This is a genomic window from Sphingopyxis sp. LC81, assembly GCF_000756375.1.
Taxonomy (GTDB): domain Bacteria; phylum Pseudomonadota; class Alphaproteobacteria; order Sphingomonadales; family Sphingomonadaceae; genus Sphingopyxis.
The window spans coordinates 1-57,671 of the sequence record NZ_JNFD01000047.1 but is presented as its reverse complement, the minus strand read 5'-3'; the positions used below and the strand labels follow the sequence as shown (position 1 = coordinate 57,671).

Below are 57,671 nucleotides of genomic sequence, written 5' to 3'. Positions count from 1 at the left end.
GTTCCGCGCGCTGACCGATATCGGATCGTTCCGCATCAACGGCTATGCGACCTATGGCTCGCTGGTCCCGCTGACCGGCGAGGATCCCGACAGCGAAAAGCGCTTTCGCGGCTATCTCGAGAGCGCGGGAAAATTCCAGTTCGACCCGCGTTGGAGCCTGACCTATTCGGGCCGCATCGCGACCGACCGAACCTTCATGCGCCGCTATGATATCAGCCGCGACGACCGGCTGCGCTCGACCTTCGAGCTTGAGCGGATCGGGGGCAATTCATATCTGTCGATCGCCGGCTGGGCGACGCAGACGCTGCGCCGCAACGACGAACAGGGTCAGCAGCCGATCGCGCTGCCGATCATCGATTATCGCCAGCGGCTTGCCGATCCGATCTTTGGCGGCCAGTTCGAGCTGCAGCTCAACACGCTCGCGATCGGCCGCACCGCGGGCCAGGACACGCAGCGCGCCTTTGCCGGCGCGCGCTGGGATTTGCGCGGGCTGACGGGGCTGGGGCAGGAAGTGACGCTGACCGCGTTGGTGCGCGGCGACGTCTATCACAGCGACGAGAATCTGCTGACCGCCATCCCCGGTTATCGCGGCAAATCCGGCTGGCAGGCGCGCGCGATCGCCGCGGTCGCGGCCGACATGCGCTGGCCCTTCATCGGTGAATTCGCGGGCGGCACGCAGACGCTGACCCCGCGCGTCCAGCTCGTCGCCACCCCGCCGATCGAGAATATCGACATCCCGAACGAGGATTCGCGTGCCTTCGATCTCGAAGACAGCAATTTGTTCGCGATCAACCGCTTCAACGGCCATGACCGGTTCGAGGACGGCGCCCGCATCACCTACGGCGTCGAATGGAATTACAGCCGGCCGGGCTTCAACATCAGCAGCGTCGTCGGCCAGAGCTATCGCCTGTCGGACAAGCCCAGCCTGTTTCCCGACGGCACCGGGCTGACCGACCGGACCTCGGACATCGTCGGACGCACGACGGTTGCCTATCGCGATTTCCTGCGCCTGACCCACCGCTACCGGCTCGACAAGGATAATTTCGCGATCCGCCGCAACGAATTCGACGCGACGATCGGCAGCCGCTCGACCTATGCCATGCTCGGCTATTCGCGGCTCAACCGCGACATCCTGCTGCTCGGCGAGGATTTGCAGGACCGCGAGGAGGTGCGCGCCGGCGGCCGCGTCGCGTTCGCGAAGCACTGGTCGGTCTTCGGGTCGGCGATCGTCGATCTGACGCAGCAGACCGACGATCCGCTCAGCAGCGCCGACGGCTTCGAACCGATTCGCCACCGTCTGGGCGTCGCCTATGACGATGAGTGCCTGTCGATCGCGCTGACCTGGCGGCGCGACTATGCCGACACCGGCGACGCGAAGCGCGGCAACAGCTTCTCGTTCCGCATCGCATTCCGCAACCTCGGGTTCTGACGCCGTTCGCTCAGCCTAGGTTCAGCGTCTGCGGCCTATGTCCCGCCATCAAACGGTCTATATGGCGGATTGCGCTGGACCATCGGGCGTTTCCGCTGATACGGAGCGTCCGGACTTTCTCGAATAGGGTAAAGATGACCAAATTTTCGACCATGACCGGCCTGATCGCGCTGGCTGCCGTTGGCGTAACGCCCGTGCTGGCCCAGACCGTTGCAGACAGTGACGTTCCGACGACCAGCCTCAACATCCCGGGCAATGTGCAGCTTTTCGGCGATGCCAAGCCGAACGTCTATCGCCCTTCCGCCACCGTGAATGGCGAAATCATCACCGCGACCGATATCGAGCAGCGCATGGCGCTGATCCGCATCGCCAATAACAATGCCGAACTGCCGCCGGAGGAAGTCCAACGGCTGCGCAGCCAGGTGTTCAGCAATCTGATCGACGAAAAGCTGCAGATTCAGGAAGCCAAGGCAGCCGAGATCACGATCGACGAGAATGTCGTAAACCAGCAGTTCGCCCGCCTCGCCACGCGTTTCAAGCAGACGCCCGAGCAGTTTTCGACCTATCTTACGTCGAAAGGCTCGTCGGCAGCGGCGGTAAAGCAGCAGATCCGCGGCGAATTCGCCTGGGACCGCCTGTTGTCGCGTAACATCCAGTCGACGACCAACGTGTCGACCGAAGAGGTCAAGATCGTCGCCGACCAGATGACCGGAACCAAGGGTCAGGACGAATTCCACCTCGGCGAAATCTATCTGTCATCGACCCCTGAAACCGCCGCGGCGGTGACCGAAAATGCCAAGAAGATCATCCAGGCGTTGCAGGCGGGCGGCAGCTTTGCCGCCTATGCGCGCCAGTTTTCGGAAGCCTCGACCGCCGTCGTCGGCGGCGATCTGGGCTGGGTAAAGGCCGGGCAGCTGCCCGGATCGATGGGCGAAGCGGCCACGCAGATGGCGCCGGGCCAGCTCGTCGGCCCGATCGAGGTTCCGGGCGGTATTTCGATCATGCTGATGATCGACCGGCGCCAGGTGCTGACCGCCGATCCGCGCGACGCGATCCTCAGCCTCAAGCAGATTTCGCTCGATTTCCCGGCGGGCACGACGCCGGCGAAGGCTTCCGAACTGGCGGGCCAGTTTGCCGAAAAGACGCGCGGCATCGCCGGTTGCGGCGCGGCCGACGCCGTGGCGCAGAGCCTTGGCGCCACCGTCGTGTCGCGCGACAATATCGAGATGCGCGCGCTGCCGGCGCCGCTGCAAGCGACGCTGGCCAGCCTGCAGATCGGGCAGACGACGCAGCCGTTCGGCGCGGCGAACGAGGGCGTCAGTGTCCTCGTGCTCTGCGGCCGCGACATGCCGCAGACCGCGACCGCGCCGAACCTCGAGCAGATCGAACAGAAATTGCTGGAAGACAAGGTCAACAAGCGGGCCCAGCGCTATCTGCGCGACCTGCGCCGGGATGCCGTGATCGAATATAGCTGACCCTATGCCTGATTTCAGCAATCGACAGCCGATCGCGGTTACCATGGGTGACCCGGCCGGCGTCGGCCCCGAAGTCACGGCCCGCGCATGGGCCGCGCGCCGCGAACACAACCTGCCCCCCTTTGTCGCCATCGGCGATGCGGCGGCGATCACCGCCGTCTGGGACGGCCCGGTCGCGCGCGTCGGCGACATGGACGAGGTGGTGCGGGCCTTTGGCGATGCCCTGCCCGTCTGGCATCTGGAGGATAGCGGCCCGCTGACCCCCGGCGTACCGACCCCGGCGGGGGCAACCTGCGCGCTCCATGCGCTCGAGACGGGGATCGGGCTGACCCGCAACCAGGCGAGCTCGGCGCTCGTCACGGGTTCGGTGTCAAAATATGCGCTGCACGGCATCGGCTATACGCATCCTGGACAGACCGAATTCATCGCCGAACGCTGCGGCGTCACCGCGACCAATGCCGTGATGATGCTGGCGGGCCCCAGCCTGCGCGTCGTGCCGCTGACGGTGCATATCCCGCTGTCCGAAGTGCCCGAGCGGCTCACCGTCGAGCTCATCGTCGCCAAGGCGCGGATCGTCGCGCGCGGGCTCAAGCGCGATTTCGGAATCGACGCGCCGCGCATCGCGCTCGCCGGGCTCAACCCGCACGCGGGCGAGAGCGGGCAATTGGGCAGCGAGGAAGAGCGCATCATGGCGCCCGCGGTCGCGCAGCTGGCCGACGAAGGGATCATCGTCGACGGCCCGCTCGCCGCCGACGGGCTGTTCGCACCCGCCATTCGCGCGAATTATGATGCGCTGCTCTGCCCTTATCACGACCAGGCGCTGACCCCGTTCAAGGCGCTGCATTTCCACGACGGGGTCAACCTGACGCTCGGCCTGCCGATCATCCGCACCTCGCCCGACCATGGCACGGCGTTCAACATCGCGGGCACCGGCACCGCCGACCCGGGGCCGACGATCGCGGCGATCGCGATGGCCGCCCAGCTCGCCGCGGCGCGCGAGCGCAGCTACGCGCCGGCGAAGTGACGGCCCGACCCGCGCCCCCATTGCCGCCGCTGCGCGAGACGGTCCGCGCGCACGGCCTGTCGGCGAGCAAGGCGCTGGGACAGAATTTCCTGTTCGACGAGCAATTGCTCGATCGCATCGCGGCGATCCCCGGCGATCTGGACGGCGCCACGGTGTTCGAGGTAGGTCCCGGCCCCGGCGGCCTGACGCGCGCCCTGCTGCGCGCGGGCGCGAAAGTGATCGCGGTCGAACGCGACGACCGCTGCCTGCCGCTGCTCGCCGAACTCGGCGAGGCGTTTCCGGGGCAGCTGAAGGTGATCGCCGACGATGCGATGGCGGTCGATGTCGACGCGCTGACCGGCGGCGCGCCCTATCATATCGTCGCCAACCTGCCCTATAATGTCGGCACGGCGCTGTTCACGCGCTGGCTGGAACCCGCACAATGGCCGCCGCGCTGGCTGTCGCTGACGCTGATGTTCCAGCTCGAGGTCGCCGAGCGGATTGTCGCGCCGGTCGGGACCGACGCATACGGGCGGCTCGCGGTGCTCGCACAATGGCGCTCGACCGCGAAGATCGCGATGAAGGTCCACCGCTCGGCATTCACTCCGCCGCCGAAGGTGATGTCGGCGATCGTCCATGTGACGCCGGCCGACCAGCCCGAAGGCGTCGCTCCGAAACTGCTGTCGAAGCTCACCGAAAAGGGATTCGGCCAGCGGCGCAAGATGCTGCGGCAGAGCCTGAAGGGCGTCGAGGGCGCGGTTGCCGCCGCCGAGGCGCTGGGGATCGAGCCGACGCGGCGGGCGGAAACGGTCAGCGTTGCCGAATGGGTCGCACTGGCGCGCGCGCTCGGCGCCTAGTTTTAGTTCTTGCTGCTGGTCGCGCCCACGGTCGCGACAACGGGCTTCGGCACCAGCACTTCGGCGGCGACGACGCGCTTTGATGCGCTCGATGCGATCGTCTTTTCGAGCGCCGCGACCTGCGGGCATTTGTCGCTGCACACGCGCTGCGCCTCGGCCAGCTTTTCGCGCGCGAGTTCGAGCGCGCCCTTGTCGGCGAGCGCTTCGCCCTGCCCGGTCAGCGCGACGATGTCGTTGGGTTCGAGGACAAGCGCCTCGCGATAAAGGCCGATCGCCTTGCCCGGCAGTCCTTGCGCGCGGGCGACCTGCGCCAGCGCGATGATCGCCGACCGATTGCGCGGGTCGGCGGCGAGCGCCGATTCGTAAAAACCGATGGCGGCGTCGAGATCGCCGGCTTCCTGCGCCTTGTGACCGTCTTGCTGGAGCGCGATCGAGCGGGGGAAGATGTCGTTATCGGCGCGTTGCGCATCGGACGCTGTGGGCAGGCTGGCGAGGATCAAACCCGCCGAAAGAGCCAGAAAGCCGACACGCATCGCATTCTCCCATCGCTTCATTGCAGGCGATGCTAACATGGCGCCGTCAGTCGTGCGAGAAAAAATCCGTCGCAGCCGTCGTGGCCCGGAGTCATCAGATAGCCCGCCCCCGCGGCGCGTCCGACGCCATCGGGAAGATAGCCGTCGTCGGCCGTCCAGCCGGGATGCCGGTTCAGAAAATCGTCCACCTGTGCCCGCCCCTCGCGCGTGATGATCGAGCAAACAGCATAGAGAAGTTTGCCGCCCGGCGCCACAAGATCGGCGCCGATGTCCATCAGCTTCGCCTGTTCGGCGACATGACGGTCGAGCCGCGCGGGGGTCGAGCGCCAGCGCAGTTCGGGGCTGCGCCGCCAGGTGCCGCTGCCCGAACAGGGCGCATCGACGATGACGCGATCGGCCTTGCCCATCCGGTCGGCGAGCATCGCGCGTTCCTGCCCCGGGTTGAGCAGCAGCGTTTCGATCGCCGTTGCGCCCGCGCGGTCCGCGCGTGGCGGCAATTGCTGAAGCCGCGCGCGATTGGTGTCGCAGGCGAGGATCGCGGCTTCGTCGCCCGTCGCCGAAGCGATCGCGAGCGTCTTGCCGCCGGCGCCGGCACACAGATCGATGACCACCTGCCCGGCTTCAGCGTCAAGCGCGGCGGCGGCATATTGGCTCGCGGCGTCCTGCACCTCGAACTGACCCTCGGCGTAGGAGGCATGCTGGACCGCCGCGGTTTCACCGGGCAGGCGCCAGCCGTCGGCAAGGCCGGCAATCGCTTCGCCATCCGGAAAGATCAGCGCGAGTTCGTCGCGGCTCGAGCGCAGCCGGTTCGCGCGCAGGTCGAGCGGCGCCCGCACCAGCATCGCCTCGCGCTCCGCCTTTCCGACCAGCGGGTCGAAGAGTTTCATCAGTGCGGTGGTGGCGATCCCGGTTTCGGCGCGCGGTTCATCGGCCGAAATGGCTGCCGGGCCATAGGGTGCGCCATCGAACAGCGCGGCGAGTTCGGGGTCGGCATCGGCAAGCGCAAGCATCGCGGCGCGGCCCGAGGCCGGCACCGACCGCACGCTGCGGATCGCATCATAGACATGGTTGCGGATCGCGCGGCGATCCTTCGATCCGGCATAACGGCGCGCGCGCATCGCCTCGGCAAAAATCGCGTCGGCAGGTGCCCCGCCGTCCCGCGCGGAGGTGGCGATGACGTCGAGGATTTCGATAGCGGTCTGGACGCGCGCAGCGGGGGTCATAAATTCAACCTTTCTTCCCCGTCATTGCGAGGAGCGAAGCGACGAAAACATCCAGTGCGGTGCTATCCGCTCTGGATTGCTTCGCTACGCTCGCGATGACGACGGGGCAGATTACCCCGCCGGATAGTTCGGTGCTTCGCGCGTGATCGCGACGTCGTGGACATGGCTTTCGCGCAGGCCCGCGTTGGTGATCCGCACGAATTTCGCGCGCTCGCGGAAATCCTTGAGCGTGCGGCTGCCGGTATAGCCCATCGCCGCCTTCACGCCGCCGACCATCTGGTGGATCACGTCCTTGGCGGGGCCCTTGAACGGAACCTGGCCCTCGATGCCCTCGGGGACCAGCTTCATCTGGTCCTTGATGTCCTGCTGGAAATAGCGGTCGGCCGATCCGCGCGCCATCGCGCCGACGCTGCCCATGCCGCGATAGCTTTTATAAGTGCGGCCCTGATAGAGGAAGGTTTCGCCCGGCGCCTCGGCGGTGCCCGCGAGCATCGAGCCGACCATCACGCTCGACGCGCCCGCCGCCAAAGCCTTCGCGATGTCGCCCGAGGTGCGCAGGCCGCCGTCGGCGATCACCGGCACGCCGAGCTTCGACGCCGCCTCGACGCTGTCGAGGATCGCGGTGAGCTGCGGCACGCCGACGCCGGCGACGATGCGCGTCGTGCAGATCGAACCGGGGCCGATGCCGACCTTCACGCCGTCGGCGCCCGCGTCGATCAGCGCCTTGGTCGCATCGCCGGTGGCGACATTGCCCGCCAGGATCTGAACGCGGTTCGACAGCTTCTTGATCGCCTCGACCGTCTGGCCGACCATCTTGCTGTGGCCGTGCGCGGTGTCGACGACGATCAGGTCGCATTCGGCGTCGAGCAAGGCTTCGGCGCGTTCGATCCCCGTCGGGCCGGTGTTGGTCGCTGCCGCAACGCGGAGGCGGCCGCTGCTATCCTTCGTCGCGTCGGGGAAATTGACCGCCTTTTCCATGTCCTTGACGGTGATCAGGCCGATGCAATGATAATCATCGTCGACGACGAGCAGCTTTTCGATGCGGCGCTGGTGCAGCAGCTTGCGCGCCTCGTCCTGCCCGACCCCGGCACGCACCGTCGCGAGATTTTCGGCGGTCATCAACTCGCGCACCGGCTGGCCGGGGTTGTCAGCGAAGCGGACATCGCGGTTGGTGAGGATGCCAACGAGCTTGCCGCCCGTTTCAACGACCGGGATGCCCGAGATCCGGTGCTGGTCCATCAGCGCGATCGCATAGGACAGCGGCGCGTCGGGGGTAATGGTGATCGGGTTGACGATCATGCCGCTTTCGAAGCGTTTGACCTGACGCACAGCGGCGGCCTGTTCCTCGATCGTCAGATTGCGGTGGAGGACGCCGATGCCGCCGATCTGCGCCATCAGGATCGCCATGTCGGCCTCGGTCACCGTGTCCATCGCCGAGGAGAGGATCGGGATGTTGAGGCTGATTTCGCTGGTGAGCTGGGTCGACAGGTTCGCGTCCGACGGCAGGATATCCGACGCGCCGGGCACCAGCAGCACATCGTCGAAGGTGAGGCCGGTGATGATTTCCATGGGTGCCACTTTCTGGTGCGGGCGGCGCCTGTCCCGGTTTTCGGGCGGCACGCGCGATTCGTTTGGTGGCGGCCCATGTAACCAGTCGCGCGCGAGCGCGCCAGTGGGTGACGAACGATTATTTCGCGTGGCGCGGGATCATCGGCGGAGACATGTGAATGGGAGGCAAGGGTCACAAAAATGTAACCGGTTGCATTGCCTCGGACCGCTCGTTAGACCGCTGCGCATAACATAGTTTCGGCGAAGAGGATATTGCGGATGAACGTGCCCAGCCAGGCGGCCACCCATAGCGGTGGTCGCTCGAATGCCATGGCGGCCTTTGCCGCGGTGACCGTGCTCTTCTTCGCCTGGGGCTTCATCACCTCGCTGATCGATCCGCTCGTCGCCGCGGTGAAAGGCATCTTCACGCTGAGCGACGCCGAGGCGCAGCTGTCGGCGTCGGCCTTCTTCATCGCCTATGGCCTGATGTCCTTTCCCGCCGCCGCGCTGATCGCGCGTTTTCATTCGGTGCCATCGATCCTGACCGCGCTATCGACGATGGTCGTCGGCTGCCTCGTCATGCTCGCCGCGGCAAACCTCGCTATTTATCCGCTCGTGCTGGCGGGCCTCTTCATCCTCGCGAGCGGCATCACCATCCTGCAGGTCGCGGCGAACCCGCTCGCGGCGGCGCTGGGCGATCCGAAGCGCAGCCATTTCCGCCTGACCTTCAGCCAGACGTTCAACAGCTTCGGCACCTTCCTCGGCCCGCTGATCGGCGCGCACCTGTTCCTCGAGGGCGTCGAGGTCAAGGAGGGCACGGTGGTCACCGAGGCGGTGCGCGCGCAGGCGCTCGCTGGGATCGATTCGGCCTATTTCTGGATATGCGGGCTGATCGCCGCGCTCCTGCTGTTCTTCTGGGTCAGCCGGCGGATCGTCAACGAAGCCGTCCCGCCCGCGCCGATCGGCGAGCGCGCCGGAATGGGCGAGCTGATCCGCGAAGCCTTTTCGTCACGCTGGGCGCTGCTCGGGGGCCTCGCGATCTTCCTCTATGTCGGCGCCGAGGTTGCGATCGGCACGCAAATGGCGTTGTTTCTCAACAGCGACGCGATCTGGGGGCAGTCGGACGCCGCCTTCGGCACGTTCGGCTGGATCATGGGCAATGACGGCGTCCCCGGCGTGTCGCTGCAAGAGGCCGGCAAGGCCGTCGCGCTTTACTGGGGCGGCGCGATGGTCGGCCGCGCAATCGGATCGGTCCTGCTCGCGCGCTACTCGGCGTCGAAGATGCTTGCGGTCTTTACCGCCATCGCCGCACTGCTCTGCCTCTATATCGTCCTTGTCGGCGGCGTGACGGCGGGCTTCGTCGTGCTGTCGATCGGCCTTTTCAATTCGATCATGTTTCCGGTGATCTTCACCCTGACGCTCGAACGCTCGACCGCGCGTGCCGAAGCGACGTCGGGGCTGCTCTGCACCGCGATCGTCGGCGGGGCGGTGATCCCCTATTTCATCGGGCTGTTGTCGGGCGCGGTCGGCTATACCGCCGCGCTGATCCTGCCCGCCGCCTGCTATGTCGCCCTGTGCGTCTTCGCCATCGCTGCCGGGCGGGCGCCAGCCCGGCAGGCGAGCGCGGGCGTGACCGTTCACTGAGGGCTGGAGAGCGAGGACCATGGCCGGACTGTCGATCCAGGGCGCACGCAAGAGCTTCGGCACTACCGAGGTGCTGAAGGGCGTGTCGATCGACGTCGCCGACGGCGAATTCACGGTGATCGTCGGCCCATCGGGGTGCGGCAAGTCGACGCTGCTCCGGGCCGTTGCGGGGCTCGAAGAGCTGACCGGCGGAAGCATCGTCATCGGCGACCGCGACGTGACCAGCCTGCCGCCGTCGGAGCGCGGCATCGCGATGGTGTTCCAATCCTACGCGCTTTACCCGCATCTGACGGTGCGCGAGAATATGGCGTTCGGCTTGAAGATCGCGAAGGCGGCGAAGAGCGAGATCGACGATGCCGTGCGCCGCGCGGCGGAGATATTGAACATCGAGGCGCTGCTCGATCGCAAGCCCGCCGCGCTGTCGGGCGGGCAGCGGCAGCGCGTCGCGATCGGGCGTGCGATTGTGCGCCAGCCGCAGATTTTCCTGTTCGACGAGCCGCTGTCCAACCTCGACGCCGATTTGCGGGTGCGGATGCGATACGAATTCGCCAGCCTGCACCGCCAGCTCGGCACGACGACGCTGTACGTCACGCACGATCAGGTCGAGGCGATGACGCTCGCCGACCGGATCATCGTGCTGCGCGACGGACGGATCGAGCAGGTCGGCACTCCGCGCGAACTCTATGAGCGGCCGGCGAATATCTTCGTCGCGCAATTCCTCGGCACGCCGCGGATGAACATCCTGCCTGCGACCATCGGCACGGATGGTCGCGGGGCGCTGGAAGACGGGCGGAGCATCGCCCTGCCCCCGCTCGCGGCGGCGCTGGGGGCGGGAACACCGCTCTCGATCGGTATCCGGCCCGAGGATATCGCGATCGGCAACGCGCCGGACGCGCTGCCTTTCACGATCCGCTTTATCGAGCGGCTGGGCGGGCTCGCGACGCTGCATCTGGGCGGACGCGAGGGTGACGAGCCGATCGCGTGCCAGCTGCGCGACGACGGCAACCTCGACGAAGGCGACACGGTCTTGGCCTCGCTGCCGCCCGCGCATCTGCACCTGTTCGGCGCCGATGGTCAGGCGCTCCGGACGGTGGGGGAATGACCTTGCATTTTGCTCGTGTAACCGGTTACGGTATGACGGTTTCCGCGCCCGGCATGGATAAAAAAACAGAGTCGCAACAGCGGCTTGGCGCCATATGAGGGAAAGGGGCCCGACGACATGGCTACATTGAGGGACGTCGCCCGCGAAGCGGGGGTTTCGGTGGCGACGGCATCGCGGGCGATCAACGGGCTCGGCAACGTCACGGCACCGACAAAGGCCGCGGTGATGGCGGCAGTCAAGAAACTGAACTTCGTACCCCATAGCGGCGCGCGCAGCCTGACACGGCGCAAGACCGACACCGTCGGCGTCATCCTGCCCGACCTGTTCGGCGAATTCTTCTCCGAAATCATCCGCGGCATCGACCTGGTCGCGCATGAATCGGGCATGCACCTGCTGCTCGGCAACATGCACGGCAGCACGCACGAGACCGCCGCCGCGATCGCGGCGATGCGCGGGCGCGTCGACGGGCTGCTGGTGATGCCGCCCGACCTGAAGCCCGAGCTGCTGGCCGACTATCTCGACCCCGCGCTCCCGACGGTACTGCTCAATTATGATGCGGGGTCGCTCGACCTGCCGTTTGTCGCGGTCGACAATTATCACGGCGCCTATGCGATGACCGAGGCGCTGCTCGCGCGCGGCGCGCGGCAGGTCGTCCATATCGCGGGGCCGAAGCACAACCGCGACGCGCGCGACCGCCAGCGCGGCTTTGCCGATGCGATGGCGAAGATCGCGAAGATTTCGAACCCCGCGATCCTGCCCGGCGATTTTTCGGAAGAAAGCGGCGTGAAAGCCGCACAGCTGCTTGTGCAGGGACAATTGCCGGCCGACGCGGTATTCGCCGCGAACGACCAGATGGCGGTCGGGTTGATCGCGGGGCTGGCCGAGGCGGGCAAGTCGGTGCCGGGGGACGTCATGGTCGCGGGCTTCGACGATATCCCGCTCGCGCGGCACCTCAATCCGTCGCTGTCGACGATGCAGGTCCATATCGACCGGTTGGGATCGACCGCGATGATGATGTTGCTGCGCATCCTGCGCGGCGAAACGCTGGGCGGCGCGAGCGCGACGATCCTGACCCCGACGCTGGTTGCGCGGGGAACCACGGGCGGGGCGGCGATCCCTGCGGCCGTTGCCGCGGCGGGAGCCTTGCCGACATGACGCAGCCGGCGCGGCCATGCCTATGCAGCTGACGCGGCGCCATCTGACGGGCGCGCTCGCGGCGCTGCCCCTTGCTTCGCTGCTGACCGGCTGCGGCGCGCGCGGCGACGCCGCACTGACCCTCTGGGCGATGGGTAATGAGGCCGCGAGCCTGCCCGAACTGCTGAAAACGATCGACTGGCCCGCGAGCGCACCGCCGATCACGATCCAGCCGCTGCCGTGGAGCGCCGCGCACGAAAAATTGCTCACCGGCTTTGCGGGCGGGTCGCTGCCCACGGTGGGCCAGGTCGGCAACAGCTGGATCGCCGAACTGGCGGCGATCGGTGCGATCGCGCCGGTTCCCGATCGCGCGCTCGGGCTGCTCGACGACCAGTTCGGCGCGGTGGTCGAAACCAACCGCATCGCGGGACTGGCGTGGGCGATCCCCTGGTATGTCGACACGCGCCTGCAATTTTATCGCAAGGACCTGTTCGCGCGCGCCGGATATGATGCGCCGCCGGCCGACTGGGCCGGATGGAAGACCGCACTGCACAAGGTGAAGCGGCAGGCCGGCGCGGGCAATTACGCGCTGCTCTACCCGCTCAACGAATATGAGCAGCTGACGACGCTCGCGCTGTCGGCGGGGGCGCGGATGCTGCGCGACGACGGCGCGCGCGGTGCCTTTTCGGACCCCGAGTTCAAGGCGGCGCTGGCGTTCTACAAATCCTTGTTCGACGAGGGGCTGGCGCCGCTGGTCTCGTCGGCCCAGATTTCGAATGTGTGGGACGAGTTTGCGAAAGGCTATTTCAGCCTGTTCCTGTCGGGCCCGTGGACGATCGGCGATTTGAAGACCCGCCTCGCCCCCGCGATGCAGGGCAATTGGGCGACCGCGCCGAACCCCGGCCCCACCGGCCTCGGATCGGCGGCGCCGGGCGGATCGAGCCTCGTCGTATTCGCAGGCAACGACGATGGCGATGCGGCATGGGATCTGGTGTCGCGGCTGATGGCACCCGCCGCGCAGCTCAAATTCCAGCAACTCACCGGCGACCTTCCCGCGCGGCGGTCGGTCTGGGCGAAAGCCGGGCTCGCGGACGACCCGATCGTCGCCCCCTTCGCAACGCAGCTCGACCATGCGACCCCGCTGCCCAAGGTGCCCGAATGGGAGCGCATCGTCACCGAGATGCAGATCGTCGCCGAGCGCATGGTGCGCGGCCAGTACAGCGTCGATGAGGCGGCGAAGGAGATCGACGTCCGCGCCGACCGCCTGCTCGAAAAGCGGCGCTGGATGCTCGACAAAGGGCGCGCGCGGTGAGCGCGGCCGGACGAGCGAGCGAAGCGCGCGCGGGCTGGGCGATGTCATCGCCCGCGCTCGCCGCGATCATCCTCTTCTTCGTCCTGCCGGCGATCGCCTCGCTGTTCCTGAGCTTCACCGATTTCGACATCTATGCGCTCGCCGACATCGGAAACCTCCGCTTCGTCGGGCTCGCCAACTACGCGCGCCTGATCGAAAATCCGCTGTTCTGGAAAGCGATGACGAACACCTTGCTGTTCGTCGCGGCCGGCACGCCCCTCATCGTCGCGCTGTCGCTGTTCGCGGCGATGCTCGTCAATTCGCGCTGGCTGAAATGGCGTCCCGTGTGGCGCGTCGCGCTCTTCGCACCCTATGTGACCACGCTCGTCGCGACCGCGGTGGTGTGGCGCTACTTGCTCCACACGCGCTACGGCCTGATCAACTATCTGCTCTCCTTCTTCGGCGTGCCGCCGATCGACTGGCTCGGCGATCCGCATGCGTCGCTGCCCGCGATCCTGATCTTCGTCGGGTGGAAGACCTTCGGCTATAATATGATCATCTTCCTCGCCGCGCTGCAGACGGTGCCGCGCGAGCTGGACGAGGCGGCGCGGATCGACGGCGCGGGCTGGTTCACGCGGCTGCGCCACGTCACCCTGCCCGCGATCGCCCCGACGGTGCTGCTCGTCTCGGTGCTGACCATCGCGGGCATGTTCCAGCTGTTCGCGGAACCCTATGTGATGACGCAGGGCGGCCCCGCCCAGTCGACCGTCACCATCCTCTATTTCATGTATGAGGAGGGGTTCAAATGGTGGAATCTCGGCTCGGGCGCGGCGGTCGCCTTCCTGCTCTTCCTCTGCATCCTCGCGGTTACGCTCGTGCAACTCAGGCTCGCCAAACGGAGCGGCGCGATATGAGTCTGCGTCGCTGGTCCGTCACGCTGTTCGCCGCGCTCGTTGCGCTGGTCACGATCGCGCCGCTGCTCTGGATGGTCTCGGTCAGCTTCATGGTACGCGGCGAGGCGGCGCAATTCCCGCCGCCCCTGTGGCCCGCGAACCCCACGCTCGAAAATTATCGCCTGCTGTTCGGCACTTTCGGGGTCGGGCGTTTCCTGCTCAACAGTGTGCTGATCTCGACGCTGGCGACGGGCCTTGCGCTGCTCTTTACCATCCCTGCGGGCTATGCCTTCGCCAAGCTGCGGTTCAAGGGGCGCGACGCGATCTTCCGCATGCTCGTCGCCGCGCTCGTCGTGCCGGGACAGGTCGGGATGCTGCCGCTGTTCCTCGAACTGAAGGCGATGGGGCTGGTCAATAGCTATGCGGGCGCGCTGGTGCCGTGGCTGGCGGGCATCTTCGGCATCTTCCTCGTCCGCCAATATTGCCTGTCGATACCTGACGAGATGCTCGAGGCGGCGCGCATCGACGGCGCGAGCGAGGGGCAGATATTGCGCCGGATCGTGCTGCCGATCCTGACCCCGATCATCGTCACGCTTGCGGTCTATGTTTTCCTGTCGAGCTGGAACGATTTCATGTGGCCGCTGATTATCCTCGCCGATCAGGATCTTGTCACGCTGCCCGTCGCGCTCGCGGTGAACAGCCGGCAGAATGTGCAGGATTACGAGATCATGATGGCCGGCGCGGTCGTCACCACCCTCCCCGTTCTCATCCTCTTTCTCGCGCTCCAGCGCTATTATCTGAGCGGGCTTCTGACCGGGAGCGTGAAGGGATGACGCGCTCAATCGAGGAACCCCGAATGAGACATTGGACCGCGGCGCTGCTGGGCCTCGCCCTCGCCGCCTCTCTCGCCCATGCCAAAACGAAGGCGCCGCCTGCGGTCGAAGGGCAGACGCCGCAGCGACCGATCGAGCCCGGCAATTATCCCTATCAGCTCTTCGTGCCGAAGGGCTATCTGGCCGACACCGCGAAACAATATCCGCTGCTGATCTTCCTTCATGGCTCGGGCGAGCGCGGCGACGATGTCGCGAAGGTCAAGGTTCACGGCCCGCCGAAGATCGCCGAGCGCGACCCCGCTTTCCCCTTCCTCACCGTGTCGCCGTTGCTCGGCACCGATCAGGACTGGGACATCGACAAGCTCGACGAGCTGGTCGACCATATCGCCAAAACCTATCGCGTCGATCCGGCGCGCGTGTACCTCACCGGCCTCAGCCGCGGCGGCCATGCCAGCTGGCGCTGGGCGATCGCCGAGCCCAAGCGGTTCGCGGCGGTCGCAGCGGTCGCCGGGCGCGGCAATCCGGGCGAGGCGTGCCGCCTGATGGACCTGCCCGTCTGGGCGTTTCACGGCGACCGCGACGATGTCGTGATCCCCGAAGGCAGCTTCGCCATGGCGCGCGCGATCCGCGCGTGCGGCGGCCGCAAGGTCCGCCTGACCATCTATCCCGACCTCGGCCACAACGCCTGGGATCCCGCCTATGACGACCCGGCGCTCTACGCCTGGTTGCTCGAGCAAAAGCTCCCCTCCCCAACGATCACCAACAAGGACAAGAAATGAGCAAGAGTGTCTTCCCCGACGATTTCCTGTGGGGCGCGGCGACCGCCGCCTATCAGATCGAAGGATCGCCGCTCGCCGACGGCGCGGGCGCGAGCATCTGGCAGCGATTCAGCCACGACCCGCGGCTGATGGCGGTCAAGGGCGACACCGGCGATGTCGCGTGCGACCATTATAACCGCATGCCCGCCGACGTCGCGCTAATGAAGGAACTGGGACTGAAAGCCTATCGCTTCAGCGTCAACTGGGGCCGCGTATTGCCCGAGGGGACCGGGCGCGTGAACGAGCCGGGGCTCGACTTCTACGAGCGCCTCGTCGACGAATTGCTGAAGAACGACATCGAACCTTTGCTGACGCTGCACCATTGGGACCTGCCCGCGGCGCTCGACGACAAGGGCGGCTGGCTCAACCGTGACATTGCTGGCTGGTTCGCCGACTATGGCTCGGTGATGTATCGCCGTCTCGACGGGCGCGTGAAGAAATGGGTGACGCTCAACGAACCTTGGGTGATCACCGACGGCGGCTATCTCCACGGCGCGCTTGCCCCCGGGCATCGCAACCTGTTCGAAACCCCGATCGCTAGTCACAATCTGATGCGCGCGCACGGCGCGGCGGTCGAAGCCTATCGCAGCGAAGGCGCGCACGAAATCGGCCTCGTCGTCAACATCGAGCCCAAATATCCGGCAAGCGACAGCGCCGAGGACATTGCGGCGACTGCGCGCGCGCACGCTTACATGAACCGCCAATATCTCGATCCGGCACTGAAGGGCAGCTACCCCGAGGAACTTGCCGAAGTATTCGGCGAGGCATGGCCCGAATGGTCCGCCGAGGACCTCAAGGCGATCTGCCAGCCGGTCGATTTCATCGGGATCAACTATTACACGCGCAATGTCGTGAAGGCCGACCCGAACCAGTGGCCCGTCGGCGCCTCCCCGGTGAAACAGATCGCGACGCACACGACGACCGATTGGGAAGTCTATCCGCCCGCGCTGACCGACATGCTCGTCTGGTTCCGCGACACTTATGGCGATATTCCCATCTATATCACCGAGAATGGCGCGGCCTTCTACGACCCGCCGACCGCCGGCCCCGACGGGATCGACGATCCGCTGCGCTGCGATTATCTGCGCACGCACATCTCGGCGATCGGCGACGCGATCCGAAAGGGCGTCGACGTGCGCGGCTATATGGCGTGGTCGCTGCTCGACAATCTCGAATGGTCGCTGGGCTTTTCGAAGCGCTTTGGGATCGTGCATGTCGATTATGAAACACAGGTGCGCACGCCGAAGCGCAGCGCGCGTTTCTACAGCAGCGTGATCGCCGCCAACGGAGGAAACCTCGGATGAAAAAAGCACTGATCCTCGCCGCCGCGGCGCTGCTCGCGCTGCCCGCCGCCGCAAAAGAACGCGCCGATCATTATGAGGCAATGACGTACAACATCCGCCTCGACCTCGCGTCGGACGGCGACAACGCCTGGCCGCACCGGCGTGCGGCGCTGATCGCGCTCGTCGCCTATCAGGCGCCCGATTTCGTCGGGATGCAGGAGGTGCTGCAGCACCAGAAACAGGCGGTCGAGGCCGACCTGCCCGGCTATCAATTCGTCGGCGTCGCCCGCGACGACGGCAAGGAAAAGGGCGAATATTCGCCGCTGGGTTTCCGCCGCGACCGCTTCACCCTCGTCGGATCGGGGACGTTCTGGCTGTCGCCGACGCCCGATACGCCGAGCAAGGGCTGGGACGCCGCGCTGCCGCGGATCGCGACCTGGGCGCGACTGCACGACCGGACGGCGAAGCGCAGCCTGCTCGTCGTGAACACCCATTTCGACCATATCGGCGAGGTCGCGCGCCAGGAAAGCGCCCACCAGATCCGCCGCTGGATCGACGGGCAGCGCAAGGCGGGCGAAACCGCGGTGCTGTTGGGCGACTTCAACAGCCCCGCGACGAGCAATCCCTATGCCGCGATCGTCGAGCCGGGCAAGGGCGCGCTCCGCGACAGCCGCATCATCAGCCGCACGCCGCATTACGGCCCGCTCGGCACCTTCACCGGCTTCAAGATCGCGCAGATGGACCCGAGCCCGATCGACCATATCTTCGTCAGCGACGATGTGACGGTGCTGCGTCACGCGACGCTGACCGATCAGAATGGCGGCAAGCTGCCGTCGGATCATTATCCGGTGGTCGCCGACCTGTGCATCGGCAAGGGCTGCTGACACCTCTATCCGTCATCCCGGCGAAGGCCGGGATGACGGAGCGAGCCTAGTCCGCGTTCGGCTTGTCGAGCCAGCCGCCGGTGAAGCCGATACGCTGGAGCCCGCGGACGATGTGCGGGTTCCCCCGCATCACCTTCCACACGAAGCCGCTGCGATGATTTTCCATCATCGCGAGGATCGGCCCCTGATCGATGCCGAGATAGTCGTTCGCGACCCAGCCGTGGACCGGATCGACCGCGCCGCTGCGCATATTCGGATCGGCGAAGGTGAAGCTGGGGTTGAACGCGTCCTTGAAGCCGTAGCGCGTGTAGAGGCGCGCGCCATATTGCGTGCGCATCGCCATCAGCGCCGGGATTGCCACCTCGGGCGCGAACGGCACCGAGCCGCCCGCCGCGGTCGGAACGATCGTCCCGTCGTCGACGACGCGGATCGCGCTGACGCCGCGCGCCATATAGCCGTTGAAGAAGCGCGGCGTTCCGCCGACGCTATATTTATCCTTCGAATATCCCGGCCCGTCGGATGCGGTCCAGCCCCAGATATCGGCGCTGTAACCCGTCCATTTGTTCGGATTGTCGGCGCCATAGGCGCGCTGCGACAGCGTCGCGCGGCGGCTGTTCTCGAAATAATCGATGCCCTTGCCGCGCATGAAATCGTCGCGGATGCCGCGGAAATCGACCCAGACATGGCTGTACTGGTGCCCGAACAAAGGCTCGAACTGCAGATGCTGCTGCCCGTAATAGGTGCCCCAGTCCTTTTCGAGTTCGGCCGCCCAGCCCTTGTCCCACGCGTCCTTCCCGACGGCGTGCGTCGGCGAACCGAGCGCGAGGACGTAGACGAGCATGCCCTCGTTATAGCCGACCCAGTCGTGCGTCTCGAACCCCTTCTCGGGCTTCCAGCCCATCGTGATGGCGTGCGAATTGGCGAGATTCTTCGCCTCGGTGCCCGTCGTGTTGCGCTGGGCCCAGCGCCAGTCAACGCGCGTGTAGATCTTCTCGGCAAGGTCGCGGATCTCGGCCTCGACCGGGTCGTTCCGGTCGTAATAGCTTTGCGCGAACAGCGCCCCGCCCAGGAACAGGCTGGTGTCGACGGTCGACAGTTCGGTCGTCTTGTGGCGCGTGCCGTCGTCATTCTTCAGGAAGTGATAGAAGAAGCCTTTGTGGCCGGTCGTGCCCGCCGCGGCCGGCCCCTGCGGCGCGGTCCAGTAGAAACGCAGGCAATCGCGCGTGCGCACTGCCGCTTCGGCGCGCGTCACATAGCCGCGCTCGGCGCCGATGCCGTATGCGGTCAGCGCGAAACCCGTCGCGGCGATCGACGAGAAGGGATTGCTCGGCCAGCGATCGGGCGCGAGGCAGCGCTCGGTGCTCGTGGTGTCCCAGAAATAGCGGAAGGTGCGCTCGGTCAGCTCCTCCGAAAAGGCCGCCTCGGTCAGCGGCGGCAATTTCGCGGCCGATGTTGCGACTGGGGCGACGGCCGACGGCGCCGGAGTGACGGTGCATGCCGCGGTCAGCGCGACCAGGGGCAGGAGCGATGCCCCGATACGAAACGACATGCGATACTCCAAAAAAGTGAGGCGCCCGGCCCGCGGGAGGGGGGGTGCGGGCCGGGCGCCTGGTCAGCCGGTCAGAAAGAGAATCCGGCCGATAGCTTTACCGTCCGCGGCGTGTTCCCGCCAACGCCAATACCCGAAATTTCGAGATAGCGGGGCGACGTCGGGTCATTGTTGTAATCGACATAGTTGCGATCGTTGAACAGGTTCAGAATGTCGACGCGAAGGCGCAGGCGCGATTCCTCGCTGATGAACTTGAACGGGATATATTTGGTGATCGCGACGTCCATCTGGCGGAAGCCCCAGCGATCGCCATTGCCGTCAGCCTCGTTCGAGATGACGGTGCGGCTGGGGTTCGCTCCGCCCTGGTTGATGAACGCCTTGAGGTACGGCGGCGACGCGATCTGGAACTTGCCCGACAGCGTCACGCCGATCGGCAGATCGACCGAGCCCGTTGCGACCAAACGATGCTTGCGCACCCCGCTCGACCGCGTGACAGTATAGTCCTCCAGCGACGGAAAATCGAGGCTGAAGGTCTCGCCAAACTGCCGGTTTTCCTCGGCTTGGGTATAGGTATAGGTTGCCGAGAAGCTCCACGGCGACGCGGCGGTGTAGTTCTTGACCAGCTTGAGATAGCCGGTGTCGGCGCTGGTTTCGATGCCGTTGGTCCCGATGATGATCGACCCGAAGCCCGGAGGGGCGAAACCGAAGGGTGAGTTCGGCGCCGCGGGGGCCGGCGGGAAGAAGGTGCCGTCGGGACGGCGGTTGCCGAGCAGATAGGCGAAGCCGTCCTTCGATTCGATATGGCTATAGCCGACCTCGGCCTCGAACAACGGGGTTACCCTGGCGCGGAAGCCCAGGCTGAACTGGTCCGAATAGGGCACCTTCAGGTCGTTCTCGATGAAGCGCAGCTCGCGGCCGCCGCCCGCTCCGGCGCCGGCGAGCAGCTGCTGACGGCCGGCTTCGGTCAGGTAGATCGGGTTCCACGGCACACAGGTCGGCCCGGGCGCGCATGTGTTGTTCGGGTCGCCGGTGATGAAGTTGAATGTCCGCGTGGTGAACGATCCGACGCTGATTTCCTGCTGCAGGAAGTCGAACTGGTTGCGGTCGTACGAGCGACCCGCCCCGCCGAACACGACAAAGCGCCCATCGTCGTCGAGCTCGTAGCTGAAGCCGATGCGCGGCTGCCACGCGCCCTTGAACGCCTTGCGCTCGCTGCCCGTCGAGATGAAGTCACGGATATCGTAATCGGCGTTGACGAGGTTCGGGTAATTGGCCGGCGACACCGCGTTCACCGCGTCGGCGGGGTGGACGAAGTCGAGGAAGGCCGGCGTCCGCTCATAATCCCAGCGCACGCCGAGGTTCAGCGTCAGCCGGTCGGTGACTTCCCAATCGTCCTGCACATAGATGCCGAACTGGAAATTCTTCGAATTGATGATCGGGTCGCCGTTGCCCGTCGAGGCGCCGAACTGGACACGGTAGGGCACATCGTCGTTGAAGGTGCCGCCACCGGGGTTGAACGCCGGGTTATAGGTATAGACCGGATTGAAGGCGTTGAGCTGCAGCGAATTGAGTTCGACCCATTTCGCCTTGGCGCCGACCTTGATCGTATGGCCCTCGAACCCGGTCCAGGTGAAGTCGTTCTGGACGCCCCAGCCCTTCTGGCCCTTTTCCTGGAAATTGCTGCCGCCGCCAATGCGCAGGATGTCGCCGCGGACTACGACGCCCGGTTGCGGATTGGTCGGCGATGGGCCGGCATAGGCAAAGAGGAAGCCGTTGCCGAATTCGGTCGGCGTCGGCGCCCATTTGGCGTCTTCATAGGTCAGCTTGAAATCGTTGATCCAGTTGTCGGCCGTATGCTCCCAGCGCGCGGTGACGCGCAGTTCCTCGACATCCTGCGAGCTGATCGTGCTGCGCGCGTTGAAACCGCTGCCCAGGAACTCGCCGGTTTCCTTGCGATATTTGCCCGACAGCTCGATCAAGTCGCTGTCCGACGGCTGGAAGTTGAGTTTGCCGAAATAGAGATCTTCGTTGAACGTCGCGTTGGTCGGGCCGAACACGCCCTGATATTCGGATGGGAAATAGCTGACCGGCAGATTGAGTCCCGGCTGGACGTCGACCGGCTGCTGCTGGCGCTTGCCTTCATAGGTCACGAAAAAGTGCAGCATGTCCTTGATGATCGGACCACCCAGCGCGCCGCCGAACTGAAAATCCTTCGTCTTGACCTTGCTCGTCGTCAATTCGGTCGGCCGCGCGTCGCGCAGGCTCTGATCGGTATAATCGATGAAGGCTTCGCCGTGGAATTCATTGGTGCCCGACTTGGTTACCGCGGTGATCGCGACCGAGCTGACCTGGTCGAATTCGGCCTTATAGTTCGACGAAATGACGCGATATTCGCCGACCGCGAGCTGCGGGAAGGGATTGCCCTGCGTCGAATCCTGGCCGGTTATGCCGTTCTTGAGAACATAGTCCTTCTGTCCGACGCCATCGATGAAGATGTTGACGCCGCGGCTGTCCTGGGCGCCGCCTTGCAGGCGCGATTGGCCGCTGGCCCCGGTCACGAACTGGACGCCCGGCGCGAGGTCGGCAAAGGCGAGGAAGTTGCGGTTGTTCTGCGGCAACACCTCGATCTGGCGCTGAGTGATGTTCGAACCGACCTCGCCGCCCTCCATCGAGCGGATGCGGCTGCCCGTAACGATGATCGCGTCGTCGCCGCCCTCGGCGATGTCGGGCTGCGAGAAATCGAAGTCGAGCACCGCGCTCTGGCCGACCGAAAGGGTGAATTCGTCGGTGTTGCGCACGCCGCCCGGCGTCGTGATTTCAAGCCGATAGGTGCCGACCGGAAGCGAAGCGATATTGTAACTGCCGCTCGCGCCAACCGTCGCGGTGCGCGTCAGGCCGGTGTTGACGTTGATCGCGGTGACCTGCGACACGCCGCCTTCGGCCTTTATCGTGCCGCGCAGCGAAGCGTTCGACACCTGCGCATACGCAGGTGTCGCCACCCCGACGGCGAGCGCGGCACCGGCGCTGCTCCATGCCAGCGCAGCGGCGAGCGTGCGGGCGCGCGAACGGCGCGCGGAAACGGTCTGAAATTCATGCGGAAACTTCACGGCATCCTCCCTTTTTGGCCCCCGACATTCCCCGCGCTCGTTTCCTTCGCTGGCCGGCCTTGCCTCCGGTGCAGCGACGAGTCGCGGGAAATTGCGTCGTTGTTTTTTTAGTTTGTAACCGGTTTCACGATCACTGTATAGGGGGAAGCGACACAGAGGGATGCAATCGGGGGCCAGCCGGTTTTCGGCCGATTTCGGCCAATCCTCGTGACAATGTATAAGCAAATCCGACTGGGAAGGACGAATCATGCCGCCGATGACGCGCAACCTCACATGCCTGACGCTGGCCACTCTGATGGTGGCTGCGCAGCTCTCCCCCGCCCCGCTGATGGCAAAGCCCATAACGAGCACGAACGAGGCGGCGCCGATGGATTCCGCGGGCTGGATGCGCCCCGATCCGAAGATGGATCGTTTCATCGCCGACCTGATCGCGAAGATGACGCTCGACGAGAAAGTCGGGCAATTGTCGCTGCTGACCAGCGACTGGGATTCGACCGGCCCGACGATGCGCAAAGGCTATCAGGACGATATTCGCAAGGGGCGCATCGGGTCGATCTTCAACGCCTTTACCGCGAAATATACGCGCGAACTGCAGCGGCTGGCGGTCGAGGAAACGCGGCTGAAGATCCCCTTGCTTTTTGGTTATGACGTCGTCCACGGCCACCGCACCATCTTCCCCATCTCGCTCGGCGAGGCAGCGAGTTGGGACCTTAAAGCCATTGAAAAAGCAGCACGAATTTCGGCAACCGAAGCGTCGGCGGAGGGCCTTCACTGGACCTTCGCGCCGATGGTCGACGTCGCGCGCGACCCGCGCTGGGGCCGCATGTCGGAGGGCGCGGGCGAGGATGTCTATCTTGGCAGCAAGATCGCGGTCGCGCGCGTGCGCGGGTTTCAGGGCGACGACCTGAAGCGCGTCGACACCGTGCTCGCGACCGCCAAGCATTTCGCCGCCTATGGCGCGGCGCAGGCTGGCCGCGATTACCACACGGTCGACATCTCCGAACGCACGCTGCGTGACATTTACCTGCCGCCGTTCAAGGCGGCCGCCGATGCGGGCGCCGCGACCTTCATGACCTCGTTCAACGAATATGACGGCGTCCCGGCGTCGGGCAGCCACTATCTGCTGACCGACGTGCTGCGCAAGAAATGGGGTTTCAAGGGCTTCATCGTAACCGATTACACGTCGATCAACGAAATGGTCCCTCACGGCTATTCGCGCGACCTGAAGCAGGCCGGTGAACAGGCGATCAACGCCGGGGTCGACATGGACTTGCAGGGTGCGGTGTTCATGGATCACCTCGCCAAGTCGGTCGCCGAGGGCAAGGTCGATGTCAAACGCGTCGACGAGGCGGTGAAGGCGATCCTCGAAATGAAATACCGCCTCGGCCTGTTCGAGGATCCCTATCGCTATTCGGACGAGGCGCGCGAAAAGGCGACCATCTATCGCCCCGACTTCCTCGAAGCGGCGCGCGACGTCGCGCGCAAGTCGATCGTGCTGCTGAAGAACAAGGGCAATGCCCTGCCTCTCGCCGCGGCGGCGAAGTCGATCGCGGTGATCGGCCCGCTCGGCAATAGCAAGGAGGACATGATCGGCAGCTGGTCCGCCGCGGGCGACCGTAAGGAGCGGCCGGTGACATTGCTCGAAGGCATGCAAGCGCGCGCGCCCAAGGGCACGACGGTCACCTATGCCAAGGGCGCCGGCTATCAGTTCGCCGACGCGGGCAAGCGCGACGGGTTTGCCGAGGCGATCGCGCTCGCACAGAAATCGGACGTCATCGTCGCCGCGATGGGCGAGCATTGGAACATGACCGGCGAAGCGGCGAGCCGCACCTCGCTCGACCTGCCGGGCAACCAGCAAGCGCTGCTCGAAGAGCTGAAAAAGACCGGAAAGCCGATCATCCTCGTGCTGATGAGCGGGCGCCCGAACAGCATCGAGTGGGCCGACGCCAATGTCGATGCGATCCTGGAAGCCTGGTATCCGGGCACGATGGGCGGCCATGCGATCGCCGATGTTCTCTATGGCGACTATAACCCGTCAGCCAAGCTGCCCGTGACCTTCCCGCGCAACGTCGGGCAGGTGCCGATCCATTACGACATGAAAAACACGGGGCGCCCGATCAAACCTGAGGATCCGAACGCCAAATATGTCTCGCGCTATCTCGATACGCCGAACACCCCGCTTTATCCGTTCGGCTACGGGCTCAGCTACACCAGCTTCGCCTATTCACCGGTGACGCTCGACAAGGCGAAAATCCGCCCGGGTGAGAAGCTGACCGCGACCGTCACGGTGACCAACAGCGGTGCGCGCGATGGCGAGGAGGTCGTGCAGCTCTATGTCCGCGACCTCGTCGGATCGGTGACGCGGCCGGTGAAGGAACTCAAGGGCTTCGAAAAGGTGATGCTGAAAAAGGGCGAGAAACGGACGATTCGCTTCACCCTGACCGACGCCGACCTCGCCTTCACGCGGCAGGATATGAGCTGGGGCAGCGAGCCCGGCCAGTTCAAGCTGTGGGTCGGGCCATCTTCGGCCGAAGGGTCGGAGGCAAGTTTCGAGCTGACCGAATAGGACGACGCCGATGCGTTTGCGGAACCTGATCGCCCTTGCCGCCGCGCCGCTGGTCTTCACCGCACCGGCGCGGGCGCAAGGGCCCGAGCGCCCGAACATCGTCTACATCATGTCGGACGATCATGCCTATCAGGCGATTTCGGCCTATGGGTCGCCGGTGTCGAAGCTCGCGCCGACGCCGAATATCGACCGGATCGCGCGAAACGGCGCGATCTTCACTAACAGCTTCGTCGGCAATTCGCTCTGCGGCCCCAGCCGTGCGACCTTGCTCACCGGCCGTCAGAGCAATGCGCACGGCTTCAAGCAGAATGGCAACAAGTTCGACAACAATGTCTGGGTGTGGCCGCGCGCGCTGTCGCAGGCGGGCTATACGACCGCGATGTTCGGCAAATGGCACATCAACCATTCGCCCGCGGGGATCGGCTTCGACGATTGGAAGGTGCTCGACGACCAGGGCGAATATTATAATCCCGACATCATCACGCCGAAGGGCCGCAGCGTCGTCGAAGGCTATGCGACCGACCTCATCACGCAGTACAGCCTCGACTGGCTGAAAAACGGCCGCGACAAGTCGAAGCCCTTCGCGATCCTGATCCATCACAAGGCGCCGCACCGCAATTTCATGCCCGCGCTGCGCCATGTGCAGAAATATCAGGGCGTGAGCTTCCCCGTTCCGGCCAATTATTTCGACGATTATGCCGGGCGGCGTGCGGCGGCGGCGCAGGAAATGAATATCTATCGCGACATGTACGAGGGACACGACCTCAAGATGACGGTCGCGGCGGGATCGGCACAGCTTCGCTACAACCGCTGGCCCGGCGCGTTCGACCGGATGACGCACCAGCAGCAGGCCGAGTGGGACGCGCTGATGCAGGCCGACAACGACCGGCTGAACGCGGCGAAGCTCGCGGGCCAGGACATGGCGCGCTGGAAATATCAGCGGTACATGCAGCAATATCTCGGCACCGTCGCGGCGGTCGACGAGGGTGTCGGCGCGGTGCTCGACTATCTGAAGGACAGCGGCCTCGAGCGTAACACGATCGTCGTCTATACGTCCGACCAGGGCTTTTACCTCGGCGAGCATGGCTGGTTCGACAAGCGCTTCATCTATGAAGAATCGATGCGAACGCCGTTTCTGATCCAATATCCCGGGCGTATCCGTGCGGGCACGCGCGTGAGCGCCCCGATCCAGAATATCGACTATGCGCCGACCTTCCTCGATTTCGCCGGGGTGAAGGGCCCGGGCACGATCCAGGGCCGGTCGATGCGCGCGCTGTTCGGTGCCCGTCCGCCCGCAGACTGGCGCAAGGACGTCTATTATCATTATTACGAATATCCGGGCTTCCACGCGGTGCGCGCGCATTATGGCGTGCGCGGCGAACGCTACAAGCTCGTCCGCTTCTACGGTGCGGACATCGATGCCTGGGAATTTTACGACCTGAAAACCGATCCGGCGGAAATGCACAACCGCATCGACGATCCAGCGCTGAAGGCGCCGATCGCCACGATGAAACGGAAGCTGGTCGAACTTCGCCGTCAGTATCAGGACGATAGCGGGCCAGCGATCTAGGCCGGCGACTTGTCGCGGGGGCCAAGCGGGGTTAGGCGCAGACAAGTGAGTCCCGACACGCCATCCCCGCCGTCGTCTTTCGCGCCGTTTCGCTATCCCGCGTTTCGCGCGATCTGGATCGCGAACCTCGCGTCGAACATGGGGTCGATGATCCAGTCGGTCGCTGCCGCGTGGCTGATGACCGAACTCACCAATTCGCACGTGCTGATCGCGCTGGTCCAGGCCAGCGCGACGATCCCGATCCTGCTGCTCGCCGTCTTCGCGGGCGCAATCGCCGACAATTTCGACCGGCGGCGCGTGATGCTCGCGGCGCAGACGGGGATGCTGATCGTTTCGGCGGCGCTGACGCTGACGACATATCTCGACGCGATCACGCCGCTGTCGCTGCTGTTCTTCACCCTCGCGGTCGGGTGCGGCACCGCTCTCAACGGACCCGCGTGGCAGGCCTCGGTGCGCCTGCAGGTCGGACCACGCGACCTGCCGCAGGCGATCGCGCTCAACACGATCGCCTATAACCTCGCGCGCAGCGTCGGCCCGGCGCTTGGCGGGCTGCTGATCTCGATTGTCGGCACCGCGGCCGCCTTTGGCCTCAATGCGATCAGCTATATCGTGCTGATCGTCGTGCTGCTGCGCTGGCATCCCGAAACCACGCCGCGGCGCCGCACCTCGATGATGACCGCGATCGCCGCGGGCATAAATTTCTGCGCGCATTCGGACCCGGTCCGCCGCGTGCTGATCCGCGGCTTTGCCTTTGGTTTCGGCGCGGCGGGGTTTCAGGCGCTGCTGCCCTCGCTCGTCCGCGACCGGCTGCACGGAACCGAGGTCATCTATGGGCTGTGCCTTGCCGCCTTTGGCGCGGGGTCGATCTTCGGTGCGCTGCTGGTGAGTTCGGCGCGGCGCCGCTGGGGCAGCGACCGGGTGGTGACCGCCGCCTCGCTCGTCTTTGCCGCCGCGATGCTGCCCGTCGCGCTGACGACCAGCCTGCCGTGGGTCATCGTCGCCGCCTTTGTCGCGGGCGGGGCGTGGGTGTCGACGCTGACGACGCTCAACGTCGCGATGCAGCTCCGCTCGCCCGAGGAAATCCTCGGCCGCTGCCTGTCGATCTATCAGGCGGTGACCTTTGGCGCGATGGCGCTCGGCGCCTATACGCTCGGGCTAATCGCCGATCTGGCGTCGCTGCCGGCGGCGATCCTCGTTTCGGCCGGGTTACTGACCCTCTCGGCGCTGGTGCTGCGCTTCGTCGCGCCGATGCCGCGGCGCGACGAAGGCAGGTTGTTGCCCTAGACGCACGGCCTTCCATAACGCGCATAGAGCGCCGACAGCACGAACAGGGTAAGCAGCCGCGGCGCGACGGGACCCGTCGAACGGCAATAGGCATTGCGAAAAAGCGCGGCTCCTTTATGGGCTGCGCAAGCGGGGCTTGCCCCGCATCTGATCGCGCCGGTGCCCGAAAGGGCTTAATATGGGAACGCGGTAACGGGGTTCGTCCTGAACCCTCGAAGCCGGGGCTGTCCCTGCAACTGTAAGCGGCGAGCGCGATGCACCGTTCGGGTTTCGATCCGGACAGCCACTGGGGTCACCTGGGAAGGCGTGCATCAAGCCCTGACCCGCGAGCCAGGAGACCTGCCGGCGTGGGTCGCTCAATGCCAAGGCCCAGGGAAAGGCCGCGGCACGGACGTTTCCGTCGAGCGACGACCAAGCGGCTGGAGCCGCTTCGGTGCCGGAGACGCAGGCATTACGCCGCTTGCGACGCCAGCACCGGTCGATCGCGCCCGCGCATCGGCAGGCTCCGCCTTCGTTGCCGGCGTGCGGGGGTCTTCCCATGAAAACGCGTACCGACGCCGAGCACACGGCGAAAATGAAGAAGATCCAGGCCGCGCAGGCGAAGAAGGTCGCGACGAAAACCGTCGAAAAAGGCCTGATCATCGTCCACACCGGCCCCGGCAAGGGGAAGACGTCGGCCGCGCTTGGCATGGCGGTGCGCGCGATCGGACACGGGATGAAGGTCGGCGTCATCCAGTTCGTGAAGGGCGCGATGGCGACGGGCGAGAAAGCGGTGTTCGACCGCTTCCCCGACCTGATCGAGTTCAAGCCGATGGGCGAAGGCTTCACCTGGGACACGCAGGACCGGACGCGCGACATCGCGGTGGCGCGCGAAGCGTGGGACGAGGTCAAGCGCATGATCGCCGATCCCACCTACACCATGGTGATCGCCGACGAGCTCAATATCGTGCTGCGCTACGACTATCTGCCGGTAGGTGAAGTGCTGGAAGCGCTCGCCGCCAAGCCGCAAATGACGCATGTCATCATCACCGGCCGCAATGCGCCGCAGGAGCTGATCGACGTCGCCGACCTGGTGACCGAAATGGCGCAGGTGAAGCATCCGTTCCGCGAACAGAATGTGAAGGCGCAGCGGGGGATCGAGTTCTGATGCCGCGCCGCGTCCTTCTGGCGCTTGCCGCGCTGTCGGGCGGCGCGGGCCTGTTATGGGCGGCCTCCCCCGCCCCGCCTGCGAAAGCGCCCGCGCTTCCGCAGCGCATCGTGTCGATCAACATGTGCGCCGACCAGCTTGTGCTCGCGCTCGCCGATCGGGAACAGATCGCGGGGCTGACCAAAAATGCGACCGACCGCGAAATGTCGGGCGAGGCAGCGAAGGCGCACGGCATCCCGCTGCTCAGCAATTCGGCCGAGCAGATCCTCGCGATCGAACCCGATCTGATCGTCGGCATGCCCGCGAGCCGCAGCGCAGCATTGGCGGCGCTGCCAAAGCAGAACTACCCGCTGCTCGACCTCGCAACCCCGAACACGCTCGGTGAAATCTACACATCGATCCGCGAAACCGCCGGCGCGGTCGGCCATCCCGAGCGCGGCACCGCGCTGATCGCGCGAATGGAGGGCGAGCTGGCCGGCCTGCCGAAGCCCGGCAAGGGCCGCGTCGCCGCCTATTACCAGCGGCGCGGCTATATGACCGGCACGGGTACGCTGATCGACGAGCTGATGACGCGCGTCGGGCTGGTCAACCTCGCCGGCAAGCTCGGCAAACCGCCGCTGTCGCAATTGAGTCTTGAAGAGATGGTCGCGGCCCAGCCCGACTTTTTGATCGTCGAGAGCGCGACCGACAAAATCACCGACCAGGGAAGCGAAATGCTGCATCACCCGGCGCTCAAGGACATCCCGCGCATCAGCGTTCCGCAGGCGTGGACGGTGTGCGGCAGCCCCGCCTATACGCAGGCCGCCCGCAGCATGACGGCGCAGATCGCGCGCATCGACGGAGGCCGTTTATGAACCGCTTCGCCCTGCCCCGATGGTCGCTGATCGCTGCGCTGGCTGCGCTGACGCTCGTTGCCGCCGTCGCATCGCTGCTGTTCGGTGCGGTCGACCTGTCGGTAACGCGACTCGTCGATGCCGCGATGGGCAATGAGGACAAGGTCGCGTCGATCATCCTGTTCGACCTCCGCCTGCCGCGCACGTTGCTCGCGCTCGCCGTCGGCGCGATGCTCGGGCTCGCGGGCGCGGCATTGCAAGGCTATCTGCGCAATCCGCTCGCCGAGCCGTCGGTGCTCGGCACGTCGAACGCGGCGGCGCTCGGCGGCGTCGCGGCGATCTATTTCGGGCTCGCCGACATCCACCCGATCGTGTTGCCGCTGCTCGCCACGGGCGGCGCGCTCCTGTCACTCGCCCTGCTCTTCATCCTTTCGGGCAAGGCCGAAAGCCCGCTGACCTTGATCCTCGCCGGCATCGCGGTCGGGACGCTGGCGGTGGCGGGGACCAGCCTCGCGCTCAACCTGTCGCCCAATCCCTTTGCGGCGATGGAGATTATGACGTGGCTGCTCGGCAGCCTCGAGAACCGGTCTTTCGACCATGTATGGATCGCGCTGCCCTGCATCGCGATCGGCACCGCGATGCTGCTGTGGAACGGCCGCGCGCTCGACGCGCTGACGCTCGGGGAAGATGCCGCGCAGGCGCTCGGCACCGATCTGCGGCAGACGCGGCTCCGGCTGCTCATAGGCACTGCGATCGGGGTCGGCGGTGCGGTCGCGGTGGCGGGCGCGATCGGTTTCGTCGGGCTGATCGTGCCGCACCTCATCCGCCCGCTCACCGACCGCAGCCCCTCGGCGATCCTGCTACCCTCGGCGATCGGCGGCGCAGCGTTGCTGACGCTCGCCGACCTTGGCGTGCGGATCATCCCGACGACGAACGAACTCAAGCTCGGCGTCGTCACGGCGTTCCTCGGCGTACCGGTCTTCCTTGTCCATCTGATGCGGGAGCGACGGCTATGGTGAGCTTTACCCTCGATCATGTCGGCGTCACGCTCGGCCGCCGCGCCGTCGTGCACGACGTCAGCGCCGAATTCGGGCCCGGCACGCTGACCGGGATCGTCGGCCCCAATGGCGCGGGCAAGTCGACGCTGGCACGCGCGATGCTCGCGCTGGTGCCGGCGAGCGGAACGGTGCGCGTCGACGGCGTCGATGCCGCGGCGATGCCGCGCGCCGAACTGGCACGGCGCATCGCCTATGTGCCGCAGGGGCAGACCTTGCACTGGCCGCTGACGGTCGAGCGGCTCGTCGGCCTCGGCCGCCTGCCGCACCTCGCGCCAATGTCACGGATCGCCGATGCCGACACGGCGGCGATCGAGCGCGCGATGGCGCGTGCCGACGTGCTCGACCTGCGCGACCGGATCGCGACCGAATTGTCGGGCGGCGAACGCGCCCGCGTGCTGTTCGCGCGTGCGCTGGCGGTCGAGGCGCCCGCGCTGATCGCCGACGAACCGCTCGCGAGCCTCGACCCGGGGCATCAGATCGACGTGATGGACATGCTGCGCGCCGAGGCGGCGGCCGGCGCGCTGGTGATCGCGGTGCTGCACGACCTGACGCTCGCGGCGCGCTATTGCGACCGTCTGCTGCTAATCGACGAAGGCCGGATCGTCGCCGACGGGACGCCCGCCGAGGTGCTGACCGCCGAGCGGCTGCGCGCGGTCTATGGCATCGACGCTGCGGTCGAGACCGGCGGCGAGTGGCCGACGATCACTTTGTTCGGCCGCGCCCGATGAGCGCCGAAACGCTGTTCGCCGGGCAAGGCTATGCCGCGGTGCCGCTGTTCGATCCGGAGATTGTCCGCGCTGCGGCGGACGACATCGCCGAGCATATCGACCGCGTGTCGCGTGCGCTCTACCTGCCGTTCGAACAAAGCTGCCCCGACGTCCCGCCGATCGAACGGATCGACCGCGTGTACGCGCACGAGCGCAGCGTCGCGAATTTGCTGCGCGTCGCAGTGTGTACCGACGCGCATCGCGGGCCCAAGCTGCAGGCACTCGCGAACGATCCAAGATTGATCGAAACCGCCGACCGGCTCGGCGGACGCGCGCTGTCAGGAAAGATCGCGCGCGTCCGCGCAAGCATCGCCTGCTTTCCCGAGCATCGCCACGCCTGGCACAGCGACGTTGCGCGCGACGACGGCACCGGATGCGGCAAGGTCATGGTGACCGCATGGATCCCGCTGATCGATGCGGGGCCCGAAAGCGGCGGGCTGGAGATCGCAGCGGGGCGCCAGCCCGCGCCGCTGGCGAGCGAGGGCGACGACGGTTTCGAAATCCCCGAATGGCGGCTTGCCGGCCTGCCGCGTGTTCAGCCCGAATGCCCGGCAGGGACGGTGCTGTTCCTCGATCGCTTCACCCCGCACCGCTCGCTTCCCGCGCGCGCGACGCGCTTTGCGCTCGTCATATGGATGAAGGCCGCCTGACCCGATCCGCCGCGGCCCGTCCTACCGCGCGGGTTCGACCCGAACCGTCCGGCTGGCGCGCTTGCCATCGGCGGAGCGGCTGCGCAGTTCTACGGCGCCGCTGACCGCCACCGGCCCGGCATAGCGCGTCCAAGCGCCGCCCTCGACACGATATTCGATCGCGGTGCCGGGGAACATGCTGTTCGCCTGAAGCTTGCCGTTCGCGATCCGCGCACCCGGCGGAGCGACGCGATAGGCGACGCCCATTTTTTCGAGCATCGGAAACTGCGCCGCGGTGCGCCCGGCGAAATCCCGCCAGCCCGCCTTGAGCTTCGCGGCGTCGATGCGTGTGTCGCCCCATTCATAGCTCGCCCCCGCCTGATAGGCCGGAGTCCACGGCGCCGGCGCCCACGCGCGTTCGGCGAGCGCGAGCAGGCGCGGGAAGAGCATATAATCGACCTGCGCGTCGGTGCGGATCGTCTCGCTCCACAATTGCGCCTGAAGCCCCGCGATGCGGTGTCCGGGTTGCAGGGTCGGCTTGTCCTCGATCGGCTTGCCTTCGGCCTGGATGTTGCGGATCGTCGCAGCGTTGGCGGGCAGATTGCCCGGCATGAAGCCGAACACCTGATACGGATCGACGCCGCGCGAGGCCCAGTTATAACCGCTCTCGTCGGGGTGCGGTGCGTATGGCATGTCGAAATAACCAAGGTCGGGGATCGACAGCACGGCGTCCCAACCACGGTTCATCTGGTCGTGCGCCTCGCGGATCGCGCCGGCGTGCAGCACACCCCAGATGTTCGTTTGCACCTCCTTTGGCATGCGCGCGGCTTCGGTATGCCCCATGCCGTCGCTCCAGCCGGCGGCTTCCAGCCCCTTGGCGGCGAGGCTTTTGCTCACGCGCTCGATGAAGCGTGGGGTGAGCTTGCCCGCATCACCGCCATTTTCGGCGATCATCACCTTGCAGGCGGGCGATTTGACCCAAGCGCCCGCGGTCTCGTCGGCGCCGAGGTGGAAGGTCTTGAGCGGCACGCCTGCCTGGCGGTGCATGTCGGCGAGCGCATCGACCACCGTGTCGACGAAGCGATAGGCCGCGGGCAGGCAGACATTGAGCGTGTTGTCGTTGTAATGCTGGACGCTGCGATATTCGGTGGCGTCGGCGGGGTCGATCAGCCGGTACGTCTCGGCCTCGGCCTTCTTGCCCGCGGTGGCCAGGCGGGCATAGCGAGCCTCCATCGCCCTGATCGCAGCGCGCGAGTGGCCGGGCATGTCGATCGACGGGATCACCTCGATCTGCCGCGCCGCCGCCGCCTGCACGATCGCGACATAGTCGGCGACGCTCAGATAGCCGTTGACGCCCCCCGCGCCGTCGGGGCCCGCGCCGAGCTGCGGCAGGAGGCACGTCTGTTCGGCGGGATCGTGGCAGCGTTTCGACCCGACGGCTGCGAGTTCGGGGAGCGCCGGGATTTCGATGCGCCAGCCTTCGTCGTCGGCGAGGTGGAGGTGCAGCTTGTTGAGCTTGTACGTCGCCATCGCTTCGACCAGCTTCAAAATCTGGTCGCGGCCATGGAAGTTGCGGCCAAGGTCGATGTGGAGGCCGCGGAAGCCATATTCGGGCGCATCCTCGACGCGGAGCGGCGCGAGCTTGCCCTTCTCAAACGCGGCCTGCTGCGCGAGTGAGCGCAGCGCGTGGCTTGCCCCCGCTGCGTCGTGCGCGGTGATGGCAATGCCCGGTGCCTTAACGTCGAGAATATAGCCCTCGGCCTTTTTCGCGGCGGCGGGATCGATGCGGATCGTCAGCGGCAGCGCGCCGCCCTCAGGCGACCCGAGCGCCGCCAAGGCAGGCGCAACCGCGCTGCGTTCGACGCCGTTCAGTGTCAGCGCGACGCCGCGGGCAAGATCCACCGCCCGCCCCCTGTTCTGCACCGCCTTCGCCGGCTTCGGCAGGATCACGATGCCCTGCGCTTCGGGCGCCAGCCGTGCGGCCTGCACATCGAAGGCGCGTTCGGCGGTCAGCCAGCGCGTCTTGTCGGCATCGCCCTTGGTCGCGAGCCTGGCCTCATCGGTCATCGGCGCGACAAAAGGCAGCGTCTCGAGCCCGGTCTCGGGATCGATCACCGCGCGCGTCGCGGCGATGGTGCGCGGCTTCAGCCCGTCGGCGATCAGATAAGCGTTGGGCATCGCGAACGCCTTCGAAAAATTCGAGCCGACGCCCCACAGCTTGATCTCGTGCGTCGAACCGGGGCGCAGCGTCATGCCGGGTTTCAACGTCAATTGCTGGACGTCGCCATTGACGTGGCGGTGCGTGAAAATGTCGCTTTCGACGCGGGGCAGCGGATTGACGAAGCTGAAAGTGAGCGAGAACCCCTTGGTCGGCAGGTCGGCGGGCAGCGTTTCAGGAAGGGTCAGCGTGATCGTCGACAGAAAACAACCCTCGATCCCGACCGGGCACGCCGGGCGGTTGTCGACCACCTGGAGCCGATAACCCAGCGTGTCGGCGAAACGGTCGAGCGCGGCCTGCGACGACGTGTCTGCCGCCAGAGTCTGAGGGGCGGCCAGCGCCGCAATCGCCATCCCGATCAACCCCGTGGCCTGCATTCCCAATTCTCCCGATCGATAATTTGTATCTAATTTGTCATGTAGAAACTGACCGGTCAACGCCTTTCCATTCGGCTGTTTTATAGGAAAAAATGGCAAAGCTTCTGGAAGGTTCGCATTTTCCCTCGTGGCGACCGCCAAATTGGTTTTATATTAGTATTGCAACCTGGTGTCGCTAGAGCGCGATCGTCGCGCCTTGTGCTGGGTGGCGCCTTGGCCGTTAGGACCCTGACGGCGAAAAGCCGAATTGGTCCTATCTCAATCGCGTGAGGAGCACACAATCGGGTGGACCCTTTTGTGCGAACGGTTGGCAACAAAGATTGACGCGACGATACCAATGCAACACATAAGGCTGCGGCGCTGGTCCTATCGGCTGAAGCGCCTTTACAACCGGATGGAGCAAACGTCCTTGTCACTGATCGAACGCGTGGGTCCGCTGCAAAAGGACGATCCCACCCCGCTGTACCTTCAGTTGCAGAAGATCCTGCGCGACGCGATCGAGGGGCAATTGGTCAAGGCCGAAGAGGCCATCCCGACCGAACGCGACCTCGCCGAGGAATTCGACGTCTCGCGCATCACCGTGCGCAAAGCGATCGACGGGCTGGTCGCCGATGGAATCGTTGCGCGGCGCCGCGGCGCGGGAACCTTCGTCACACGGCCGCGCGTCGAGAAAAGCTTCTCCAAGCTCACTTCCTTTTCGGAAGACATGGTGTCGCGCGGGCGCAAGCCGCACAGCAAGTGGATCAGCAAGACCGCGGGCGCGGTGACGCCCGAGGAAGCCCTGTCGCTCGGCCTGTCGCCGGGTTCGCTCGTCTATCGCTTCCACCGCATCCGCTATGCCGACGACACGTCGATGGCGCTCGAATATGCGACGATCCCGGCTTATTGCCTGCCATCGGTCGAGACGGTCGGCGCGTCGCTCTATGAGGCGCTCGAAGCGGCGGGACATCTGCCCGTGCGTGCGCTCCAGCGGTTGCGCGCGGTCGCCTTCACCGCCGAACAAGCCGAGATTCTGGGGATCGAGACGGGCACGCCCGGCCTGTTCATCGAACGGCGCGGATTTCTGCCCGACGGCCGCACCGCCGAATTCACTCAGAGCTATTATCGCGGCGACGCCTATGACGTCGTGGCGGAGCTCAACGGGTAGGCCGCGCAAAAAACCTCCGTGTAGACCCCGGCCAAGCCGTGCGGCGGCTCGCCCGCCCAGTGCCAGATACGCGACCGAATCCTCGCAGCCCGCACGATCTGCACAAGACCAATATCGGCCGCCATTGATTACCAATAAGCTACAAGCCCGGGCGCTGTCGATCGCCGGCCGTGGTCATGCAAAATGCAATCTAGGATAGCTAAGCGCGCTGAAAATGGCGCGCCACAAGGGATCGACAGTCAAAATCCGGCCGCAGCAAACATATATCTTGATAGGACATATATAACCTATATAGTACCAATATATCGAGGGCTGCACAGCACCGACCGGGAGACAAGATTCTATGACGCCGAACGCCGCATCGGACGGACGACAGACGCTGATGGAGCAGGAAGCAGGCGAAGCGGCAGGCGCCGTCGCAAGGATGCTGGAGGCGAATCGCGACGCTTTCGCCGCGATCGCCCGGCGCCTGCGCGCCTCGCCTCCGGCAGCGGTCGTCACCTGCGCGCGCGGATCGTCGGATCATGCGGCGACCTATGCCAAATATCTGATCGAGACGATGACGGGGACGCCGACCGCATCGGCCGCGCTGTCGATCGCCTCGCTCTATGACGTCCCCGCGGTCGCGGGCAATCGCCTCTGTCTCGCGATTTCGCAGTCGGGGAAAAGCCCCGACCTGCTCGCCGCGGTCGAACAGCAGCGCGATGCCGGGGCCTTTGTCGTCGTGCTGGTCAACGCCGAAGGCTCGCCGCTCGCAGCCCTCGCCGACGTCGTGATCCCGCTGTCCGCCGGGGTCGAGCGGTCGGTGGCCGCGACAAAATCCTATATCGCCTCGCTCGCCGCGATCGCAGCGCTTGTCGCGGCGTGGGCCGAGGACGCGGCGCTTGAAAACGCGCTGACCGCCCTGCCCGACCAGCTTGCAGAGGCTTTCGCGCTCGACTGGTCGCCTGCGGTCGGCGCCTTTCAGCGTGCCACGAACCTGTTCGTTCTCGGCCGCGGCTATGGCCTTGGCGTGGCGCAGGAGGCGGCGCTTAAGTTCAAGGAAACCTCGGGACTCCACGCCGAAAGTTTCAGCGCCGCCGAGGTGCGTCACGGCCCGATGGCGATCGTTGGCGATGCTTTTCATGTCCTCGCGCTGGGCGGCACCGACCGCGCCGCCGCCGGTGTTCGCGACGTTGCCGACGAGTTCCGCGGGCGCGGCGCCACCGTCTTGCTCGCCGATCCGGCGGGCGGCGACCTGCCCGCCATCGCGGCGCATCCGGCGATCGAGCCGATCCTGTTGATCCAGAGCTTTTACCGCATGGCGAGCGCGCTGGCGCTGGCCCGGGGGCACAACCCCGACTCGCCTCCGCATCTCAACAAGGTTACCGAGACTTTATGATCTTTCGTTTCCATAACGGCCGGGTCGCACTGCCGTCCGGCGCCGTCGGCGCGGTGGACATCGCCGTCGCCGGCGGCGCTGTTGCTTCCGTCACGCCCGCCGCCGACACCCCCGCAGACCGCGAGATCGACCTGGACGGCGGCTGGCTCCTCCCCGGCTTCGTCGACACGCAGGTCAATGGCGGCGGCGGGGTGCTGTTCAACGACCAGGTCGATGTCGAGGCGATCGCGGCGATCGGCGCGGCGCATGCGCGCTATGGCACCACCGCCTTCCTGCCGACGCTGATCAGCGACACGCCGGCGCAGATTAGCGCCGCGCTCGCCGCGGTCGATGCCGCGATCGAACAGGGCGTGCCGGGCGTCGTCGGCATCCATATCGAAGGCCCGTTCATCAACGAGGTGAAGCGCGGCATCCACGAGGCGCATCGTATCCGCCGCCTCGACGATGCGATCCTCGCGACGCTCACCGCGCCGCACCGCGGGCGCGTGATGCTGACGCTGGCGCCTGAACTCTGCGACGAGGACGACATCCGCACGCTCGTCCGCCACGGGGTGATCGTCAGCGCGGGGCATAGCGATGCGACCTATGACGAGGCGCAGCGCGCGATCGGCGCGGGGCTCACCGGCTTCACCCATTTGTTCAACGCGATGTCGCCGCTGCATCACCGCAATCCGGGCGCGGTCGGCGCGGCGTTCGATTCCGATAGCTGGTGCGGGCTGATCGTCGACGACGTCCACCTGCACCCCGCGGTCGTGCGGCTGGCGATCCATGCGAAGGGCAAGGACCGGATCATGCTCGTCACCGATGCGATGCCGAGCGTCGGCACCGAGGTCAGCGAATTCACGCTGCAGGGCAAGCGCATCGCGGTCAAGGACGGGGTCTGCATCTTCGAGGACGGCACGCTCGCGGGCACGCACCTCGACATGGCGTCGGCGCTGCGCAAGACGGTGGAGGTGACTGGGCTTTCCGTCCCCGATGTGTCGGCCATGGCGAGCGCGACACCTGCCGCTTTCCTGTCTTTGCAGGACCGCATCGGCGCGATCGCACCCGGGCAGCACGCCGACTGGGTGTGGTTGAGCGCCGACCTCGCGCCGCGCGCCACATGGATCGGCGGGCGGATCGTTCCGGAAACCGCATCGGACCTTGTCCACGCCGCACAATGATAAACAAGCCGCGGAACAACAAGCGGCGGAAGTTTTGGGGATTAAATCGATGAGCTTGATCATCACCTCTCCGCTCAGAGGATGGGCGACGACGCTGGACAGCGTTCCCGACCCCGTCTTTGCCCAGCGCATGATGGGCGATGGCGTCGCGATCCAGCCGCTCGGCGATACCGTCGTCGCGCCGTTCGACGGCGAGGTGGTGACGCTCCACGACGCGGGCCACGCGATTTCGCTGCGCAGCGCCGAGGGCGCCGAGGTGCTGATCCATATCGGGCTCGACACCGTGATGCTGAAAGGCGAAGGCTTCACTCCGCTCATCGCGATGGGCGACAAGGTGTCGCGCGGCGACCCGCTGATCCGCTTCGATCTCGATGCGGTCGCGCTCGCCGCGACGAGCCTGATCACCCCGGTGATCGTCACCAATGCCGAGGCTTTTGCAATCAGCCGCCGCACCGTCGATTGCGCGATCGGCGCATGCGAAGCGCTGATGACATTGGTGCCCGTGCAGGCCGAGGCGCGCCGCCGGTCGGATGACGGCACGGTGGTCGAGCAGGCGGTGACGCTGTCGCTGCCGCACGGCATCCACGCGCGTCCCGCCGCGCGGATCGGCGAGACGGCACGGCGGTTCGAGGCCGACGTGCATCTGCTGAACGGCGACAAGCGCGGCGATGCGCGCAGCACGGTCGCGCTGCTCGCGCTCGGCACGGGCTTTGGCGACGAGGTTGTGGTGCAGGCGCGCGGCGACGATGCAGAGGCGGCGCTTGCGGCAATCGTCGCCTTGCTCGCGACCGACATGGGCGAAGGCAAGCCCGCCGCAGCGGTAACCGCAGCCGCCACAGCCGCCGCCGAACCGTTGCGCGTCGGCCAGATCGGCGGCATCATCGCCTCGCGCGGCCTTGCGATGGGGCCGGCGGTGCGGCTCCGCCAAACCGAGATCGCGGTTGCGCGCGACGGCGCGAGCGCCGCCGAAGAGCGCACCGCACTGCTTGCGGCACGGACGGCCGCCCGCGCGCAAATCGCCGCGCGCGCCGACAGCGCCGACGGCAATGTCGCGGCGGTGATGCAGGCGCATCTCGCTCTGATCGACGATCCCGAACTGCTTGCGGGTGCCGAACGGCGCATCGCCGAGGGACGCAGCGCCGGCTTTGCATGGCGCGGCGCGATCCACGACCAGATCGACGCGATCCGCGCAACGGGCAACGCGCATCTGATCGAACGCATCGACGACCTGATCGACATCGAACGCCAATTGCTCTCTGCGCTCACCGGTACGCCGCTCGGCGGTGACGCGCTTCCGCCCGGCGCGATCATCATCGCCGACGATTTGCTGCCGTCACAATTCGTCGCGCTCGCTGCCGGCCGACCGGCGGGAATCGCGCTGCTCCACGGCGGACCGACGTCGCACGTCGCGATCCTGTGCGCGGGGATGTGCCTGCCCGCGCTGGTCGCGATGGGCGACGCGTTGAACGAAATCGCCGACGGAACTCCGCTGCTCCTCGATGCCGAAGCCGGCCTTGTCACCGCGTCGCCCACGCCCGGGGAGGTCGATGCCTTCGCCGCACGCCTCGCCCAGCGCGATGCCCGGCGCGAGGCAGCAAAGGCTGCGGCGAAAAATGCCTGCCAAACCGCCGACGGCACGCGCATCGAAATCTTTGCCAATATCGGCACGGTCGAAGACGCCGTGCTCGCCGCCGAACAGGGCGCCGAGGGATCGGGACTCGTCCGCAGCGAGTTCCTCTTCCTCGATCGCGACACCGCGCCGTCCGAGGATGAGCAGCACGCGGCGTATCAGGGCATCGCCGATGCGCTGGCGGGCATGCCCGTCATCATCCGCCTGCTCGACATCGGCGGCGATAAGCCCGCCGCTTATATCCCCATCGCCCACGAGGAAAATCCGGCGCTCGGCCAGCGCGGTATCCGCGTCGCGCTCGCGCAGCCCGACCTGCTCGAAACGCAGCTCCGCGCGATCCTGCGCGTCGAGCCGGCCGGCCAGTGCAAGATCATGATTCCGATGGTCGCGAGCCTCGACGAGCTGCGCCACGTCCGCGCGATCGTCGAGCGGCTCCGCGGCGAAATGGGGATAACAACACCGGTCGAGGTCGGGGTGATGGTTGAGACGCCCGCCGCGGCGATGACCGCCGATCTGCTCGCGGTCGAGGCCGATTTCCTGTCGATCGGCACCAACGACCTCACCCAATATGTCCTCGCGATGGATCGCGGCAATCCGGCGGTCGCCGCCGGGGTCGACGCGATGCACCCCGCGGTGCTGCGCATGATCGGCGAAACCTGCCGCCTTGCGACCGCGCGCGGGCGCTGGGTCGGGGTGTGCGGCGGGCTTGCCTCGGATCCCGCGGCGCTGCCGATCCTGGTCGGGCTCGGCGCCACCGAACTGTCGGCCGTCCCCGGCTTCGTCGCCGAGGCGAAGCAGATCGTCCGCGGCCTCACCCTGATCGAAGCGCGCGCGCACGCCGAACTCGCGCTGCAATGCAAGTCGGCGGCCGAGGTTCGCGCGCTCGCCCGCGCATTCGAGGAGACACGGCGATGAGAAAGATGCTCGAAACGCTCCAGCCGCTCGGCCGCGCGTTGATGCTGCCGATCGCGGTACTGCCGATCGCCGGCCTGCTGCTGCGTATCGGCCAGCCCGACCTGCTCGATATCGCCTTCATCTCGGCGGCGGGCGCCGCGATCTTCGAAAATCTGGGCATCCTCTTCGCAATCGGCGTCGCGGTCGGCTTCGCGCGCGACGGCAATGGCGCCGCGGCGCTTGCGGGCGTGGTCTGCTACCTCGTCACCACGACCGGCGCGCAGACCTTCCTGACGGCACCACCCGATATTGGTGCGGGTTTGCCCGAGGCGGCGGCGGCGCTCGCCGCGAAGAATTGGGCGCTCACGCAAATCGACAAGCTCGAGGTGCCGATAGGCATATTCTCCGGCCTCATCGGTGGCAATTTCTACAACCGCTTCGCCACCATCGCGCTCCCCGAATATCTCGCCTTCTTCGGCGGGCGGCGCTTCGTGCCGATCGCCAGCGGAGTCGCCGGGCTGCTGCTCGCCGCCATCATCGGCTATGGCTATGCGCATATTAGCGGCGCGATCGATACCGCGAGCCGCACCGTGGTCGAAAGCGGCAGCGCCGGTCTCTTCGTCTATGGCGCGCTCAACCGGCTGCTGATCGTCACCGGGCTCCACCACATCATCAACAACGCTGCCTGGTTCCTCGTCGGCGATTTCGCGGGCGCGACGGGCGATCTTCGGCGCTTCTTCGCTGGCGACCCCAATGCGGGCGCATTCATGTCGGGCTTTTTCCCGGTGATGATGTTCGGTCTGCCCGCCGCGTGCCTCGCCATGTATCACGAGGCGCGGCCCGAGCGGCGCAAGGCGGTCGGCGGCATGCTCTTCAGCCTCGCCTTCACCAGCTTCCTCACCGGCGTCACCGAACCGATCGAGTTCACCTTCATGTTCGTCGCGCCGTTGCTCTACGCGATCCACGCGCTGCTGACGGGCGCCTCGATGGCGCTGATGAACGCGCTCGACGTCAAACTTGGTTTCGGCTTTTCGGCCGGGCTGTTCGACTATGTGCTGAACTTCAGCCTTGCGACGCGGCCGTGGATGCTGCTGCCGGTGGGCGCTGCCTATGCCGCGCTCTATTACGGGCTGTTCCGTTTCTTCATCCGCCGCTTCGACCTCGCGACACCGGGACGCGAAAAGGGCGTCGTCGCCGAAACCGCGACCCAATCGGCGGGCGGCGCGCGCGGCGGAGCCTTTGTCGCGGCGCTCGGTGGCGCGGCCAATCTGGTCAGCGTCGATGCCTGCACCACGCGCCTGCGCCTGATCGTCGCCGACCAGCAGGCGATCGACGACGATGCGCTCACCGCACTCGGCGCGCGCGGTATCATCCGCCCGTCAGAGAAGGCGGCGCAAGTCGTGCTCGGGCCGATCGCCGATCTGGTCGCCGAGGAAATCCGCGGCGCGCTGGCGTGGAGCGGTGCAGCAGCGGCGGCGACGCTCACCCCGGTGGTGGCAGGGGGCACCGACGCCTCGGGCCTTCCGGCGGAAATCGTCGGCGCGCTCGGCGGCGATGCCAATGTCCGCACCATCCACGCGCTCCATGGGCGCTTCCGGGTCGAACTCGCCGATGCGGGACGCGTCGACGAGGGCGCACTCGGTCGGATCACGCGCGGCATCGTCCGCCCGCGACCCGACATCTGTCACATCCTGCTATGACTTAGGGCGGGCGCCTGGCCGTCCAGGCTAGTCCCAGTCGAGCGCCCCCTTTTTCCATTCGTAGATGAACCCGATCGTCAAAATGCCCAAGAAGACCATCATCGCGCCCCACGCTTCCCAGCCGAGGTCGTCGACAACGACGGCCCAGGGAAAGAGGAAGGCGGCCTCGAGGTCGAAAATGATGAACAGGATCGCGACAAGATAGAAACGGACGTCGAACGGCTTGCGCGGTGCCTCGAAGGCCGGAAAGCCGCATTCATATTCCGAAAGCTTTTCGCTGTCCGGCGCGTGGGCGCCGGTGAAGCGCGACACCGCGATCGGAAGGAAGACGAACAGAAGCGACAGCGCCAGCGCGACGCCCATAAAAATCAGGATTGGAAGATATTCGATCAACAGCGCGGATGAAGATCCCGCATTCACGCTGGACACGGATTTGGACAGCACGGCGGCCTCCCTTGGAAGTCGCCGGGCCGTCCCGGACCTGATGCCGGCGCACTGCCCCTTGGGCCGGATCCGCCGGGGAGGACGTGGCCTCGCTTGTCAGAACGCGCCGGTCAGGCGGGCGAGGACAGCTTCATCATCACCAGCCCGCTGACGATCAGCAGCGCGGCGGCAATCCGCATCGCATTCGCTTGTTCGCCGAGCACGAAGATGCCGACCAGAAAGGCACCGACCGCGCCAATCCCGGTCCAGATCGTATAGGCGGTGCCGAGCGGCAGCGATTTCATCGATAGCGCCAGCAGGGCGAAGCTCACGATCATTGCGACGAGCGTGATCGCAGTTGGCACGGGCCGCGTGAAGCCATCCGATTGCTTCATCGCAAACGCCCACACGATTTCGAAAATTCCGGCAATCGTCAAATATATCCAGGCCATGACAGCCTCCTTCAAAGGCTGCCGGGCCGTCCCGGACTTGTAAGCCCGCGCGTGGCGCGGGCGAGGACGTGGCCTCTTTTTGGCGGCCTGGCAGGGGCAGTAGGACTCGAACCTACGACCCTCGGTTTTGGAGACCGATGCTCTACCAACTGAGCTATACCCCTAGGCCGGAGTGCGCCACTAGCCGGATTGGAGAGGCGGGGCAAGAGGGATCACGGGTTGCACGGGCGGGCCGGGCTGATATGCGCAATTTCGCATGAGCGTAGCGCCGTCCCCTGCCCCGCCCGACGGGCCCCCGCAGAATTATCTGGGCGGCATCGGACTGCGGTTGCTCGCGATGGTCAGCCTGTCGCTGATGTTCGTGCTGGTCAAATATATCGACGCCGCGGGCATCCATATCGTCGAGAGCCTGTTCTGGCGGCAGGCGCTCGTCCTGCCCTTCCTGCTGCTGTGGGTCCAGGCGACCAGCGGTCTGTCGTCGCTCAAGACGCAGCGGATCGGCGCGCACGCGCGGCGGATGCTGATGGGGCTGACCGGCATGGCGTGCAATTTCGGCGCGATGATCCTGCTGCCGATGGCCGAGGCGACGACGATCAGCCTGTCGGTGCCGATCTTTGCCGTGATCTTCGCCGCGCTGATCCTCGGCGAGGCGACGGGTTGGCAGCGATGGAGCGCGGTGATCGTCGGTTTTATCGGCGTCCTCGTCGTGCTCGATCCGATTTCGAGCTTTGCGGGCGGATTCGGCGGCACGCACGGCCTCGGCACGATCGTTGCGCTGACGGGCGCGATTATGACCGCGTTGATTACGATTGCCGTGCGTGACCTGGGCCGCACCGAAAATGCCGGGACGATCGTCTTCTGGTTCAGCCTGTTGTCGATGATCCCGCTCGGCATCGCCCTGCCCTTCGTCATCACGCCGCACGACGGCCACGAATGGCTGCTCCTGATCGGGCTCGGCTTTCTCGGCGCGGTCGTCCAGATGTCGCTGACCGGCGCGCTGCGCCTCGCGCCGGTGTCGGTCGTGATCCCGATGGATTATTCGAGCCTGCTCTGGGCAATCGCCGCGGGCTGGTGGTTCTTCGGAACCTTGCCCGCCGACACGACATGGGTCGGCGCGCCCTTGATCATCGCGTCGGGCCTGTTCATCGCCTGGCGCGAGCATCGCCGCCATATCGACCGCCCGAAGGAGGTTGCCGCATGACGCTGCCCATTCTCTATCATTGCCCCGATGCCCGCTCGCTGCGCTGCCTGTGGGCGGTCGAGGAAGCCGGGATCGACGTCGACCTCAAGCTGCTCAAATTCCCGCCGCGCGCGTTCGAGCCCGATTATCGCGCGGTCAATCCGCTGATGACGATTCCCGGCTGGGTCGAGGACGGGCGGCTGATGACCGAATCGGCGGCGATCTGCGAGCGCATCGCGGAAGGCACTCCGCTCGAAGTGCGCCGCGACGAGGATGATTATTGGGCATGGCGCAACTGGCTGCACCGCAGCGACGCGACGCTGACCTTCCCGCTCGCGATCATGATCCGCTATACGCGCGTCGAACCCGAGGAGCGTCGACTGAGCCAGGCGGTCGAGGATTACAAAGCCTTCTTCGGCGGCCGCGCAAAGAGCATCGAGGCGGCGCTGGGCGACGGGCGCGAGTGGCTGGTCGCGGGGCGCTTCACCATCGCCGATATCGTGATCGGCTATGCCGCCTTCCTCGCGACGACATTGGGCGCCGACGACGTACTGGGCGATGCGACGAAGGCGTGGCTGGACCGCTGCATGGCGCGCGACGGATTCCAACGCGCCCGCGCGCGGCAGAAAGCCGCGGCCTGACGGAAAAGGGCTCCACCATCAGGTGAAGCCCTTCGTGCCCCCCGTGTATGGCAACGCCAACGGAGAAAACGCATCGGCCTTTCGGGGTGTAGGTCGCGTGAAAGGCCGAATGTCGGGTAATTTTATGCCGCGGCGAGAAGCTTGGCTTTCACATTCTCACCGGATGGCAAGCCCTGCCTAAAACCACATATCGCGGACACAGCGCCCGTCGGGCGGCAGGTCTTCAAAACTGTCGGCGCCGTCGAAATGATCGATCGGCAAGTCGGCAACCGCCTCGGCGGGAGCAAGGCGAATATTGACCGCCATCCGGCGCCGGCCGTCCGCCTCGATCCGCAAGCCGCGCCAACTCAGCAGGCAACCGCAGGTCGGGCAGAAATGGATTTCGAGCGCCGGGTCCGCCTTGCCGCGCCGTGCGTAGGTCCGCGTCGAGCCATCGAGGGCGATCCGCTCCCCCTCATAATCATAGGCCCAGAGCGCGCCGTAGCGCACGCACATGCTGCAATTGCAGGCGGTGACCGAACCGGGATCGCCGGTCAGCGTCCAGCCCGCGTCGCCGCAAAGGCAGCGCCCTTCCAGCCGCAGCGACGCGGCGGTCAATTCACCATCCGCTCATACCCCTCCCAATAGGGGGCACGCAGGTCCTTGCGCAAAATCTTGCCGCTGGCGTTGCGCGGTAACGCGTCGATCACGTCGATGCTGCGCGGGCATTTGAACGGCGCGATGCGTTCGCGCGCCCAGGCGATGATGTCGGCTTCGTCAGCCGTCGTACCGGGCTTGGCGACGACGACGGCTTTCACCGTCTCGCCCCATTTCTCGTCGGGAATACCGATCACCGCGACCTCCTGCACCGCGGGGTGGCCGAAGATCGCGCTTTCGACCTCGGCCGGATAGACATTCTCGCCGCCCGTGATGATCATGTCCTTCATCCGGTCGTGGATGAAGAGATAGCCGTCCGCATCGAGGTAGCCCGCGTCGCCGGTGCGGATCCAGCCGTCGTCGGTCATCGTCTTCGCCGTCGCGTCGGGCAGGTTCCAATACCCCAGCATATTGTTCGACGAGCGCGTCACGACCTCGCCCACCTCGCCCATCGGGACCGGTTGGCCGTCGGGTCCGAGGATGACGATTTCGACCCCGGGGAGCGCCTTGCCCGCCGAACGCATGCGCGCATTGCCTTCGGGGTCATGGTCCTCGGGCGGCAGCATCGAGATCGTGCCGGTCGTCTCGGTCATGCCGTAGGCCTGGATGAACTGGGCGCCGAACATCTTGATGCACTGGCGGAGCAGATCGAGCGGGATCGGTGCGGCGCCATAGAGGATATATTTTAGGCGGCTGTAATCGACGCTGGCGCAGCGCGGGTGCATGAGCAGCATCTGCAGCGCCGCGGGGACGATGAAGAAGCGCGTCACGCCATGCTGCTCGACCGCGTCGAACACACCGTCGGGGTTGAATTCGGCGAGGATGACGCCGGGGAGCCCCGATGCGAGCGCCATAATGCCGAGCCCCGTGCCGCCGATATGCGCGCACGGCATCGCGACCAGCACCGCCTCGTCATCCTCCCATTTGGTGTAGGGGAGGTCGAGGGTGCTCGAATGTTTGCGCAGCGCGAAGAGGTTTTGGTTCGACAGCACCGCGCCCTTGGGATTGCCGGTGGTGCCCGAGGTGTAGAGCTGGAGCACCGCGTCATTGGCACCCGACGGATCGAACGACACACGCTCGGCCCGGTCGATCATCGCCCATGCATCGGCGGCACCAACAATCGCGGGGTCGTTCTGCAACTTGCCAGCGAGCTGCTCGGCGAGCGTATCGAACCCCGGCCCCGCGAAGACGATCTTCGCCTGCGTGTCATTGACGATGAACGCCCATTCGGTTGGCGACAGGCGCCAGCCGATCGGCGCCATCACGATTCCCGCGCGCGCCGCGCCATAAAAGAGCGTGAAATAAAGATCGCTGTTCTTGCCGATCCACGCGATGCGGTCGCCCTTCTTCAGCCCCGCCGCGATCAAAGCCGATGCTGCGCGCGCGGTGCGATCGTCGAGTTCGGCGTAGCTATAGACGCGATCCTCTTCGCGCAGCGCCACCCGGTCGGGGCGCTCGCTGGCCCAATGGGTCAGGAATTCGTCGAACGTAAACAGCTCCGAAACGTCGCGGCCCATCGGCTCTCTCTCCTCGAATCGCGTCTTTTGCGCGCAATCGAGGAAAGGCTAGCGACTGTACCCGCGAGGTAAAGCGCCGATCGCCAATCCTGTCAGGTCCGTCAGGTGCGGCGGAACAGCAGCATCAGATTGTTCGCGGGCATCGCGCGGCGCTCGGCGAAGGCGAGACCGGCATCGGCGGCGGCGGCTTTGACCGCATCGGTATCGCGCAGGCCCCATGCGGGATTGCGGCTCCGCAGGCTGGCATCGAAGGCGAGATTGCTTTCCGCAGTAGGAACGTCGGGTTCGACATAGGGGCCATAGAGGATCAGCGGTGCAGCGGGGGCGAGCAGCCGCGCCGCACCTGCGAACAGACCCAGCGTCGCCTCCCACGGGCTGATATGGACCATATTGATGCAGAGAATCGCGCCGGCGCGGTCGAGGGGCCATTCGGGCGCCGACGCATCGAGCGCAAGCGGCGGCGCGATGTTCACAAGACCGGCTTCGGCGCGATATGCCGCGATCGAGGTCAGGCCGGCGGGATCGGGGTCGCTCGGCTGCCAGTCAAGCTGTGGAAAGGCGGCGGCGAAGTGGACGGCGTGCTCGCCCGACCCGCTCGCGACCTCGAGCACCGTTCCCGCCACGGGCAACCAGTCGGCGAGCACCGCGACGATGGCGTCACGATTGCGCAGCGTAGCGGGGGCATGCCGCTTCTCCGCCGGCGCGCCATCGCCCGGCATCCAGGGCTGCGGCGTCACTTTTTCGCCTGCGCCCGCGCGCGCCGTTCGCGGGCGATGAGCCATGCGAACAGCCCGACCGGACCGACCATCAGGGTCAGGAACAGGAAAGGAAACTGGATGAGGCGGCTGAACCCTTTCTGGTCGGCATCGCGCGCGATCCACATACCGGTGAACAGGTCGAAGGCGAGGTAATGAATCCATCCCATCGTCGCGCCGCCGGGGCTGTCGAACAGCTTCATCACGCCCTTCAGCGTCGTGAAATCCGCGCCGCTCGCGCCGCCGGGATCGATGCCACCGGTCAGGAAACCGACGATCAGCACCGTATAGGCGAGGCAAAGGAGGAAAACGCCGGCGTAGAGGATCGCCGCGAGAGTTTTCGGGCCGCGCGACAGGAAGGCGAGTGCGATCCAGCCCGCGATGGCCCAGTAATTGGCCAACAGAAAGATATTGTCCCAGCTCATCGCGCGCTCCCCGCCCTGTCAGATCAGTCCGCCGAGCCCGAAAAGCACGACGCCTGCGAGCAAGGCAATGGCGCCGGTGACGGTAATCAGCAAGGCCATTCGCGCCGCCGAAGCGCGCCGCGATGCCGCGAACGCCGCCGCAGCGCCCAGCCCGAACGCGAAGAGCGGCGCATAGACGAAGGCCCAGTCGTAGCTGAACTCGCGCCGGACCTCGATCATCTCCCATTGCTCGACGACGAGGCCGTAGGCCGTGATCGCGATCAGCCAGCCGAGGATCGCGACGATCGCGAACAGCGCGCCGGTCGCGACACACCCGGCGGCAGACCGCACTGGACGTTCGGGACCGGGCGCCGGGTCCGCCATCAACCCTCCCAGGCGAGCACGGGCCTCCGCGCCGCGAGCGTCTCGTCGAGCCGCGCGCGCGGCGCGAAATGCGGCGCCGACTTGAGCGCGGGGTCGCCATTCTTCGCGCGCATCGCAATGCTGCGCAGCGCGCCGATGAACTGGTCGAGCGCCGCCTTGCTCTCGGTCTCGGTCGGCTCGACGAGCATCGCGCCGTGGACGACGAGCGGGAAATACACCGTCATCGGATGATAACCCTCGTCGATCAGCCCCTTGGCGATGTCGAGCGTCGAGAAGCCTTCGGCGAGGCCCTTGTCGCTGAACAGCGCCTCGTGCATGCACGGGCCCGACGCGGCGAACGGCGCGTCGAGCACGCCGTCGAGGCTGCGCAGCACATAGTTCGCGTTGAGCACCGCATCCTCGGCGACCTGCTTCAGCCCGTCGGCGCCGTGGCTCAGGATATAGGTCAGCGCGCGCGTGAACATGCCCATCTGGCCGTGGAAAGCGGTCATGCGGCCGAAGGTCTGCGGATGATCCTCGCCCGCATTCTCCTCCTCGATCAGGCGGAAATCATCGCCCTGCTTCGTGACGAAAGGCAGCGGCGCGAAGGGCGCGAGCGCTGCCGACAGCACGACCGGACCCGAACCCGGACCGCCGCCGCCGTGCGGGGTCGAGAAGGTCTTGTGCAGGTTGATGTGCATCGCATCGACGCCAAGGTCGCCGGGGCGCACACGGCCGACGATGGCGTTGAAGTTCGCGCCATCGCAATAGACATAGCCGCCCGCCGCATGGACCGCATCCGAGATCGCCTTCATCTCGCGCTCGAACAGGCCGCAGGTGTTGGGGTTGGTGATCATCACGCCCGCGACGTCGGGGCCGAGGCGCGCCTTCAAGGCTTCGAGGTTGACGCGGCCCGCCTCGGTTGCCGGGATATCCTCGACGGTAAAGCCCGCGAAGGCCGCGGTCGCGGGGTTGGTGCCGTGCGCGCTTTCGGGCACCAGGATCACGCGGCGGTCCTCGCCGCGCGCTTCGAGCGCCGCCTTGATGCACAGGATGCCGCACAGTTCGCCATGCGCGCCCGCCTTGGGCGACATCGCGACGCTGTGCATGCCGGTGAGCGTGATCAGCCATTCGGCGAGCTCGTGGATCACCGCATAGGCGCCCTGCACGGTTTCCTGCGGCTGGAGCGGGTGGACGTCGGCGAAGCCGGGCATCCGCGCGACCTTTTCGTTGAGGCGCGGGTTGTGCTTCATCGTGCAGCTGCCGAGCGGGAACAGGCCGAGGTCGATCGCGTAATTCTGCCGCGACAGGCGCGTATAATGGCGCACCGTTTCGGACTCGCTGAGCCCCGGCAGGCCGATCGGCGCGGCGCGCGCGAGCGCGCCGAGGTCGGCGGCGGGCGCGGCCTCGTCGAAGTCGACCCCGGTCGTCTCGCTGCCGCCAATCTCGAAGATCAGCGCTTCCTCGAGCATCAGCGCGCGGTTGCCGGTGAAGGTCGTGCTATCGTCGGCGCCGCCGGCGACGTTCATTTCGGGGCGCCAGCCGGCGCGGTTGAGCGCGGTCATGCCAGCACCTCCTTCAGGGCCGCGGCGAAGGCGGAAATATCCGCCTCGGTCACGGTTTCGGTCACGGCGACGACGAGGCCATTTTCGAGGCCGGCGTTGTCGGGATAGAGACGGCCGAGCGAAACGCCGCCCAATATGTCCTTCTCGGCGAGCTTGTGGATCACCGGCCGCGCCGCGGTCGGCAGCAGCAGCGTGAACTCGTTGAAGAAGCTGGTGTTCAGCACCGACACGCCGGGCACCTTCGCCAGCTCGGCGGCGGCGGCCTTCGCGCGGCCATGGTTGATCGCGGCGAGCTGGCGGAGACCCGCTTCGCCGAGCAAGGTCATGTGAATGCTGAAGGCCAGCGCACAAAGACCTGAATTGGTGCAGATATTGCTCGTCGCTTTCTCGCGGCGAATATGCTGTTCGCGCGTCGACAGCGTCAGCACGAAGCCGCGCTTGCCGTTCGCATCGACGGTTTCGCCGCAGAGGCGTCCGGGCATCTGGCGCACATATTTGGTCTTGCACGCGAAGAGGCCGACGTACGGCCCGCCGAACTGGAGTCCGACGCCGAGCGACTGCCCCTCGCCCACGACGATATCGGCGCCCATTTCGCCGGGCGACTTGATCAAACCGAGCGCGACGGGTTCGGTCACGACCGCGATCAGCAGCGCGCCCGCGGCTTGGCACGCTTCGGCGAGCTTCGTCATATCGTCGATGCGGCCGAGAATGTCGGGATATTGGACAACGACGCAGCTCGTGTCCTTGTCGATGCTGTCCGCGAGCGCAGCCCAGTCGGTGCCGGCTTCGAGGCTGGGGTCACCGTCGACCAGCACATCGCCGGTATATTTGGCCATGGTGCGCGCGACGCTGCGGTAATGCGGGTGGAGGCCGGTCGAAAGCAAAGCCTTCGCCCGCTTGGTGATGCGCCGCGCCATGACGATCGCTTCCCAGCAGGCGGTCGAGCCGTCGTACATCGACGCGTTGGCGACGTCGGTGCCGAGCAGGCGGGCGACCTGCGACTGGAATTCGAACAGCATCTGCAGCGTGCCCTGCGCGATTTCGGGCTGGTACGGCGTGTAGGCGGTCAGGAACTCGCCGCGCTGGATCAGGTGATCGACGCTCGCGGGCACATGGTGGCGATAGGCACCGGCGCCGAGGAAGAAAGGCCCCTCGCCCGCGGCGCGGCTGCGGCGTGCGAGTGCGCCCATGTGGCGCTCGACCGCAAGTTCGCTGGCGTGGTTCGGCAGGCCGGCGATCGGGCCATCGAGGCGTGCCTCGGCGGGGACGTCGACGAACAGGTCGTCGATCGTTGCGGCGCCGATCGTCGCGAGCATCGCCGCGCGGTCGTCATTGGTCAAAGGCAGATAACGCATGAACTACTCCGGGGAAGAGGCAGAATTTGCAGAAAAAAGTTGTACCGTATCGGCGAGCGCACCCGAAAAGATCGCCGGGCCCGCGTGGGTCGTCCGAATCCAGGGCGCGAGCCAGATACGAAAGCCCGTATCGCGAACGCGGCGGCAAAAAGCATAGTCGTCCGACAACAGAGCCTGGCTTTCGGGCTCGATCAGCGGGCAGAAAAAGGCGGGTTCGAGTTCGCCGACACCATGCGCCTGCCGTTCGGCGGGATCGGGACGAAAGACAAGGTCGGGCAAGGCCGCACGCATGCCGTCGAGCACCTCGCGGCGGATCAGCATCATCGCGGTGCCGAGACGCGACAGCTCGACAAGGTCGGTCATCTTGAAGCTTTGGTCGGCGTCCAGGAAATGCAGCGCGAAATCGCCCGAAAAACGGGCAAGGTCGGCGGGGTCATCCTTCGCGAGCCCCATCTCGACCGCGCGCGCGACATTACGCCAGTTGATCGTCCGGCGCGGATAGGCCCCGCCCAAAACGCCGCATTCGGGGTGCGCCGCCATCACGCGGATCAGCGAAAACACATCGTCCGATGAAAAATCGATATCGGCATCGACAAACAACAGATGTGTGCAATCGCTCGCGAGGAACATCGCGGTGAGGATATCCCGCGCGCGCGTGATCGACGGCTGGTAGAGGATGAATTCGAAGCGGACGGACATGCCGATCGCCTGCGCCCGCAACGCGAAATCAAGCGCCGCGCGGACATAGGTTCCCTGCGCCCCCTCATAGATGGGCGTCGCCACCATCAGGCGGCAATTGGCAAGGGCAGGATCGGTCGCGATCACATTATCTCCCCCTCCCGCAAGCGGGAGGGGAATCCTTCAAAGCGCGTCGCAGAAGACTTTGTACGCCTTCGCGTCCATCAGTCCTTCGAGCTGGCTCTTGTCGCCCAGCGTCATGCGGAAAAACCAGCCTTCGCCTTCGGCATCCGAATTGACGAGCGCGGGATCTTCCTCGAGCTGACCATTGCCTTCGGTCACGGTGCCGTCGACCGGCGCATAGACGTCGCTTGCCGCCTTCACCGATTCGACCACCGCCGCGTCGCCGCCCTTGGTGAGTTCGGCGCCGGTGTCGGGGACTTCGACGAACACGATGTCGCCAAGCTGGCCCTGCGCGAAGTCGGTGATGCCGACCGTCGCGACATCGCCGTCGACGTCGATCCACTCATGCTCTTCGGTAAAATAACGCGGCATCACTCAACCTCCTGTTTTACGAACATATTGATGCGGGACAAAGGGCATGGCCGCGACGGTGCAATGCACGCGCTTCCCGCGCACTTCGGCCGCGACCGCGGTGCCGGGCACAGCATGATCGCGCGGAACATAGCCCATCGCGATCGGCGCCCCGACGCTGGGGGCGAAACCGCCCGAGGTCACGACGCCAATCTCGTCCTCACCGTCGAACAGCTTGGCGCCCTCGCGCACTGGCAGCTTGCCGTCGACAAGAAGCCCGACCCGCTTGCGCGGGCTGCCGTCGGCGAGATGGCCGAGGATGCGTGCCGCGCCGGGGAAATTCTCTTCCTCGCGGCGACGCTTGCTGACCGCGAAGCCGAGATCGGCTTCGGCGGGGTCGATCGCGGGGGTGAGGTCGTGGCCGTAGAGCGGCAGGCCCGCTTCGAGCCGCAGCGAGTCGCGCGCACCGAGCCCGATCGGCTTCACTTCGTCCATCGCACAGAGCGCATCGGCGAAGGCGGTCAGCGCCTCGTTCGGCAGCGAGATTTCGAAGCCGTCCTCGCCGGTGTAGCCCGAGCGGCTGAGCGCGATCGCGTGGCCGGCCCAGGTCGCGCGGGTCGCCTGCATGAAGACGAGGCTCGCGGCCTCGGGCACTAGCCGTGCGAGCGCGTCGACCGCTTTCGGTCCCTGCAGCGCGAGGAGGCCATAATCTTCGTTGTGGTTGAGCGTGATATCGTCGGGAAGATTTTCGCGCAGGTGGCCGATATCTTCCCACTTCACCGCGCCGTTGACGACGATGCCGAACTGGTCGCCCTCGTTGGTGATCATCAGATCGTCGAGGATGCCGCCGTCTTCGTCCAGCAAGAGCGAATAGCGCATCCGGCCGGGCTTCAGCCCCGCGATGTCGCCGGGAACGAGCGTTTCGAGCGCTTCGGCGACATTGTCGCCCGACAAGGCCAGCTGGCCCATATGGCTGACGTCGAACAGGCCGGCGTTTTCGCGGACCCACAGATGCTCGGCCATGATGCCTTCATATTGGATCGGCATCCAATAGCCGGCGAATTCGACCATCCGGCCGCCCTTCGCGCGGTGCCAGGCGTCGAGCGGCAGCGTCGCGGTCTCAACTCCCGCCTCGTCGCCCGTAAATTCCGTGTCGGTCATGCCAGTCTCCCGCGGTTGCATAGCGTATGCGCGGCCCATCGCCGCGCCTTGCGCCATGCCCCCTCTGTCACGGGAACCTGAGAGTTTTCCCCCATATCATGGGGTTACCCCTTCGGTGGTTCCGGCGATACGGCCGGAACGCTTTCCAGAGTGTCCGTTCCAGCCTGCGCGGTCCATTTACCTGAGAGTTTCCGGGGCGGTTGCTCCTTCGGTGGTGAGGCGCCGGTTGCCCTGCCCTCACGCTCTCCCGCGCGGCCGGTCGAATCTCTTACGAGGCCCGACAGACGCTGCGAGCCTTGGCGCTGCCCTTTTACGGAGTCAATCGGCGAGCGCGCGGATCGCGTCGTTTTCGTGGATATGCACGCCCGAACCACGCTGGCCAGCGAGCGCGACGATCGCCGCGGCAACGGTAGCGCCCGAAATCGAGCGGTAGCGGCGGAAGCTGCCGTGAAGCAATGCGTCGGTCAACGGCGCCGCGATCGTCGCGATCCCTTCGCCCAGCCGCTGCGGTCCCGGCCGGTCGCCGCGCAGCAGGCCGGGGCGGATCAGGTCGAGCCGGTCGAAACCGAGAGCGCGCAGATCATCCTCGGTCTCGCCCTTGGTGCGCAGATAGAAATTGCCCCCTCTTTGCCGCAGCGCCGACCGAACTCACCGAAATCATGTGCGAGGTGCCGCCCGCCTTGGCACCGCGTGCGGCGGCGAGCACGAGATCATGATCGACCGCGCGAAACGCGGCCTGCGACCCCGCTTGCCGGATCGTCGTCCCGAGGCAGCAGATGAGGACGGCGGGCTTTTCGGCGGCGATCATGTCGGCCCAGCGCTCGGGCGGTGCGACCAGTGGCTTGTGCTGCGCCGCCAGCCCTTCGACTTCGCGGCGCGCAAGGACGGTGACGGGATTGGAACCGAAACACTCGATCACCGCGCGCCCGATCAACCCCGTCGCGCCGACGATCAGCGCGTCAGGCATGCGCGAGCGCGTGTGGCACCGCGTCGCGGCCGAAGATTTCGGCATAGCGGTCGATGGCGAAACGGTCGGTCATGCCCGCGATATAATCACCGATATGCCGGTTTGTCGCGCATTCTTCATGCGGCAGGCGCCCCGACCAATCCTCGCCCATCAGGCGCGGGTCGGCGGCATAAGCGGCAAAGAGATCGCCGACGACCTTGTTCGCCGCCTCGGCGGCGGCGACCTGTTCGGGGTGATGATAGAGATTGGCGTACATGAAGCGCTTGAGATCGCGCTCCTGCGCCGCAAGGCCGGTCGAAAAGCCGCCGAGCGCGCGGCCCGCGGCGCGAACCTCCTCGACGCTCCCCACCCCGGCTTCGGCGACATTCGCCTCGGTCGCCGCGATCACGTCGTTGACCATCACGCCGATCTGGTCGCGGACGAGCTCACGAAGCAAGCGGTCGCGCGGCGCGCCGGGGAAGCGCTCCTCGACCGCGCGGTAATTGGCGGCGACGAACGGCTGTTCCATCAACTGGTCGAGATCGAGCAGTCCGGCGCGGAGGCCATCGTCGATGTCGTGATTGTCATAGGCGATGTCGTCGGCGACCGCCGCGATCTGCGCCTCGAGGCTGGCGTGGCTGCCGAGGTCGAGCCCGAAATCGCCATCGATTTCGGCGAGCGCCCAGCCCGGGTTCGTCACCGGGCCATTATGCTTCGCGAGCCCTTCCAATGTTTCCCACGTCAGATTGAGGCCGTCGAAGCGCGGATAAGGACATTCGAGCCGCGCGAGCGTCCGCAGCGTATGACCATTGTGATCGAAGCCGCCATGCGCCGCCATCGCGGCCTTCAGCGCATCCTCGCCCGCATGACCGAAGGGCGGATGGCCGATGTCGTGCGCGAGACACAAGGCTTCGGTCAAATCCTCGTTGAGCCCGAGAGCGCGCGCGATGCCGCGGCCGATCTGCGCCACCTCGATGCTGTGGGTCAGCCGGACGCGATAATGGTCGCCGTCGGGGGCGACGAACACCTGCGTCTTGTGACGCAGGCGGCGAAAGGCGATCGAGTGAATGATGCGGTCGCGGTCGCGCTGGAAATCGTCGCGCGGCCCGCGCACGACGCGGCCAAGCTCGGCATGACGGCGCCCGCGGCTAGATGCGGGATCGCTGGCGCAGTCGGCAACGCTCACTTGACCGGATCGACGGACTGACCCGCCTCGCTGTTGAACAGGAAGCCGTCGCCGCCCGCCTTCTTATAGTCGCCCAGCCAATCCTGCGCCGCCTTGCGGTCCTTGAACGGCCCGACGAGCAGGCGGCGGGTCTTGCCCCATTCGGTCGTTGCACCCGACTTGCCCTTGAACACGGCGGGGCTCTTCTTGGCGAATTTGCCGAAATCGGTCGCGAGCGCCCTGGCATTCGCGCCGGTCGCGACCTGCACCCAGATGCGCGCCGGATTGGCCTTCTTCTCGGCCGCTTCTTCCTTGGCTTTCGCGTCGGCTTCTGCCTTCAATTTCGCGGCGGCACTGTCTTTTTCGCGCTTCGCCGCCTCGGCCGCCTCGGCCTTGCGCTTGTCTGCCATCAACCTGGCGAGCGTGTCGGCGCCGACGGCATTGTCACTCTGCGCCAGTTCTTCGGCCGGGATTTCAATCGATCCGACGATGTCGGCGAGCGAGGCGAGCGGCGCCGCCGAAACGGATGCTGGCGTGGCGGCTGCCATATTCACCGCCGGCGACGAGGCGGGCGCAACGGCTTCGGTCGCGGCGGGCGGCACGGCGCCCGTCGAACGGCCCATGTCGGCGATCGAAAAGCCCGGGCCGACCGGCCCCTTGCCGGCATCGACGGCCACGCCGATCGGCTCGGGCGCCGAGGCGGCGGGTGTCGAGGCGGGGGGGGGGGGAGAGCCGCCCGCCCGGGGGGCGGGGGGGGGGGGGGGGGGGGGGGGGGGGTTTGGTTGGGTTCCGAAGGGGCTGGTGAAAAGGGGACACCAGGACCGGGGGGGGGGAACGCGGGGGGGGGGCCTTCCCGAGGGGGGGCCACCCCCGGCGGGGGGGGGGGGGGGGGGGGCGGGGGGGGGCGGTGCAGACGGGGGGTGGGG

Annotated in this window: 50 protein-coding genes, 1 tRNA gene and 3 riboswitches (1 of these 54 running past the window's edge); of the genes, 28 read left to right on the top strand and 23 right to left on the bottom strand. The window is 66.3% G+C overall.

The window, feature by feature from the left end; genetic code table 11:
- From FG91_RS19985 to rsmA, 4 genes are all read left to right on the top strand, one after another.
- Positions 1-1,429 carry the 3' portion of an LPS-assembly protein LptD gene (locus tag FG91_RS19985; RefSeq protein ID WP_037518690.1) on the top strand. Its footprint begins 875 nt before the window's first position, so the window shows 1,429 of its 2,304 coding nt (coding positions 876-2,304); the start codon falls outside the window, past its left edge; it ends in the stop codon at positions 1,427-1,429.
- Between the two features lie 134 nt (positions 1,430-1,563).
- Positions 1,564-2,904 (top strand): peptidylprolyl isomerase, encoded by a 1,341-nt coding sequence (locus FG91_RS19980; protein WP_052187967.1) that lies wholly within the window; start codon positions 1,564-1,566, stop codon positions 2,902-2,904.
- A gap of 4 nt (positions 2,905-2,908) precedes the next feature.
- Complete coding sequence (gene pdxA / locus FG91_RS19975) at positions 2,909-3,928, top strand: 4-hydroxythreonine-4-phosphate dehydrogenase PdxA (protein ID WP_037518687.1); 1,020 nt, start codon at positions 2,909-2,911, stop codon at positions 3,926-3,928.
- A 20-nt stretch (positions 3,929-3,948) separates the two neighbouring features.
- The gene (rsmA, locus tag FG91_RS19970) at positions 3,949-4,764 is read left to right on the top strand and encodes a 16S rRNA (adenine(1518)-N(6)/adenine(1519)-N(6))-dimethyltransferase RsmA (RefSeq protein ID WP_037518684.1); all 816 of its coding nucleotides are present in this window, start codon (positions 3,949-3,951) and stop codon (positions 4,762-4,764) included.
- Positions 4,765-4,766: 2 nt separating this feature from the next.
- On the opposite strand, the gene FG91_RS19965 is transcribed toward rsmA, so the two are convergent.
- The 3 genes from FG91_RS19965 to guaB all read right to left on the bottom strand — a co-directional run bounded on the left by FG91_RS19965 (position 4,767) and on the right by guaB (position 8,089).
- Entirely contained in the window at positions 4,767-5,297 is a 531-nt protein-coding gene (locus tag FG91_RS19965; RefSeq protein ID WP_037519009.1) for a tetratricopeptide repeat protein, read from the bottom strand.
- A gap of 32 nt (positions 5,298-5,329) precedes the next feature.
- The gene (locus tag FG91_RS19960) at positions 5,330-6,520 is read right to left on the bottom strand and encodes an RsmB/NOP family class I SAM-dependent RNA methyltransferase (RefSeq protein WP_037518682.1); all 1,191 of its coding nucleotides are present in this window, start codon (positions 6,518-6,520) and stop codon (positions 5,330-5,332) included.
- A 111-nt stretch (positions 6,521-6,631) separates the two neighbouring features.
- A complete protein-coding gene (guaB, locus tag FG91_RS19955; RefSeq protein WP_037518679.1) occupies positions 6,632-8,089 on the bottom strand; it encodes an IMP dehydrogenase in 1,458 nt (485 codons plus the stop codon).
- A 258-nt stretch (positions 8,090-8,347) separates the two neighbouring features.
- Here guaB and FG91_RS19950 point away from each other — a divergent pair, with 258 nt between their 5' ends.
- From FG91_RS19950 to FG91_RS19910, 9 genes are all read left to right on the top strand, one after another.
- Positions 8,348-9,712 (top strand): sugar MFS transporter, encoded by a 1,365-nt coding sequence (locus tag FG91_RS19950; RefSeq protein WP_081940700.1) that lies wholly within the window; start codon positions 8,348-8,350, stop codon positions 9,710-9,712.
- Positions 9,713-9,731: 19 nt separating this feature from the next.
- Positions 9,732-10,814 carry an ABC transporter ATP-binding protein gene (locus FG91_RS19945; protein WP_037518675.1) on the top strand — a complete coding sequence of 361 codons (1,083 nt, stop codon included), beginning with the start codon at positions 9,732-9,734 and terminating at the stop codon, positions 10,812-10,814.
- Between the two features lie 117 nt (positions 10,815-10,931).
- Positions 10,932-11,969: a LacI family DNA-binding transcriptional regulator gene (locus tag FG91_RS19940; protein WP_037518672.1), complete on the top strand. Its 1,038-nt coding sequence runs from the start codon at positions 10,932-10,934 to the stop codon at positions 11,967-11,969.
- 16 nt (positions 11,970-11,985) lie between these two features.
- Positions 11,986-13,260 carry an extracellular solute-binding protein gene (locus tag FG91_RS19935; protein ID WP_235212114.1) on the top strand — a complete coding sequence of 425 codons (1,275 nt, stop codon included), beginning with the start codon at positions 11,986-11,988 and terminating at the stop codon, positions 13,258-13,260.
- Complete coding sequence (locus FG91_RS19930; RefSeq protein ID WP_235212113.1) at positions 13,257-14,153, top strand: carbohydrate ABC transporter permease; 897 nt, start codon at positions 13,257-13,259, stop codon at positions 14,151-14,153. Before FG91_RS19935 ends, FG91_RS19930 begins: the two co-directional genes overlap by 4 nt.
- Positions 14,150-14,965: a carbohydrate ABC transporter permease gene (locus FG91_RS19925; protein ID WP_052187966.1), complete on the top strand. Its 816-nt coding sequence runs from the start codon at positions 14,150-14,152 to the stop codon at positions 14,963-14,965. The genes FG91_RS19930 and FG91_RS19925 overlap by 4 nt, the downstream gene beginning before the upstream one ends.
- A 23-nt stretch (positions 14,966-14,988) precedes the next feature.
- A complete protein-coding gene (locus FG91_RS19920; RefSeq protein WP_161785681.1) occupies positions 14,989-15,744 on the top strand; it encodes an alpha/beta hydrolase-fold protein in 756 nt (251 codons plus the stop codon).
- The gene (locus tag FG91_RS19915; protein WP_037518668.1) at positions 15,741-17,087 is read left to right on the top strand and encodes a GH1 family beta-glucosidase; all 1,347 of its coding nucleotides are present in this window, start codon (positions 15,741-15,743) and stop codon (positions 17,085-17,087) included. The genes FG91_RS19920 and FG91_RS19915 overlap by 4 nt, the downstream gene beginning before the upstream one ends.
- Positions 17,084-17,950, top strand: a complete 867-nt coding sequence (locus FG91_RS19910) for an endonuclease/exonuclease/phosphatase family protein (protein ID WP_037518666.1) — start codon at positions 17,084-17,086, stop codon at positions 17,948-17,950. Before FG91_RS19915 ends, FG91_RS19910 begins: the two co-directional genes overlap by 4 nt.
- 46 nt (positions 17,951-17,996) lie before the next feature.
- On the opposite strand, the gene FG91_RS19905 is transcribed toward FG91_RS19910, so the two are convergent.
- Positions 17,997-19,499, bottom strand: coding sequence for a glucoamylase family protein (locus FG91_RS19905; protein WP_037518663.1), 1,503 nt, complete (start codon positions 19,497-19,499; stop codon positions 17,997-17,999).
- A gap of 71 nt (positions 19,500-19,570) precedes the next feature.
- Entirely contained in the window at positions 19,571-22,606 is a 3,036-nt protein-coding gene (locus FG91_RS19900; RefSeq protein ID WP_037518659.1) for a TonB-dependent receptor, read from the bottom strand.
- A 247-nt stretch (positions 22,607-22,853) separates the two neighbouring features.
- Here FG91_RS19900 and bglX point away from each other — a divergent pair, with 247 nt between their 5' ends.
- The 8 genes from bglX (at position 22,854) to FG91_RS19860 (ending at position 32,481) form a co-directional block, all read left to right on the top strand.
- Entirely contained in the window at positions 22,854-25,172 is a 2,319-nt protein-coding gene (gene bglX / locus FG91_RS19895) for a beta-glucosidase BglX (RefSeq protein ID WP_037518656.1), read from the top strand.
- 10 nt (positions 25,173-25,182) lie between these two features.
- Positions 25,183-26,742 (top strand): sulfatase family protein, encoded by a 1,560-nt coding sequence (locus FG91_RS19890; RefSeq protein WP_037518653.1) that lies wholly within the window; start codon positions 25,183-25,185, stop codon positions 26,740-26,742.
- A gap of 45 nt (positions 26,743-26,787) precedes the next feature.
- Positions 26,788-28,026 (top strand): MFS transporter, encoded by a 1,239-nt coding sequence (locus FG91_RS19885; RefSeq protein ID WP_037518651.1) that lies wholly within the window; start codon positions 26,788-26,790, stop codon positions 28,024-28,026.
- A gap of 141 nt (positions 28,027-28,167) precedes the next feature.
- A riboswitch (cobalamin riboswitch) is annotated at positions 28,168-28,387 on the top strand.
- Between the two features lie 177 nt (positions 28,388-28,564).
- Positions 28,565-29,173, top strand: coding sequence for a cob(I)yrinic acid a,c-diamide adenosyltransferase (gene cobO / locus FG91_RS19880; protein ID WP_037518649.1), 609 nt, complete (start codon positions 28,565-28,567; stop codon positions 29,171-29,173).
- Entirely contained in the window at positions 29,173-30,027 is an 855-nt protein-coding gene (locus FG91_RS19875) for an ABC transporter substrate-binding protein (protein ID WP_037518646.1), read from the top strand. Before cobO ends, FG91_RS19875 begins: the two co-directional genes overlap by 1 nt.
- Positions 30,024-31,025 (top strand): FecCD family ABC transporter permease, encoded by a 1,002-nt coding sequence (locus FG91_RS19870; protein ID WP_037518643.1) that lies wholly within the window; start codon positions 30,024-30,026, stop codon positions 31,023-31,025. The genes FG91_RS19875 and FG91_RS19870 overlap by 4 nt, the downstream gene beginning before the upstream one ends.
- Positions 31,019-31,792 (top strand): ABC transporter ATP-binding protein, encoded by a 774-nt coding sequence (locus FG91_RS19865; RefSeq protein ID WP_037518640.1) that lies wholly within the window; start codon positions 31,019-31,021, stop codon positions 31,790-31,792. The genes FG91_RS19870 and FG91_RS19865 overlap by 7 nt, the downstream gene beginning before the upstream one ends.
- Positions 31,789-32,481, top strand: coding sequence for a phytanoyl-CoA dioxygenase family protein (locus FG91_RS19860; RefSeq protein WP_037518638.1), 693 nt, complete (start codon positions 31,789-31,791; stop codon positions 32,479-32,481). The genes FG91_RS19865 and FG91_RS19860 overlap by 4 nt, the downstream gene beginning before the upstream one ends.
- A 21-nt stretch (positions 32,482-32,502) precedes the next feature.
- Here the strand turns inward: FG91_RS19860 and FG91_RS19855 are convergent, their stop codons facing one another.
- A complete protein-coding gene (locus FG91_RS19855) occupies positions 32,503-35,055 on the bottom strand; it encodes a family 20 glycosylhydrolase (protein WP_037518636.1) in 2,553 nt (850 codons plus the stop codon).
- Positions 35,056-35,464: 409 nt separating this feature from the next.
- Here FG91_RS19855 and FG91_RS19850 point away from each other — a divergent pair, with 409 nt between their 5' ends.
- The 5 genes from FG91_RS19850 to nagE all read left to right on the top strand — a co-directional run bounded on the left by FG91_RS19850 (position 35,465) and on the right by nagE (position 42,970).
- A complete protein-coding gene (locus FG91_RS19850) occupies positions 35,465-36,202 on the top strand; it encodes a GntR family transcriptional regulator (RefSeq protein WP_037518998.1) in 738 nt (245 codons plus the stop codon).
- A 343-nt stretch (positions 36,203-36,545) separates the two neighbouring features.
- Entirely contained in the window at positions 36,546-37,583 is a 1,038-nt protein-coding gene (locus FG91_RS19845; RefSeq protein ID WP_037518634.1) for an SIS domain-containing protein, read from the top strand.
- Positions 37,580-38,746, top strand: a complete 1,167-nt coding sequence (gene nagA, locus FG91_RS19840) for an N-acetylglucosamine-6-phosphate deacetylase (protein WP_037518632.1) — start codon at positions 37,580-37,582, stop codon at positions 38,744-38,746. The genes FG91_RS19845 and nagA overlap by 4 nt, the downstream gene beginning before the upstream one ends.
- A 49-nt stretch (positions 38,747-38,795) precedes the next feature.
- On the top strand, positions 38,796-41,291 hold the full coding sequence (gene ptsP, locus FG91_RS19835) for a phosphoenolpyruvate--protein phosphotransferase (protein ID WP_037518630.1): 2,496 nt from the start codon (positions 38,796-38,798) through the stop codon (positions 41,289-41,291).
- On the top strand, positions 41,288-42,970 hold the full coding sequence (gene nagE / locus FG91_RS19830) for an N-acetylglucosamine-specific PTS transporter subunit IIBC (RefSeq protein WP_037518628.1): 1,683 nt from the start codon (positions 41,288-41,290) through the stop codon (positions 42,968-42,970). Before ptsP ends, nagE begins: the two co-directional genes overlap by 4 nt.
- 27 nt (positions 42,971-42,997) lie before the next feature.
- On the opposite strand, the gene FG91_RS19825 is transcribed toward nagE, so the two are convergent.
- From FG91_RS19825 to FG91_RS19815, 3 genes are all read right to left on the bottom strand, one after another.
- Entirely contained in the window at positions 42,998-43,333 is a 336-nt protein-coding gene (locus tag FG91_RS19825) for an NADH-quinone oxidoreductase subunit A (protein WP_052188001.1), read from the bottom strand.
- Between the two features lie 191 nt (positions 43,334-43,524).
- Positions 43,525-43,845: a quaternary ammonium compound efflux SMR transporter SugE gene (gene sugE / locus FG91_RS19820; RefSeq protein WP_037518626.1), complete on the bottom strand. Its 321-nt coding sequence runs from the start codon at positions 43,843-43,845 to the stop codon at positions 43,525-43,527.
- 88 nt (positions 43,846-43,933) lie between these two features.
- Positions 43,934-44,009: transfer RNA gene (locus tag FG91_RS19815), tRNA-Trp, on the bottom strand.
- A gap of 92 nt (positions 44,010-44,101) precedes the next feature.
- On the opposite strand from FG91_RS19815, the gene FG91_RS19810 reads away from it, so the two are divergent.
- Both FG91_RS19810 and FG91_RS19805 read left to right on the top strand, forming a co-directional pair.
- A complete protein-coding gene (locus FG91_RS19810; RefSeq protein WP_037518622.1) occupies positions 44,102-45,046 on the top strand; it encodes a DMT family transporter in 945 nt (314 codons plus the stop codon).
- A complete protein-coding gene (locus tag FG91_RS19805) occupies positions 45,043-45,666 on the top strand; it encodes a glutathione S-transferase family protein (RefSeq protein ID WP_037518620.1) in 624 nt (207 codons plus the stop codon). The genes FG91_RS19810 and FG91_RS19805 overlap by 4 nt, the downstream gene beginning before the upstream one ends.
- Positions 45,667-45,843: 177 nt before the next feature.
- Here the strand turns inward: FG91_RS19805 and FG91_RS19800 are convergent, their stop codons facing one another.
- The 14 genes from FG91_RS19800 to FG91_RS19740 form a co-directional block, all read right to left on the bottom strand.
- Positions 45,844-46,263, bottom strand: a complete 420-nt coding sequence (locus FG91_RS19800; protein WP_200878495.1) for a GFA family protein — start codon at positions 46,261-46,263, stop codon at positions 45,844-45,846.
- A complete protein-coding gene (locus FG91_RS19795) occupies positions 46,260-47,819 on the bottom strand; it encodes a fatty acid--CoA ligase (RefSeq protein ID WP_052187962.1) in 1,560 nt (519 codons plus the stop codon). Before FG91_RS19795 ends, FG91_RS19800 begins: the two co-directional genes overlap by 4 nt.
- Positions 47,820-47,920: 101 nt before the next feature.
- Complete coding sequence (locus FG91_RS19790) at positions 47,921-48,538, bottom strand: DUF938 domain-containing protein (RefSeq protein ID WP_081940710.1); 618 nt, start codon at positions 48,536-48,538, stop codon at positions 47,921-47,923.
- 14 nt (positions 48,539-48,552) lie between these two features.
- Entirely contained in the window at positions 48,553-48,999 is a 447-nt protein-coding gene (locus tag FG91_RS19785; RefSeq protein WP_037518615.1) for an ABA4-like family protein, read from the bottom strand.
- A gap of 18 nt (positions 49,000-49,017) precedes the next feature.
- A complete protein-coding gene (locus FG91_RS19780) occupies positions 49,018-49,362 on the bottom strand; it encodes a hypothetical protein (protein ID WP_037518612.1) in 345 nt (114 codons plus the stop codon).
- A complete protein-coding gene (gene gcvPB, locus FG91_RS19775; RefSeq protein WP_081940709.1) occupies positions 49,362-50,870 on the bottom strand; it encodes an aminomethyl-transferring glycine dehydrogenase subunit GcvPB in 1,509 nt (502 codons plus the stop codon). The genes FG91_RS19780 and gcvPB overlap by 1 nt, the downstream gene beginning before the upstream one ends.
- 32 nt (positions 50,871-50,902) lie before the next feature.
- Complete coding sequence (gene gcvPA / locus FG91_RS19770) at positions 50,903-52,261, bottom strand: aminomethyl-transferring glycine dehydrogenase subunit GcvPA (RefSeq protein ID WP_037518607.1); 1,359 nt, start codon at positions 52,259-52,261, stop codon at positions 50,903-50,905.
- Between the two features lie 3 nt (positions 52,262-52,264).
- Positions 52,265-53,086 (bottom strand): glycosyltransferase family 2 protein, encoded by an 822-nt coding sequence (locus tag FG91_RS19765; protein ID WP_037518605.1) that lies wholly within the window; start codon positions 53,084-53,086, stop codon positions 52,265-52,267.
- Positions 53,087-53,122: 36 nt separating this feature from the next.
- Positions 53,123-53,494: a glycine cleavage system protein GcvH gene (gene gcvH / locus FG91_RS19760; protein ID WP_037518603.1), complete on the bottom strand. Its 372-nt coding sequence runs from the start codon at positions 53,492-53,494 to the stop codon at positions 53,123-53,125.
- A gap of 3 nt (positions 53,495-53,497) precedes the next feature.
- A complete protein-coding gene (gene gcvT, locus FG91_RS19755) occupies positions 53,498-54,634 on the bottom strand; it encodes a glycine cleavage system aminomethyltransferase GcvT (RefSeq protein WP_081940698.1) in 1,137 nt (378 codons plus the stop codon).
- 54 nt (positions 54,635-54,688) lie between these two features.
- Positions 54,689-54,793, bottom strand: a riboswitch (glycine riboswitch).
- Positions 54,794-54,894: riboswitch (glycine riboswitch) on the bottom strand.
- A 58-nt stretch (positions 54,895-54,952) separates the two neighbouring features.
- Positions 54,953-55,102 carry a hypothetical protein gene (locus tag FG91_RS22450; protein WP_235212112.1) on the bottom strand — a complete coding sequence of 50 codons (150 nt, stop codon included), beginning with the start codon at positions 55,100-55,102 and terminating at the stop codon, positions 54,953-54,955.
- Positions 55,103-55,214: 112 nt separating this feature from the next.
- A complete protein-coding gene (locus FG91_RS22445) occupies positions 55,215-55,601 on the bottom strand; it encodes an NAD-dependent epimerase/dehydratase family protein (protein WP_235212111.1) in 387 nt (128 codons plus the stop codon).
- The gene (locus FG91_RS19745; protein WP_037518600.1) at positions 55,594-56,766 is read right to left on the bottom strand and encodes a deoxyguanosinetriphosphate triphosphohydrolase; all 1,173 of its coding nucleotides are present in this window, start codon (positions 56,764-56,766) and stop codon (positions 55,594-55,596) included. Before FG91_RS19745 ends, FG91_RS22445 begins: the two co-directional genes overlap by 8 nt.
- The gene (locus tag FG91_RS19740) at positions 56,763-57,422 is read right to left on the bottom strand and encodes an SPOR domain-containing protein (RefSeq protein ID WP_052187961.1); all 660 of its coding nucleotides are present in this window, start codon (positions 57,420-57,422) and stop codon (positions 56,763-56,765) included. The genes FG91_RS19745 and FG91_RS19740 overlap by 4 nt, the downstream gene beginning before the upstream one ends.
- Between the last annotated feature and the right edge of the window lie 249 nt (positions 57,423-57,671).

What these genes read in the sequence shown, in the direction of transcription:
- FG91_RS19810 (WP_037518622.1), top strand. Translation starts at nt 44,102, where the DNA reads ATGAGCGTAGCGCCGTCCCCTGCCCCGCCCGACGGGCCCCCGCAGAAT.
- FG91_RS19845 (WP_037518634.1), top strand. Translation starts at nt 36,546, where the DNA reads ATGACGCCGAACGCCGCATCGGACGGACGACAGACGCTGATGGAGCAG.
- gcvPA (WP_037518607.1), bottom strand. Translation starts at nt 52,261, where the DNA reads ATGCGTTATCTGCCTTTGACCAATGACGACCGCGCGGCGATGCTCGCG.
- FG91_RS22445 (WP_235212111.1), bottom strand. Translation starts at nt 55,601, where the DNA reads ATGCCTGACGCGCTGATCGTCGGCGCGACGGGGTTGATCGGGCGCGCG.
- gcvPB (WP_081940709.1), bottom strand. Translation starts at nt 50,870, where the DNA reads ATGAACGTCGCCGGCGGCGCCGACGATAGCACGACCTTCACCGGCAAC.
- nagE (WP_037518628.1), top strand. Translation starts at nt 41,288, where the DNA reads ATGAGAAAGATGCTCGAAACGCTCCAGCCGCTCGGCCGCGCGTTGATG.
- FG91_RS19805 (WP_037518620.1), top strand. Translation starts at nt 45,043, where the DNA reads ATGACGCTGCCCATTCTCTATCATTGCCCCGATGCCCGCTCGCTGCGC.
- FG91_RS19875 (WP_037518646.1), top strand. Translation starts at nt 29,173, where the DNA reads ATGCCGCGCCGCGTCCTTCTGGCGCTTGCCGCGCTGTCGGGCGGCGCG.
- FG91_RS19785 (WP_037518615.1), bottom strand. Translation starts at nt 48,999, where the DNA reads ATGAGCTGGGACAATATCTTTCTGTTGGCCAATTACTGGGCCATCGCG.
- FG91_RS19780 (WP_037518612.1), bottom strand. Translation starts at nt 49,362, where the DNA reads ATGGCGGACCCGGCGCCCGGTCCCGAACGTCCAGTGCGGTCTGCCGCC.
- bglX (WP_037518656.1), top strand. Translation starts at nt 22,854, where the DNA reads ATGCCGCCGATGACGCGCAACCTCACATGCCTGACGCTGGCCACTCTG.
- FG91_RS19915 (WP_037518668.1), top strand. Translation starts at nt 15,741, where the DNA reads ATGAGCAAGAGTGTCTTCCCCGACGATTTCCTGTGGGGCGCGGCGACC.
- guaB (WP_037518679.1), bottom strand. Translation starts at nt 8,089, where the DNA reads ATGGAAATCATCACCGGCCTCACCTTCGACGATGTGCTGCTGGTGCCC.
- FG91_RS19790 (WP_081940710.1), bottom strand. Translation starts at nt 48,538, where the DNA reads ATGCCGGGCGATGGCGCGCCGGCGGAGAAGCGGCATGCCCCCGCTACG.
- ptsP (WP_037518630.1), top strand. Translation starts at nt 38,796, where the DNA reads ATGAGCTTGATCATCACCTCTCCGCTCAGAGGATGGGCGACGACGCTG.
- FG91_RS19925 (WP_052187966.1), top strand. Translation starts at nt 14,150, where the DNA reads ATGAGTCTGCGTCGCTGGTCCGTCACGCTGTTCGCCGCGCTCGTTGCG.
- FG91_RS19825 (WP_052188001.1), bottom strand. Translation starts at nt 43,333, where the DNA reads ATGGGCGTCGCGCTGGCGCTGTCGCTTCTGTTCGTCTTCCTTCCGATC.
- cobO (WP_037518649.1), top strand. Translation starts at nt 28,565, where the DNA reads ATGAAAACGCGTACCGACGCCGAGCACACGGCGAAAATGAAGAAGATC.
- FG91_RS19965 (WP_037519009.1), bottom strand. Translation starts at nt 5,297, where the DNA reads ATGCGTGTCGGCTTTCTGGCTCTTTCGGCGGGTTTGATCCTCGCCAGC.
- FG91_RS19950 (WP_081940700.1), top strand. Translation starts at nt 8,348, where the DNA reads ATGAACGTGCCCAGCCAGGCGGCCACCCATAGCGGTGGTCGCTCGAAT.
- FG91_RS19910 (WP_037518666.1), top strand. Translation starts at nt 17,084, where the DNA reads ATGAAAAAAGCACTGATCCTCGCCGCCGCGGCGCTGCTCGCGCTGCCC.
- FG91_RS19890 (WP_037518653.1), top strand. Translation starts at nt 25,183, where the DNA reads ATGCGTTTGCGGAACCTGATCGCCCTTGCCGCCGCGCCGCTGGTCTTC.
- FG91_RS19920 (WP_161785681.1), top strand. Translation starts at nt 14,989, where the DNA reads ATGAGACATTGGACCGCGGCGCTGCTGGGCCTCGCCCTCGCCGCCTCT.
- FG91_RS19905 (WP_037518663.1), bottom strand. Translation starts at nt 19,499, where the DNA reads ATGTCGTTTCGTATCGGGGCATCGCTCCTGCCCCTGGTCGCGCTGACC.
- pdxA (WP_037518687.1), top strand. Translation starts at nt 2,909, where the DNA reads ATGCCTGATTTCAGCAATCGACAGCCGATCGCGGTTACCATGGGTGAC.
- FG91_RS19855 (WP_037518636.1), bottom strand. Translation starts at nt 35,055, where the DNA reads ATGCAGGCCACGGGGTTGATCGGGATGGCGATTGCGGCGCTGGCCGCC.
- FG91_RS19960 (WP_037518682.1), bottom strand. Translation starts at nt 6,520, where the DNA reads ATGACCCCCGCTGCGCGCGTCCAGACCGCTATCGAAATCCTCGACGTC.
- FG91_RS19945 (WP_037518675.1), top strand. Translation starts at nt 9,732, where the DNA reads ATGGCCGGACTGTCGATCCAGGGCGCACGCAAGAGCTTCGGCACTACC.
- FG91_RS19935 (WP_235212114.1), top strand. Translation starts at nt 11,986, where the DNA reads ATGCCTATGCAGCTGACGCGGCGCCATCTGACGGGCGCGCTCGCGGCG.
- FG91_RS19980 (WP_052187967.1), top strand. Translation starts at nt 1,564, where the DNA reads ATGACCAAATTTTCGACCATGACCGGCCTGATCGCGCTGGCTGCCGTT.
- FG91_RS19940 (WP_037518672.1), top strand. Translation starts at nt 10,932, where the DNA reads ATGGCTACATTGAGGGACGTCGCCCGCGAAGCGGGGGTTTCGGTGGCG.
- nagA (WP_037518632.1), top strand. Translation starts at nt 37,580, where the DNA reads ATGATCTTTCGTTTCCATAACGGCCGGGTCGCACTGCCGTCCGGCGCC.
- FG91_RS19865 (WP_037518640.1), top strand. Translation starts at nt 31,019, where the DNA reads ATGGTGAGCTTTACCCTCGATCATGTCGGCGTCACGCTCGGCCGCCGC.
- gcvT (WP_081940698.1), bottom strand. Translation starts at nt 54,634, where the DNA reads ATGACCGACACGGAATTTACGGGCGACGAGGCGGGAGTTGAGACCGCG.
- FG91_RS19860 (WP_037518638.1), top strand. Translation starts at nt 31,789, where the DNA reads ATGAGCGCCGAAACGCTGTTCGCCGGGCAAGGCTATGCCGCGGTGCCG.
- FG91_RS19870 (WP_037518643.1), top strand. Translation starts at nt 30,024, where the DNA reads ATGAACCGCTTCGCCCTGCCCCGATGGTCGCTGATCGCTGCGCTGGCT.
- sugE (WP_037518626.1), bottom strand. Translation starts at nt 43,845, where the DNA reads ATGGCCTGGATATATTTGACGATTGCCGGAATTTTCGAAATCGTGTGG.
- gcvH (WP_037518603.1), bottom strand. Translation starts at nt 53,494, where the DNA reads ATGCCGCGTTATTTTACCGAAGAGCATGAGTGGATCGACGTCGACGGC.
- FG91_RS19795 (WP_052187962.1), bottom strand. Translation starts at nt 47,819, where the DNA reads ATGGGCCGCGACGTTTCGGAGCTGTTTACGTTCGACGAATTCCTGACC.